The organism is Streptomyces sp. NPDC037100 (assembly GCF_055606225.1).
Map to the genome: position 1 here is coordinate 374150 of NZ_JBVJSX010000006.1, position 56679 is coordinate 430828.

Here is a 56679-nt window from a genome sequence, read left to right on the forward strand (position 1 = left end):
GTCCTCCAGCAGGAGGGTCACCGACTGCGTCGTCCAGGCCACGTCCACCGGCTCGCCCAGCAGGTCGATGCCGGAGATCTTCGAGGCCCGGCCGGACGGCAGCACCGTGACGGACTCGCCGACGCGGAAGGAACCGGCCGCGATCTGACCGGCGTAGCCCCGGTAGTCCGGGTGGTCCGAATTCTGCGGACGGATCACGTACTGCACGGGCAGCCGGGCGTGGCAGTGGCTCAGGTCGTGGCTGACCGGCACCGTCTCCAGGTGCTCCAGCACCGTCGGGCCGCCGTACCAGTCCATGTTCGCGGAAGGCTCCACCACGTTGTCGCCGACGAGCGCCGAGATCGGGATCGCGGTGACCTCTGGGACGCCCAGCTCGGTCGCGTACGCCGTGAACTCCTCGGCGATGGCGGCGAACACCTTCTCCTCGTAGCCGACGAGGTCCATCTTGTTGACGGCGAGGACCACGTGCGGCACGCGCAGCAGGGCGGCGATGGCCGCGTGCCGGCGGGTCTGCTCGACCACGCCGTTGCGGGCGTCGACCAGGATCACCGTCAGCTCGGCGGTGGAGGCGCCGGTGACCATGTTCCGCGTGTACTGCACATGGCCGGGGGTGTCGGCGAGGATGAACCGCCGCAGGGGCGTGGCGAAGTAGCGGTAGGCCACGTCGATGGTGATGCCCTGCTCCCGCTCGGCCCGCAGGCCGTCCGTCAGCAGCGCGAGGTCCGGCGCCTCCTGGCCCCGGCTCGCGGAGACGCGCTCCACGGCCTCCAGCTGGTCGGTGAGGACCGACTTGGAGTCGTGCAGCAGCCGGCCCACGAGGGTGGACTTGCCGTCGTCGACGGAACCGGCGGTGGCGAACCGCAGAAGCGTCGTTTCCGCGAGTTCCTCGGTGGTGATGGTGCTCATCTCTAGAAGTACCCCTCGCGCTTGCGGTCTTCCATCGCGGCCTCGGACATCTTGTCGTCGGCGCGGGTGGCGCCGCGCTCGGTGAGCCGGGAGGCGGCGATCTCCACGATCACCTTCTCGATGGTGTCGGCGTCGGAGTCCACCGCGCCGGTGCAGGACATGTCACCCACGGTCCGGTAGCGCACGAGCCGCTTCTCGACCCGCTCGCCGTCCTTCGGCCCGCCCCACTCGCCGGCGGTCAGCCACATGCCGCTGCGGGAGAACACCTCGCGCTCGTGCGCGTAGTAGATCTGCGGCAGCTCGATGCCCTCGCGGGCGATGTACTGCCACACGTCCAGCTCGGTCCAGTTGGACAGCGGGAACACGCGGACGTGCTCACCGGGCGCGTGCCGGCCGTTGTACAGGTTCCACAGCTCCGGGCGCTGCCGGCGCGGGTCCCACTGGGAGAACTCGTCGCGCAGGGAGAACACCCGTTCCTTGGCGCGGGCCTTCTCCTCGTCGCGGCGCCCGCCGCCGAAGACGGCGTCGAACTTCTCCGCCTGGATCTTCTCGGTCAGCGGCAGCGTCTGCAGCGGGTTGCGGGTGCCGTCCGGGCGCTCCTTGAGGACACCGCGGTCGATGTAGTCCTGCACGGAGGCCACGTGCAGCCGCAGCCCGTGCTTCTCCACCGTGCGGTCGCGGTAGTCGAGGACCTCGGGGAAGTTGTGCCCGGTGTCCACGTGCAGCAGCGAGAACGGCACCGACGCCGGCCGGAAGGCCTTCAGTGCCAGGTGCAGCATGACGATGGAGTCCTTGCCGCCGGAGAAGAGGATCACCGGCCGCTCGAACTCGCCCGCCACCTCGCGGAAGATGTGCACCGCCTCGGACTCGAGGGCGTCGAGGTGGGAGAGCGCGTACGGGCTTTCGGTCCCCTCGGAAACGGTGGCGACGGTCGTCGTCATGCCAGTCCCCTTTCGCTGAGCAGGGCGTACACGGACGCCGCGGACTCCTGCACGGTCTGGTTCTGCGACTCGATGCGCAGGTCGGGCGACTCGGGCGCCTCGTACGGGTCGTCGACCCCGGTGAGCCCGGTGAGCTCGCCCGCGGCCTGCTTGGCGTACAGCCCCTTCACGTCCCGCTCGCTGCACACCTCGACGGGTGTCGCGACATGGACCTCGACGTAGCCGGTGCCGTTCGCCCGGTGGCGCTTGCGCACCGCCTCGCGGCTGTCCTGGTACGGCGCGATGACCGGGACGAGGGCGAGCACGCCGTTGCGGGCGAGCAGCTCGGCGACGAAGCCGATGCGCTGCACGTTGGTGTGCCGGTCCTCGCGGCTGAAGCCGAGGCCCGCCGAGATGAACTCGCGGATCTCGTCGCCGTCGAGCACCTCGACCCGGTGACCCTCCTCGCGGAGGCGGCCGGCCAGTTCGTAGGCGATCGTGGTCTTGCCGGCGCTCGGCAGACCCGTGAGCCAGACGGTGGCTCCGGTCGTCACGTCACTCTCCTGAATCGTCGTCGTCATCCGTGCAGCCCGCACTCGGTCTTGCTGCGGCCGGCCCAGCGGCCGGCACGGGCGTCCTCGCCCTGAAGGACCCGGCGGGTGCAGGGGGCGCAGCCGACGGAGGCGTAACCGTCCATCAGCAGCGGGTTGGTCAGCACGCCGTGCTCGGTGACGTAGGCGTCCACGTCGTCCTGGGTCCAGCGGGCGATCGGGGAGATCTTGACCTTCTGCCGCTTCTCGTCCCAGCCGACCACCGGGGTGTTCGCCCGGGTCGGGGACTCGTCGCGGCGCAGACCGGTCGCCCAGGCCTGGTAGTCCTTCAGGCCCTCTTCCAGCGGCTGCACCTTGCGCAGCTTGCAGCACAGGTCGGGGTTGCGGTCGTGCAGCTTCGGGCCGTACTCCGCGTCCTGCTCGGCGACCGTCTGGCGCGGGGTGAGCGTGATGAGGTTGACGTCCATCACGGCCTCGACCGCGTCGCGGGTGCCGATGGTCTCCTCGAAGTGGTAGCCGGTGTCGAGGAAGACCACGTCGACGCCGGGCATGGCGCGGGAGGCGAGGTGGGCGACCACCGCGTCCTCCATGGAGGAGGTCACGCAGAAACGCTTGCCGAACGTCTTCGCCGCCCACTGGAGGATCTCCAGCGCGGAGGCGTCTTCAAGATCGCGGCCCGCCTGCTCGGCGAGCTGCTTCAGGTCCTCGGTGGTGCGCTCTTCCTGAGCGGTCGTCATATCTGTGCCCCTCCGGAATCGGATCGCTTCGGTCCCCGGGACAGCAGCCCGAGGAACTTCAGCGAGAAGGCCCGGCTGCACGCCGCGCATTCCCACGCGCCGTGCCTGCCCTCCGCGGCCTCGCTCGGACGCAGGTCCTCGTCGCCGCAGTAGGGGCAGTAGAACGGTGCCGCCCGCTCGCTCACGACAGGGCCTCCTCGCCGGCCCGCGCCGCCCACGCGGCGAACCGCTCGCCGTCCTCGCGCTCGGCCTGGAACCGCTTCAGGACGCGCTCGACGTAGTCGGGCAGTTCCTCGGAGGTGACCTTCAGGCCGCGGACCTTGCGGCCGAAACCGGCCTCCAGACCCAGGGCGCCGCCCAGGTGCACCTGGTAACCCTCGACCTGCTCGCCCTGGTCGTTGAGCATGAGCTGGCCCTTGAGACCGATGTCCGCGACCTGGATACGGGCGCAGGCGTTCGGGCAGCCGTTGAGGTTGATGGTGAGCGGCTCGTCGAAGTCCGGCAGACGGCGCTCCAGTTCGTCGATCAGCTGCGAGCCGCGCTGCTTGGTCTCGACGATGGCGAGCTTGCAGAACTCGATGCCGGTGCAGGCCATGGTGCCGCGCCGGAACGTGGAGGGCCGGGCGGTGAGGTCGAGCGCCTCCAGGGCCTCGACGAGCGAGTCGACCTGGCTCTCCTCGACGTCGAGGACGATCATCTTCTGCTCGACGGTGGTGCGCACCCGGCCCGAGCCGTGGGCCTCGGCGAGGTCGGCGATCTTGGTGATCGTCGCGCCGTCGACGCGGCCCACGCGCGGGGCGAAACCGACGTAGAACCGGCCGTCCTTCTGCCGGTGCACACCGATGTGGTCGCGCCACAGCTGGGAGGGCTGCTCCGGGGCGGGCCCGTCGACCAGCTTGCGCTTGAGGTACTCGTCCTCCAGGACCTGGCGGAACTTCTCCGCGCCCCAGTCCGCGACGAGGAACTTCAGGCGGGCACGGGTGCGCAGCCGGCGGTAGCCGTAGTCACGGAAGATCGAGATGACGCCCTCGTAGACGTCCGGCACGTCGTCGATCGACACCCAGGCGCCCAGCCGCACACCCAGCTTGGGGTTGGTGGACAGGCCGCCGCCGACCCACACGTCGAAGCCGGGGCCGTGCTCGGGGTGGACGACACCGACGAACGCGACGTCGTTGATCTCGTGCACCACGTCCAGCACCGGCGAGCCCGAGATCGCCGTCTTGAACTTGCGGGGGAGGTTCGAGTACGCCGGGTTGTTCAGGACGCGGCGCTTCATCTCCTCCAGGGCCGGGGTGGCGTCGATGATCTCGTCCTCGGCGATGCCCGCCACCGGCGAGCCGATCATCACACGCGGCGTGTCGCCGCAGGCCGTGACCGTGGACAGCCCCACGGCCTCCAGCCGGTTCCAGATCTCGGGGACGTCCTCGATGCGGATCCAGTGGTACTGGACGTTCTGCCGGTCCGTGATGTCGGCGGTGCCGCGCGCGAACTCCTGCGAGATCTCGCCGATGACCCGCAGCTGCCGCGTGGTCAGTGCGCCGCCGTCGATCCGGACGCGCAGCATGAAGAACTCGTCGTCCAGCTCCTCCGGCTCCAGGATCGCCGTCTTGCCGCCGTCGATGCCGGGCTTGCGCTGGGTGTACAGCCCCCACCAGCGCATACGGCCGCGCAGGTCGTTCGGGTCGATCGAGTGGAAGCCCCGCTTGGAGTAGATCGTCTCAATGCGTGTCCGCACATTGAGACCGTCGTCGTCCTTCTTGAACTGCTCGTTGCCGTTGAGTGGGGTGTGGTGCCCCACGGCCCACTGACCCTCACCGCGGTGACGGCTCACCTTGCGGCGGGGAGTCGCGGCAGCAGGGTTCTGCGGGGTGGCGGCCATGGTTGATACGTCCTTCGGGACAGGCGGGAAAGCGGCTCTGACCTGCGCGCGCGGGCGCATGGGCATGGGGCGCGTCATTGCGCGAGGAGTGAGGCAGGAAAGAAGAATGTCGGGCGCGGGCTGAGTACGCTCAGTGCGCCGGACAGATGGCGCTGGACATGCGGCCGAGGTCGACGTGCCGCCGACTCACCAAGGCAATTCCAGTTCCAGACATGACGGAAGCGTGTCACGGCGATCTGGACACAGTCCAGCTTCGTCCAAGATGCGGACACCCTTGTCTCGCAGGACAAGACAAGGGTGGTGTGGGTCACATCGGGCGCCCCCGAGGTGTCCGTCCAGGTCAGATGGGGAACGCCCCAGGCCACGGTCCCGGAGCGGCGACCTCCGCCTCCTCCTCGACCTTGGTGTCGAACAGCTTGAAGCCGCGCCGCTGGTAGTTGTCCATCGCGTGCTCGCCGTCCTTGCTGCAGGTGTGCAGCCAGACTCGCTTGGTCGGCGTCAGTCCCGCCCAGCGGTCCGCGAGGTCCCAGGCCCGGGCCGCGCCGTACGACAGCAGGTGCCCGCCGATGCGCCGGCCGCGGAAGGCGGGGAGCAGTCCGAAGTAGACGATCTCCACGACCGCGTCGTCCTGCGCCTCCAGCTCCACGTACCCCGCGGGTGTGCCCCGGTCGTACGCCACCCACGTCTCCACGCCGGGCCGCTCCAGGTGCTCCACCCACCGCGCGTACGACCAGCCGAGCCGGTCCGTCCAGAGGATGTCGCCGCCCACCGACGCGTACAGGTACCGGCTGAACTCGGGCGAGGGCACCTCGGAGCGGACGACCCGGACGTCTCCGTCCGGCGCGACGGCCGGCAGCAGGTCGGTCGGGGCGGTCTGCTCCAGGGACCAGGTGGTCACGGCGATGGTGGTCATGCGGGCCAGAAAATCATCTGGACTGCACGTCTGTCGATCGGCTCCGTGCTCCGCGGGCGGTGCCGGTCAGCGCAGCGCCCTGTCGATGGACGTCAGCGGCAGCGCGAACAGCGTCCGCCCCGACTGGGACCAGACCTCGCCGGTCTCCTCCCAGTAGGACAGGGAACCCGACCCGCCGCTCCAGCAGTTCCGCGTCTCGTCCGAGCCGCACTCCGCCGCCCGGGCGCCCTCGATGTCCTGGCGCCACAGCGTCCCGTGCCCGCCCGGGCTGCCCGCCGCGCGGCCCAGGTACCAGCCCGAGCGGTACGCCAGCACACCCCGCACCTCGGCCGCCTTCGTCTCGTACACCTCGGTCGGGGCCGCCTGCCCCGAGGAGTCGGTGGCGAGCAGGCCGGAGCGGTCCGGGTCCCGGCTCAGCGCGTAGCGCCACAGCAGGGTGCGCCGGTCGCCGTCCGCGGGCATCCACTCGCTCGCGACCAGACTGTCCGGTGAGGTACTGCGGTCCAGGGAGACGGTGGCCGGGCGGGACCTGCCGTCCCCGCCGGGCAGGGTGTACGAGCCGACGGCCGGCAGTACGAAGCGGTAGCCGTGCGCCGCCCAGCCGCCCCGCACCCGGCCGACGGCGTCGGATGCGACAGTGGCGCGCTGGATGCGGTCCATGTCGTACACGTACAGCGCGTCCCTGCCGCCCTCGCGGGTCGTCACCAGCAGCTTGTCCTGGTACCAGACCATGCCGGACAGGGGGGAGACCAGCCCCCGGTAGTCCCGCCCGCCGTCCACCGGGACGGCCAGCAGGGCCCAGGTGTAACGCAGCGCGCCGGGGTCGTTCGCGTCGACGAAGGCGACCTTGGCCAGGCCCTGCCCGGGGGCCGGGCCCTCCATGGAGCCGCCCTCGGCGCCCCGGGTCCAGCCGGAGAGGATCACGCGGTTGCCGCCCCAGCGGCCGTCGTCGTCCGCGTCGCCCGAGGTCGTGACCGCGCCGGCCCGCCAGCCCCGGGTGTCGGAGCCGCCGAAGCAGTACGCGCGGGTGGCCGCCGGTTCCACCGGCAGGCTGCGCTTGTCGGCAGTCGAGCAGTCGGCCGCGTCCCGCAGCGGGAGGTCCGCGCTCTCCAGTACCGCGCCGACGCCGACCGGCCGGCCCATCTTCGACGCGAGCCGGTCCAGCCACCGCCCGGGCACCCGGTGCTCGGCCAGGGGCGGCTGCCCGGCCCCGTCGGACGCGGCAACCGGTTTGAGAGCCCCGGGAGCGTCGGCGACGGTGGCCTGCGAGGCGCTGATCAGGGTGGCGGCGGCGGTGAGCGCGAGGGCCGTCCCGGCCAGGGTCGCGCGCAGCGCCCTGCCCCGCCTGCGCCGCCGGTGTCTGCCGCGATGCTTCATAACGTCCTCCCGAGACGGACCAACTGCGCCTGGTGATCCGCGCGTTGACGGAGGAGCAGGTGGGGTGGTCCGTAGAGGGATGCTACGGCAGGTGAGCGGTGCCGCGGACGAAGACCCCGTAAATATGCGAAAGATGCACCCCCGGGGGCGGCTCGTACGGCACGCGCAGTGAACCTCAGGGCGCCATTGCGGCCACGCGTCGCCTGCTCACCGCCGGTGCGGTCGAGTGCGGCAGCAGATCCCGGGGGTCGGCGGGAAGCAGCACCTCGACCTCGGCCTCCTCGGCGAACCGGTACGGCCGGTGCTCCAGGAACACCCCCAGATACCGTCGCACCCGCGACATCTCGGCACGCACCGTCACCGTGCGGGCCGGGTCCCCGAACACGTCCCCGGCCAGCCCCGAGGCACTGCGGCCGGAGCGGTGGACGGCGAGGAGATACAGCAACTCCGCGTGCCGGGGACTCAGTTCCCGCATCCAGGAGCCGGCCCCGCCGCGCACCTCCACCGACCAGTGCCGCGCCTGCCTGAGGTCCAGCACGATCCGGGCCGGACCGTGCGGCACCGGCTGGTCGGCGGCCGCCCGCACCAGCCAGCCCCCGGCCAGCGGCTCCACCGAGCACGGCCCGAGCGCCGGCAGTCGTATCGGGCCCGCCGACAGCGACTTCGGCAGGGCCACGCGCCGCACGTACGGCATCCCGCTGACCGCGGCGGTCCAGCCGTCCGCGTCCACGGCCAGGGCACGGCCGCCGAGCCGGGCCAGCACCGGAGCCGCCACCGCGCGCAGCCGCTCCAGCGACTCCGTGTGCATCTCCCGCAGCCGGGCCTCGGCCAGTTTGGCCACCGAACCGACCCACGCGAGCGTGGCCGGATGCATCGTCTCCAGCGGCCCGCTCACGTCCACCACGCCGAGCAGCCGGCCGTCCCGCGGATCCGTCAGAGGAGCGCCCGCGCAGGTCCAGCCGGCCTGGGAGCGCACGAAGTGCTCGGAGGCGAAGACCTGTACGGGCCGGCGCACCACGGCCGGGGTGCCCACACCGTTCGTGCCGACGACGTCCTCACGCCAGTCCGCACCCAGCTCGAAGCCGAGCCCGTCCGCCTTGCGCAGCACCGGCGGGCTGCCCTCACGCCACAGCACCCGGCCGTCCGCGTCGGCCACCACCATGATGTGGTGGGCGACGTCCGCGGCTGCCAGCAGGCCCTCTCGCAGCACCGGCAGCACATGGCGCAATGCCGTCGTCTCGCGCCGCCGCTGCACCTCCTCGCGGGACAGCGGGTTTGCCCGCACGTCGTGGTCCGGGTCGATGCCGCCGCGCAGCATCCGCTCCCAGGACCGCTCGATCACCGGACGCGGTGACACCGGAGCGGGCCGCCCGGCCAGCCGCGCGGCGCGGACCTCGCTGAGGACCCGGGCCGCCCGTGTGCTGTCGACGGCGGCCAAATGCGTGACGTCCATGCGCGTGCGCCCCCCGGAGTCGCTTTTGACTGTCCGTCTCATAGTGCCGCCTGCCCCAGGCGGCCGCGCACAGTCCGCACACAGTCAGCAGCAAGTTGCAACCCCCTGCAACCCTGGTGGACGGACCGGCCGTGTCCGAAACTTGATCCGCGCCGTCCCGAGCGGCGTTCAGCGGCTCGAACGGGCCAGTGCGGCGGGGGTGGTGCCGTGTCGGCGCAGCACCACCCTCGCTTTTCGCGGAGGAGGAACCTTCGCGGAGGAGGAACCTTCGCGGAGGAGGAACCTTCACGAAGAGGAACCTTCGCGTACGCGGAAGCCCTCGCGTACGCGGAAGCCCTCGCGTACGCGGAAGCCCTCGCGTACGCGGAAGCCCTCGCGTACGCGGAAACCCTTGCGTACCGGAAGCCCTCGCGTACGCGGAAGCCCTCGCGTTACCCGGATCACCGCGGATCAGCGGGCCGGATTCAGGACACCGGCCGGGCCCGCTCCACCACCGACGCCAGATCCAGCGTGTGCGGCAGCGTCCCGAAGGCCGCGCCCCCGTCACCGCCGAGCCGCCCCGCGCAGAACGCGTCGGCGACCTGCGGTGGCGCGAAACGGACCAGCAGCGAACCCTGGAGCACCAGCGCGAGCCGCTCCGCCAGCCGCCGCGCCCGCCCCTCCACGCCCTCCAGATCTGCGAGTTCGGTCAGCAGGTTCTTGATCGCCCCGTCCAGGCGGTGATCGGCGCCGCGCGCCTGCCCGACCTCCCGCAGATACGCGTCGAGCGCCCCCGGCTCCCGCTGCAACGCCCGCAGCACGTCGAGGGCCTGGACGTTGCCCGCACCCTCCCAGATCGAGTTGAGCGGCGACTCGCGCACCAGCCGGGGCAGCCCGGACTCCTCCACGTAGCCGTTGCCTCCCAGGCACTCGGCCGCCTCCACCGCCAACGGCGGGCACCGCTTGGTCACCCAGTACTTGGCCGCCGGCACCGCGATCCGCAGCAGCGCCCGCTCCTGCTCACCGCCGTCGTCGTAGGCCGCCGCGAGCCGCAGCGCCAGCGTCGTCGCCGCCTCCGACTCGAGGGCCAGGTCGGCGAGGACGTTGCGCATGAGCGGCTTGTCGGCGAGCTTCCCGCCGAACGCCTCGCGGTACGTGCAGTGATGTACCGCCTGCGCCACGGCCTGCCGCATCAGCCCCGCCGAGCCGAGCACGCAGTCCAGCCGGGTCGCCGCGACCATCTCGATGATGGTGCGCACCCCGCGCCCCTCCTCGCCGACCCGGCGCGCCCAGGTCCCGTCGAACTCGACCTCGGCGGAGGCGTTCGACCGGTTGCCCAGCTTGTCCTTGAGCCGCTGGATCCGGAACACGTTGCGCGAGCCGTCCCGAAGCACCCGCGGCACCAGGAAGCAGGTCAGCCCGCCCGGCGCCTGCGCCAGCACCAGGAAGCCGTCGGACATGGGCGCCGAGCAGAACCACTTGTGCCCGGTCAGCTCATAGGTCCCGTGCTCGGTGAGGGGCCGTGCCGCCGTGGTGTTCGCCCGGACGTCGCTGCCCCCCTGCTTCTCCGTCATGCCCATCCCGAACAGCGCCCCGGCCTTGAGGTGCGCGGGCCGCAGCTCACGGTCGTAGACCATGGACGTCAGCCGGGGCTCCCACTCGGCCGCCAGGTCCGGGTCGGCGCGCAGGGCGGGCACCGCCGCGTGCGTCATCGACAGCGGGCAGCCGTTGCCCGCCTCGACCTGGGTCCACACCAGGAAGGCGGCGGCCCGCCGCAGATGCCCGGCCGGCCGGTCCCAGGCGGCCGTCAGACCGGCCGAGACGCCCTTGCCGAGCAGCCGGTGCCAGGAGGGGTGGAACTCGACCTCGTCCACGCGGTTGCCGTACCGGTCGTGCGTGAGCAGCCGCGGCGGGTTCTCGTTGGCCAGCCGCCCCCACTCCTGAACCTGGGCCGAGCCGGAGGTCCGGCCGAGCGCCGTCAGCTCGCCGAGGACCTCCTCGCGCAGATCCGGTTCCAGATGCCGCTCGACCGCGGCGGCCAGGGCCCGGTCGGCGGAGAAGACGTCGTACCCGACCAGCGGCGGGACCTGGTTCGTCACGGTGTGCGTGCTGCCTGCCATGCTGCGAACGTACCCCGCGGTAGCACGTTGGCACCCGGTAGACCCGGACCGGTCCGCGAAGACCCGGCCTGTGGGTGAGTGGGGCCGGGCACGGCGGATACCGTTAGGGGGTGCAGCCAGCAAGTGAAACCCCCGACACGCCCTCCGGGCGCCTCCACCGGGCGCGGGCCCTCTACCGGAACGTCTCCAAACGCAGGACCGCCTGGCTGTTGGTCAAGGACACCGTCAACTCCTGCGTCGAGTACCGCATCCTCGGCCTCGCGGCCGAGGCCGCGTTCTTCACTCTGCTGTCGGTGCCGCCGCTGCTGCTGAGCATGATCGGACTGCTCGGCTACGTCGACGCCTGGACGGGCGCCGACACCATCCAGAGCCTCCAGACCAACCTCCTGGAGGCATCCCGCACCGTCCTGTCCGACCAGGGCGTCCGCGAGATCGCCCAGCCGATCCTGCACGACGTGATGAAGGGCGGCCGGCCGGACGTCATCTCCATCGGCTTCCTGTTCGCCCTGTGGTCGGGCTCCCGCGCCGTGAACGTCTTCATCGACACCATCACCGTGATGTACGGCCTCGACGGCGTCCGGGGCATCGTCAAGACCCGCCTGATGGCCTTCCTGCTGTTCATCGTGGCCCTGCTGATCGGCTCGGTGGCGCTGCCGCTGATGGTGGCCGGTCCGGACGCGGTGGTGCGGATCGTGCCCTGGTCGACGACGGTCGTGCAGGTCCTGTACTGGCCGGTGGTGATCCTGCTGTCGATCGCCTTCCTGACGACGCTGTACCACGTCTCCGTCCCGGTCCGTTCCCCGTGGATCGAGGACGTGCCCGGCGCGCTGGTCGCCCTCGGCATGTGGGTGCTCGGCAGCTTCCTGCTGCGGATCTACCTGACCAGCACGGTCGAGGGCCCCACGATCTACGGCTCCCTCGCCGCGCCCGTCGCCGTGCTGCTGTGGATCGGTGTGTCCGCGTTCGCCGTGCTCGTCGGGGCCGCCGTCAACGCCGCCATCGACCGGGTCTGGCCGGCCGCCGCCACGGCCGCGGCCCGCGAGGCCAACGAGCGGCTGCGGCAGGCCCAGGTCGCCGAGTACGTCGCCCGCGCCACAGCCACGGGCGAGGCCGACCCCGACATGCCCTCCGAGTTCCCGGAACGCTGGTCCCGCTTCCTGCCGCCGGAGGACGTCTCGGCCCGCCTGCGCACCCACGTGAAGAGCACCCACGTGAAGAGCACCCATGTGAAGAACGCCCACACCAAGAGCACCCAGGTGAAGGACGCCCAGGTCAACGGCGAGGGACAGCCGCCCGAGGACACCTGACGGGCGGGGCCCTCAGGGCTTCCAGGTCCCCGCCGCGGCCTCCTCGCGCACGAAGTCGCCGAAGTCCCGGGGCGCACGGCCCAGCACCTCCCGCACCCCGTCCGAGACGTGCGCGTTGCGGCCGTCGAGGAGGGTGTCGAAGATCTCCGTCATCCCCGCCACCTCCTGCGGCGGCACACCGAAACCGACCAGCGCCTCTCCGTAGTCCCGTGTCGAGACGGCCCGGTACGTCAGCGGGCGCCCCGTCGCCCCGGCGATCTCCGCGACGGCCTCCCCGAAGGTCAGCAGCCGCGCCCCGGAGAGCGTGAGAGTCCGCCCCGCGTACCGGTCCCCGGACCTCAGCGCGGTCACCACCACGTCCGCGATGTCCCGCACGTCGAGGAACGGCTCGGCCACCTCGCCGGCCGGGAACACCAGCTCCCCGCGCTCCCGCAGCTCCGCCACCAGCGGCCCCTCACTGAAGTTCTGCGCGAACCACGCGGCCCGTACGACCGTCCAGGCCACCCCCGAGGCGTGCAGCGCCTCCTCGGTCGGCAGGGCCTGGTCCTCGCCCCGCGCGGACAGCAGCACCAGCCGCCGCACCCCGAGCCCGGCCGCCTCGCGCCCGAGCGCGCCGACCGCCTCCGCGGCACCCGGAGCGCCGACGTCCGAGGGCAGGGCGAGGTAGGCCGCGTCCGCGCCGCGCAGGGTGTCCGCCCAGGTCGAGTCGTCCCACCAGTCGAAGCCCGTCGCCCGCGACGCCGCCCGCACGGTGAGCCCGGCCGCCTTCGCGGCCCGCGCCACCCGGCTTCCGGTACGCCCCGAGGCGCCCGTCACCACCACCGTCATGCTCCGCGTGTCCGAAGCGATGTCCTCTGTCGTGTTTTCCGCCGTGTCCTGCGCCGTGTTCGTCATGTCGTCGAGTCAACTGCCGTGCGCCGTACGGAACCATCGCTGAACGGCTCATTCCCATACGACCGCGTCTACGCTGGCCGCATGGACGCTCTCGCAGGTCTGCTGGAAGGCCCCCGCGCGAGGGGCGCGTTCATGATCAGGGCCTGCTTCGATCCGCCCTGGGCGGTGCGTGTGGAGGACCGGGCCCCGCTCACGGTGATGCTCGTCGTCCGCGGCGAGGCCTGGGTCGTGCCCGACGGGGGCGCGAGCACGCGGCTGCGGGCCGGGGACCTCGCCATCGCCCGCGGCCCGGACCCCTACACCTGCGCCGACGCCCCCGGCACCGCACCGCAGGCGGTGATCCTGCCGCGCCAGGAGTGCCGCTACCCCGACGGACGGCCCCTCAACGGCTCCATGGACCTGGGCGTCCGCACCTGGGGCGACCGGCTCGACGGGGAGACCGTGATGCTGATCGGCACCTACCCGATGCGGGGCGAGGTCGGCGGGCGGCTGCTGGACGCCGTGCCTGCGCTGCTCACCCTCACGTCCGACGTGTGGGACTGCCCCCTCACGCCGTACCTCACCGAGGAGATCGTCCGGGACGAGCCGGGGCAGGAGGTCGTCCTGGACCGGCTGCTGGACCTGCTGGTCATCGCCGCCCTGCGGGCCTGGTTCGCACGCCCCGAGGCGGAGGCACCGGCCTGGTACCGGGCCCTGGCCGACCCGGTCGTCGGCGGCGTGCTGCGCCTCCTCCAGGACGCCCCGGCCCACCCCTGGACCGTCGCCGCGCTCGCCGCGAAGGCCGGAGTGTCCCGCGCCGCGCTGGCCCGCCGCTTCACCGGCCTGGTGGGTGAACCGCCCATGACCTACCTCACCGGCTGGCGCCTCGCCCTCGCCGCCGACCGCCTGCGCGACTCCGCCGACACCCTCGACGCGGTGGCCCGCACGGTGGGCTACGGCAGCGCGTTCGCCCTGTCGACCGCGTTCAAGCGGGTGTACGGGGTGAGTCCGGTGGAGTACCGGGGGAGGGCGGCGTAGCGGCGGCGGGCCCGGTACTGCGGCTGTGACCGCGAGCATCGGGGGCGAGTCGCGCAGCGGCCTGGGCGCGGCCTGTCGGCGTGCCCGGAGTGCCGGGGCGGGCGGCATCGCGCGGGAGGGGCGCGGCCCTGCCGGTGTGCCCGCGGGTACCGGGCGGGTGGCATCGAGTGGAACGGGGCGCGGGCCTGCTGCTGCGCCCGGGGATACGGGGCGGGTGGCATCGAGCGGGTGGCGGGCCCGGGCCCGCCACCGGGGCGGGGCGTAGCGTGGCTCCCATGTACGTGGAGCGGGCGTCGCGGCTGCCCGGGGCGGTCGTGTGGACCAACACCCCGTCCCGGCCCGGGGCGGGCCGGGTGCTGCCCGACGGGTGCATGGATCTGCTGTGGCACGACGGGCGGCTGATGGTCGCCGGGCCCGACACCCGCGTCCACCTCCCGGTCGGCGGGACCGGCCCCTGGGTCGGAGTCCGCTTCTACCCGGGCACGGCCCCGGGGCTCCTGGGCGTGCCGGCTCACGAGCTGCGCGACCGGCGCGTCGACCTCGCCGACCTGTGGCCGGCCCCGCGGGTGCGGCGTCTGGCCGAGCGTGTGAACGCCGCCGCGGACCCGGCGAGCGGCCTGGAGGAGCTGGCGTTGCGACAGGCGGCCGGTTCCGAACCTCCTGACCCGCTGCTCCGGCAGGTCGTCGCCGCCCTCGACGCGGGCCGCCCCGTAGCCGCGACCGCCGACGAACTCGGGCTCGGACCACGCCAGTTGCACCGGCGCTCCCTGTCCGCGTTCGGCTACGGCCCCAAGACGCTGGCCCGCATCCTGCGGTTGCACCGCGCCCTCTCACTCGCCCGGGCCGGTGTGCCGTTCGCGGAGACGGCCGCCCGGGCCGGTTACGCCGACCAGGCCCATCTGGCCCGGGACGTAAGGGAGTTGTCGGGCCTGCCGCTGGGCGAGCTACTCGGCGGCTAGCGGGGCGAACAGGTCCACCCCGTTGCCGTCCGGGTCGTGCACGACGGCGTACCGCTGCCCCCAGAAGGCGTCCCACGGCTTGAGCTCGCCGTGGTACCCGGAGCCGACCAGCGCGTCGTACAGCGCGTTCACCTCCTCCGGCCCGTCGCAGCGCAGGGCGAGCGAGGCCCGGCCCCCGCCCGCGGGCGGCCGCCACTCGGGCAGGAAGGAGCGGACCGTCTCCTCGGTGTCCAACATCAGCCGCAGCCCGCCGGGCAGTCCGGCCTCGGCGTGCGGCAGGTCCTCGGCGCCGTCGGGGAAGGCGAACCCGAGCCGGCGGTAGAACGCGACGGAGGCGGCCATGTCCGAGACGACCAGGCCGATGGCATCGAATCGTGCAGTCATGAGGCCACCGTAGGCAGGCACAGGAGACCCGGTCTTGAAGAAAACGGACGCCCCGCGCCGGAGCCCCCCGGGCCGAAAATTCTCCGGCCGCCGCAGCACCCCGGCCGTCCCCGGCCTTCCCGGTCGGGATGCCCCTGCCCTGGGCCATGCGCGGGCACCCCCGCCGCGCCCGCCGTCGTCGGTCCGCCGGCCCGGGCGGGCCCCCGACGACCCGTCCCCGGCGTGGGAAGCCCGCCGCCTTGTGGGTGGACCGTCCCTGGGCGGCCCGGGGACGCCGTCAGGGCTCGCCGTGGGTGCCGCGGGACCGTGACGCTGTGCCGTGCCAGACGAGACGAGCCGCCCCAGGGGAAACCCGCCGGGGGACGGCGGTTCGGAAAGGACAACCGCATGAGCATGCGCAATCGGGCCGTGGCGATGATGACGGCCGTGATGCTGGGCGCCGGGGGGACCGGCATCGCCCTGGCACCGGCGGCCAACGCCGCACCCGCCTACTTCGGCATCGACGGCAAGGGTGCCGTGGCCAACGACTGGGAGGACGAGGAGAACCTCGGCGTCGACGCCTACGCCAGGGGCAACGCCATCGCCCTGTGGGAGACCGTGCTGTGGGCGGACGGCGCCCAGTGGGAGGACGACGAGGGGGAGTGGCAGCCCTTCCGGAAGAGCCAGATCGACGGCTCCTTCGGACCGGAGACCGAGTCGGCCACGCAGTGGTGGCAGAGCCGGCACAACCTCCCCGAGACCGACGGCACCGTCGTCAGCGAGAGCTGGGACTTCGCCCAGACCCGGCTGCAGAGCCAGCCGGGCAACATCGTCCAGTACAAGGGCCTCGTGCGGAACGTCAACTTCAAGCGCGTGGGCGGCAAGTACCAGGTGAAACTGAGGAACGTCGGCCCGTGGAAGTACGCCCACTACCGCACGCTCGGCTGAGCGACCGAGTCGCCGGGGAGCGGATGGCCGCGACGGTCACCCGCTCCCCATCGGCAGTACCCACAACAGCCCGGCCAGCAGTACGGCGATGACCACGAACGACACCAGGGCCGCCGCCCGCCAGCGCCGGTACTCGGCACCGGCCGGCGGCGCGTCCGCCGTCGGCTCCGCCGGCCCGGCAGCCATCGCCACCCCGGCCACCGCCGCCACCCCGTGCGGCCACGTCCGGTCGGCCAGATCCCACAGCGCCAGCAGCCGCGCCTGCTCCGCCCCCGCCACCCGGCACAGCGCCTGCACCGCTCCCCGTGGCGGCTGCTTGGCCCCGCTGAGATACCGCTGCCACGACGACTTGCTGTAAGCGGTCCGGCGGGCCAGCTCCGCGAGACTCAGACCCGTGCGGTCCTTCAGACCCCGCAGCTGTTCGACCAGGTGGCGTGCCTCCCTCGGCAGTGCGTCCGGAAGCGGCCGCCAGCGTGTCATGGTCGTCCCCCCACTGCTCGCCGCCGCCCCGCCCCCGGACAGCGGCCCCTCCCCACCGCATCGTTCGACGCCGGGCCGTCCCGGCCAGTTCCCCCGGGCGGCGGGCGCGCGACGCGCACAAGGGGTGTGCGGCGGGCCCTCGCACGACCGCGGCCGGAGTCCCGAGCGCCCCTGCCGGGGAGGCGTCCCTCAGGCCGCCCCGACCGGCCCCGTCGGCCGTACCGCGACCGCGTCGACCTCGAACAGCATCCCGGGCAGCGCCAGCGAGGCCACCCCGCTCAGCGTCTGCGCCGGGAGGCGCTCCCCGAAGCGGGCGTGCAGGGCCTTGCCCAGGACCTCCAGCTTCCCCGGGTCGTGGTCCACGATGAACGTGCCGAGCCGTACGACGTGTTCGTAGCCGAGACCGACCCCCTCCAACGCCGAGCGCAGCCGGTCGAAGGCCAGCTCCACCTGCGCGGCGAAGTCGCCCGGCACCGGGGCGCCGGTGGCGTCCGAGGCGTACTGGCCGCCGATGAAGACGGTTTCACCGGGTGCCGACACGGCGTGGCTGTAGCCGAAGGGCGTCGGGTCGTGGAGCGTGGCCGGGTTGGTGATGGTGCGCGGGTCGCGCGTCATGGGAGGCAGCCCCTTCGCTGAGTACGTCCGCCGCCACACCGGCGGGCCTGGCACTCCCGCCAACTCCCCGTGCACACGGGCGCATTCCCGCCCGGCACGCCGACGCCTGCCTGTCGCGCACGCGCACGGCGCACTCCCGACGGCCCTCGTCGCACCTACGCGCGCGGCGCCGCCGTGCTCGCCCGTTCCACCAGCCGCGTCGACAACTCCGTGCGCGTGCTCTCCGGATGATGGCCGTCCATCAGACGCAGCAGTGACCGCAGAGCCGTGGCGGCCATCTCGGACAGCGGCTGGCGCACGGTGGTCAGGGCGGGGGAGGCCCAGCGGGCCTCGGGCAGGTCGTCGAAACCGACCACGCTGATGTCGTCCGGAACCCTCAACGCCCGTTCGGCCAGGGCCTCGTAGACGCCCAGTGCCATCCGGTCCGAGCAGACGAAGACGGCGGTCGGCGGCTCGGGCAGGTCGAGGAGTTCCAGCATGCGGCGGTGGGCGACACCCTCGTCGAAGGCGGCGTGCCGGACGTACTCGGCGCGGTGCCGGATTCCTGCCGACGTGAGCGCCGAACGGTATCCGGCGACCCGGGCGCTGCTGCACATCGTGCGCCGGGGACCGGCGATGACGGCGACCCGCTCGTGGCCCAGGGACAGCAGGTGCTCGGTGGCCGTCAGGCCGCCCTGCCAGTTCGCCGCCCCCACCGAGACCACGCCCTCCGGCGGCTCCTGCACCGGGTCGATCATCACGAACGGGATGCGGTGCTGCTCCAGCCACGCGTACTGCGAGTCGCTCAGCTCGGCCAGGTTGAACAGCACGCCGGAAGAGCCCCGGGCGACCAGCTTGTCCAGCCAGCCGCGCTCCGGGCGGCCGACCCGGGAGCGGATCAGTGCCGCCGACACCACGACTTCCAGGCCCGCGTCGTGGGCGGCCCCCTCGACGCCGTGCAGCACCGCGCCCGACCAGGAACTCTCCAGCGAGTGCACGACCAGGTCGACCAGCCGGGGTGCCTTCGCCGCGTCGAAGCGGGGTCTGCGCACGTACCCGAGCCGGTCGAGCGCCTCGGTCACCCGGCGGCGGGTCTCGGGTGCCACGTCCTCGCGGCCGTTGACCACCTTCGACGCGGTCGGCACCGACACCCCCGCCTCGCGCGCCACGACCGCCAGCGTCGGACCGGCCGCCACGCTCGCACTCGCCGTACGGACCATCGGGAACCCACCTCTCCGGCCCGCCCGAGGGCCGTGGAAACTTTCGACCAGCGCTGCACACGGCTGTCACGGAATCCGGCCGGGCAGAAAGCGCTTCCTATCGTAGGTGGGGTGCAGGACGGCGGGAAGACAGGTGGATTCACTCCTTCGCGCCGGTCAAAACTTTCGAAACCCCGAACAGCGCTTCAGCCGGGTGTGCAGGTCAGCCGAAACCCGGTGAAGTCCGCCGTGAACGCCCCGTCCACGAGGTCCCGGGCGTGGATCCCCGCCATCGCGCCGGTGAACCGGAGCCGGGGGCCGTGGTCGTCGGACAGCCGGCCGAAGTCCAGCGCTTCTGGGCGATGCTCCACTACCACTACGGGCGGCGCCTGCTCCTCGACGACAAGTACATCGCCCAGATGTGCTTCTCCGTCGCCCCCGAAGGCGGGGGAGGGGGACTACGGCACCACCAGCGGCGGGTTCGACCAGCTCGGCTTCGGCACGCTGATGTATGCCGAGTAACCCGAACAGTCCTCACACCCGCTCGTGCGCCGGAATACCGGGCGACAATGAGGTGCTCTGATCTTCACGGTGCACGAGCGCGGTGAGGAGGCTGGTGGACGTATGACGGCAGACCAGACGGACCCGCAGGCGGACCCCGTGGTGAGCACGCCCTTCGGCGCCCTGCGGGGCCGGTACGAGCGTGGAGTCGCGGTCTTTCGCGGCATCCCGTACGCGGCCCCTCCCTTCGGCCCCCGTCGTTTCCGCCCGCCCGTTCCGCTGCCGCCCTGGGACGGTGTCCGCGACGCCGGTGCCTTCGGCCCCACCGCGCCCAAACCGCCGTACTCCGACGCCTTCGCCCACTACCTGTCCGACCCGGTGGTGCCCGGCGACGACTGCCTCAACCTCAACGTCTGGACCCCGCAGCCCGACCCGAAAGCCCGCCTCCCCGTCCTCGTCTGGCTGCACGGCGGCGCCCTGACCAGGGGTTCTTCCGCCGTACCCGTCTACGACGGGCATGCCTTCGCCCGCGACGGCGTGGTCTGCGTCTCGATCAACTACCGGCTGGGCGTCGAAGGCTACGGACTGTTCCCGGACACACCCCCGAACCCCGGCCTGCGCGACCAGATCGCAGCCCTGACCTGGGTGCACGAGGCCATCGAGGCCTTCGGCGGCGACCCCGGCCGCATCACCCTCTTCGGCCAGTCCGCCGGAGCCATCAGCATCGGCGCCCTCCTCGCCGCCCCCCAGACCCAGGGGCTGGTCCGCCGGGCCGTTCTGCAGAGCGGGCCGCCCGAAGCCTCCGAGCGGGCCAAGGTCCGGCGGATGGTGCGCCGGATGGCCTCCCGGCTGAAGATCCCCGCCACCGCCGAGGCCTTCGCCGCCGTCGACCGCGATCTGCTGCTGCGCACCCAGGCCGAGGTGGGCAGGCTGAGCAGCCCGGTGGTCGGCGGGCCCGCCTTCGGTCTCGTCATCGACGGCGACGTCGTCCCGCGCGACCCCCTTCAGGCCCTCACGGACGGCGGCGCGGCCCCCGGCGTCGAGCTGCTGCTGGGCTGGACCCGCGACGAGTACCGGCTGTGGCTGGTGCCGGGCGGACTCCTGGAGCGCGTCGACCGCTTCGGGGCCGTCGCCCTCGCGGGCGCCATGGCCCGCTGCCACTGCGGCAGCGAGGTCCCCCGGGGCTACCGCACGCTGCACCCCGAGGCCGGCACGGCGGAGACCGTCGGCCAGCTCGTCACCGACCATCTGCTCCGCATCCCCCTGCACCACCTGGCCGACGCCCGCACGGAACCGTCGTACGTCTACGAGTTCGCCTGGCCCTCGAACCTGCCCGGCCTCGGCTCCTGTCACGCACTGGAGCTGGGCTTCGTCTTCGACACCGGGGACGTCCCCGAGTCGCGGAAACTGGCCGGGGAGGGCGCCCCGCAGGAACTGGCCGACGCGATGCACGGGGCGTGGGTCCGCTTCGCCACGGACGGCGACCCGGGCTGGGAGCGCTGGGGCGCGGACCACCCGGTGCGCGTCTTCGGGGACCGGGCGCCGGACGCCGAGAACGGCCTGGCGTACACGGCGTACGGCCCACGGGACCGTGAGCTCGCCCTCTGGAAGGCCGACGCCCTCAGGCCCGCGGAGTCCACACCGGCCGCCGTCCCCGTCGACGACTCGCCCGTTCGCGCTGCGGAACTGCGGTCGGCCGTGCGGCGCCTGCGCCGCTCGGGCGCTCTGCGACGCCACTGACCGCGCCGCCGCCCCCGGGCGGCGTGGCCGGTGCGCCGACCGGAACGTTCGCCGGATCGCTCGAGCAGGATGAGACACCTGAACCGTTCGGTAATGTGTTCGCCCGGGAGGGCCCGAACGGCTGCTGCCAGGAGGCCTTGGCGGCCTCAGCCGTGAACCGCGTCCCATGACCACGGACGTCGGCACGGCCTCCGGCCCCTGCCCGGGGGACGGACCACGAGACGGACGGGGGAACACCGATGACGACCGCTCACGTCTTGTCCGGGGCGGGGAACAGCCCACCGCCGGAGAGCGACACGGTCATCGACGTACGGGATCTGCGGATGCGCTACCGCAGTCAGGACGTGTTGAAGGGCGTCGGCTTCACGGCCCGGCGAGGCGAAGTCCTCGTGCTGCTCGGACCGAACGGCGCCGGCAAGACGACCACCATCGAGGTCCTGGAAGGCTTCCGGATGCGCTCGGACGGTGACGTGAGCGTCCTCGGCACGGATCCGGCTCGCGGGGACGAACGGTGGCGGGCGCGCCTGGGCATCGTGCTTCAGTCCTGGCGCGACCACGGCAAGTGGCGCGTGAGTGAACTGCTGGCCCACCTCGGCTCGTACTACGCGCCGTACTCCACCACCCTCATCCGGCGCCCGTGGGACGTCGGCGAACTCCTCGCCGCGGTCGGGCTGACCGAGCAGGCGGACAAGCGGGTCGGGACGCTGTCCGGCGGGCAGCGCAGGCGTCTCGACGTGGCCATCGGCATCGTCGGCCGGCCCGAGCTGCTGTTCCTGGACGAGCCGACGGCCGGTCTGGACCCGGAGGCCAGGAACGAGTTCCACGGCCTGGTGCGCGGTCTCGCGGACGAGAACACCACGGTCCTGATGACGACGCACGATCTCGCCGAGGCGGAGAAGCTCGCCGACCGGATCCTCATCCTGGCCGGTGGCCGCATCGTCGCCGACGGCTCGGCCGAGCAGCTGTCCCGGCAGGCGTCGGCGGAAGCCACCGTGCGCTGGACGCTGGACGGGCGGCCCTTCGAGGAGGCGACGGCGGAGCCCACCCGGTTCGTCCGCCGGCTGTTCGAGGAACACGGCGAGGCGATCGGCGGACTGGAGGTGCGCCGGGCGAGCTTGGAGGACACCTACCTGACGATGGTGCGGGAGCTCGAGGCGGGAGCCGCTTCCGGTGAGCGGGCGGCGCACGCCCTCGGGGAGGGAGCGCGATGAGCCCGGTGTGGTACGCGGCGCGAGCGGGAGTCCGGCGCGGCTGGACGGAACTCAGGCAGACCTTCACCACCGGCCAGGACGTGTTCGGCTACGTGTTCTGGACGATCCTGCTCATGGTGCCGCTCTTCCTGCTCAGGGACGATCCGCTGAAGGGTGCCGGCATCTCGACCGGCGCGTTCATGCTGCCGAGCATGCTGGGGATGACCCTCGCGTTCACCGGGATGATGACCACGGCGCAGCTCCTCGCGACCGAGCGCGAGGACGGCACGCTGCTGCGGGCGAAGGCCGTGCCGCACGGCATGGTCGGTCACCTGGTCGGCAAGATCATCATGGTGTCGGGTACGGCCCTGGCCTCCATGGCCCTCCCCTTCGCCGTCGGCATGTTCCTGGTGGACGGTGTCGCCCGGCAGGGCGGCGGAGCGTTGCTGACGCTGGTGTGGGCGATCCCGCTGGGTCTTCTGGCGACCCTGCCGATAGGCGCCGTCATCGGCTCCCTCGTCAGCAGTCCGCGCACCGTCGGGCTCCTGATGATCCCGGTGATGGGACTGGTCGCCATCTCCGGCATCTACTTCCCGATATCCGAAATGCCCGGGTGGCTGCAGACCGTCGGGCAGATCTTCCCCGTGTACTGGGTCGGCCTCGCTCTCCGCTCCGCGCTGCTGCCCGCCGACGCGGTCGCCGCCGAGATGGGCGAATCCTGGCGGCTCCTGGAGACGGCGGGTGCACTGGGCTCGTGGACGGTCGCCGGACTGCTCCTCGCACCGTCCGTCCTGCGCAGGATGGCCCGCCGCGAGTCAGGGGCCGCGATGGCGGAACGGCACCGGAAGGCGATGCAGCGGGTCGGTTAGGGAGGTCCGTGGCTGTCGGAACCTGTGCCGTCACAGCACCAGGACCCACCGAGTCCCGAGGGGAACCGCGGCAACGCCGTAGCAACCGGTTCCCAGGACGGAGGCTAGCAGCGCCGGGCGAGGGGCAGGAGGGCCGTTGCGCGCACGGCCCGGACAGCGGGGCGCTACGCCGCCCGCAGTGCCTTGGTGATGCCCGAGAGGGCGTGCGGCCTGGTCGGGTAGCGGGGGGCTACGCCGTCTTCAGCGCCTCGGCGATGCCCGAGACGGCGTCCGGCCCGACCCGGCAGCAGCCGCCGATCAGCCGGGCTCCCGCCTGCTGCCAGCCCTTCACCTGGCCGGCGGTGAAGCTGGAGCGGCCGGTCCAGGCGCGCGCCCCGGCGTCCCAGGTCTCGCCGCTGTTGGGGTAGACGACGACGGGCTTGCCGGTGACCCGCGCCGCCGTCGCCACCGCGGCGTCCACGTCCTGCGGCGCGCAGCAGTTCACCCCGACCGCGATCACCTCGTCCGCCTCGGCGGCCGGGGCGAAGGCCTCCTCCAGCGGCTGCCCGGCACGGGTGCGGTCACCGGCGACGGAGTACGTCAGCCAGGCCGGCACTCCGAGCCCGCGCACCGCCCGCAGCAGCGCTGTGGCCTCATCGGCGTCCGGGACCGTCTCCAGCGCGAGCACGTCGGGCCGGGCCGCGGCCAGCACCTCCAGACGAGGCCGGTGGAAACGCTCCAGCTCGTCCACGCTCAGCCCGTAGCGCCCCCGGTACTCAGAGCCGTCCGCGAGCATCGCCCCGTACGGACCGGCCGAGGCCGCCACCCACAGGGGCCGGGAGACCCGCGCCCGCCGGGCCGCCTCCCGGGCCGACTCCACGCTCAGGGTCATGAGTTCGGCTGCCCGGTCGTGGTCGATCCCGCGCTTGGCGAAGCCCTCGAACGTCGCCTGGTAGCTGGCCGTGATCGCCACGTCCGCCCCCGCCCGGTAGTAGGCGAGGTGCGCCTCGGTCACCGCCTCCGGCTGTTCGGCGAGCAACCGGGCGGACCACAGCTCGTCGCTCAGGTCGTGCCCGGCCGATTCGAGCTGGTTGGACATGCCTCCGTCGAGGACGACCGTCCCGGCGGCGAGGGCTTCTGCGAGGGAGAGGGTGCTGGTCATGCCGACGACGGTAGTCGACGTTCCGCGGCGGACCCCAGCCGCTTGTGTCCATCAGATGAACAGGTCGACCAGTATGTGGGATCGCGGTTACGATCAGGACCCTCCCCCTCCGCTTGTACAGGAACCCCAAATGACCGTCCCCCGCCCCACCGAGGCCGCAGAACCCGCCGACCGGGCCGCGACCGGAACCACCCCGGCGTCCGCTCCCCGCCGCACCTTCGGCCTCGCCGCCGCCACCGCCCTCGTCATGGGCAACATCATCGGCGGCGGCATCTTCGCCCTGCCCGCCACCGTCGCCCCCTACGGCACGGTCAGCCTGCTCGCGTTCCTTGTGCTCTCGGTGGGAGCCGTCCTGCTCGCGCTGCTCTTCGGCAGGCTCGCGCGGCGCAGCCCGGTCACCGGCGGTCTGTACGTCTACCCCCGGGACGCCTTCGGCGAGTTCGCCGGATTCCTGTCGGCCTGGTCGTACTGGACGATGTGCTGGGTCAGCATCGCCGCCCTGGCCGTCGCGGTCGTCGGCTACGTCGAGGTCCTCATACCCCTGCACGGCAACCACGCCCTCCAGGCCCTCGTCGCCCTGGCCGCCCTCTGGCTGCCGGCCGCGGCGAACTTCGCGGGCACGCGCTGGGTCGGCGCGGTGCAGGTCGTCTCGACGATCCTGAAGTTCGTACCGCTGCTCCTGCTCGCCACCGTCGGCCTGTTCTTCGTCGACGCGGACAACTTCGGCCCGTTCAACGCCTCCGGCCAGAGCGTCTCCGGCGCGCTGGCCGCCTCCGCCGCGCTGCTGCTGTACAGCTTCCTCGGCGTCGAGTCGGCCGCGGTCAGCGCGGGCGAGGTCCGCGACCCGGAGCGCACGGTCGGCCGGGCCAGTGTCCTCGGCACGCTGGCCTCGGCCCTGGTCTACATCCTCGGCACGGTCGCGGTGTTCGGCCTGGTCCCGCACGACCGGCTGGTCGACTCGGGTGCCCCGTTCGCCGACGCCGTGAACACGATCACCGGCGGCGGCTGGGGCGGCACCGCCATCGCGCTGGTCGCCGTCGCCTCGATCACCGGCTGCCTCAACGGCTGGATCCTCATGGCCGCACAGATGCCGTACGCCGCCGCCCGCGACGGCCTCTTCCCCGCGCCCTTCGCCCGCCTGGGCAAGGGCGGCGTCCCCGGCTTCGGGGTGTGGGCCTGCGCGGTCCTCGGCAGCCTCCTCATCGCCCTCAACTACACGGCCGGCCCGGACACCACGTTCCGCGTCCTCGTCCTGATCACCACCTTCACCGGCTGCGTGCCGTACCTGCTGTCGGCCGCCGCCCAGCTGTACTGGCTGGCCCGCGGGACCCGCGACCGCGTCCGCCCCGCCGGTCTCGCCCGCGACCTGACCGTCGCCGTCCTCTCGTTCGGCTTCTCGTTCTGGCTGATCGCCGGCGCCGGGTACGCGGCCGTCTACCAGGGCGTGCTGTTCCTGTTCGCCGGGATCCCGGTGTACGTGTGGCTGCGGGGACGCAAGGACAGGGCCGAGGCGGAGGCATAGCATCGGGGGATGCCCGAGGTCGCCGCAGCGCATGCAGAAGTACGTGAGGTCCTGGGAGTCCCCGCGGACCAGGCGGTGTTCGAGCCGCTCACGCACAACCCGTCGAACGGCGTCACGGCCGGGGTGTGGCGGGTCACCCGCGGCGACCGCTCGGCCGTCCTGAAGGTGCTGACGCGGACGAAGGAGACCAGCGTCGCCTGGTCGGCGTCCAACGACCCGCGCCACTGGAACTTCTGGCGTCGCGAGGCGTACGTCTACCGGTCCGGCCTCGCCCGGGTCTGGCAGCGGCACGGCATCCGTGCCCCCCGGCTGCTGGAGTGCGTCGAACGCCCGGACGGTGACGTGGCGTTGTGGCTGGAGAATGTGCCGGGCGAGTCGGCGACCGGCTGGCCCCTCACCCACCACGTCGAGCACGCCCACCGACTGGGCGCCGCGCAGGGTGCGGTCGGCGCGGGGGAGGACACCCCGTGGCTGTCGCAGGGCTTCCTGCGGGACTACACATCGGCGCAGACGACGGGTCGGGCCCTGCTCGACGACGACGCGGCGTGGCGACACCCCCTGATCCGGCGGCACTTCCCGCCCGGCCTGCGCGAGGACATGGTCCGCCTGCATCACGACCGCGAGTGGTTCCTCACGGTCATGGAGTCGCTGCCCCGCGCCCTCAGCCACCTCGACCAGTGGCCGGCGAACCTCCGCTCGGACGGGCCCGGCGCGGGCGTGCTGCTCGACTGGGCGTTCACCGGCGACGGCGCCCTCGGCGAGGACCTCGGCAACTACCTCCCGGACTGCGTCTTCGACCTGTTCGTCCCCGCCGCCGACCTGCCGGGCCTGGCCAAGGCAGCCTACGACGCCTACGTGCACGGACTGCGCGAGAGCGGCTGGCGGGGCGACGAACGCCTCGTCCGGCTCGGCGTGTGCGCATCCGCGGTCAAGTACCACTGGCTCACCGCGCTGATGCTGGCGCGGGCGGACGCGGAGCCGGTGGCCTACGGCGGCAAGGGTACGGTCCCGGCCGAACTCCGCTACCGCGAAAGGGGCCTGACCCTGGCGTTCCTGGCCGAGTGGGCGGCCGAGGCGCGGATGCTGGCTCCCCTGCTCGGATTTCCCCAAGCCCCCAGCGGCCGTTGAACCGCGGAACGGAACGAGAGGCCATGGCCCGAGTGGTCGGGCTGTCGTACTACCCCGTCAAGGGCTGCGCCGGTACGTCGGTGCGCGAGGCGCTGCTGACCCCGGCGGGACTCACGCACGACCGCGGCTTCATGGTGGTCGGCGAGGAGGGCGTGTACCGGACGCAGAGCAGATTTCCGGCGGTGGACACAGCGGGCGAGCCCGTCCTCAAGGTCGACGAGTGGGCGCTGCTGGTCTATCTCGCCCAGGTGCGACTGCTCAGGCAGTCGGGCTTCGCGGACATGCGCCAGGCGCTGCGGGACGTCGCCAACACCCATCTCGGCGGGAACGCCCCATCGCGAGCCGCCACCCTGGCCGCGGTCGATGACGCGTATCGGAAAGTCGGTGTCACCTGACTTCGCTCAGGCGCCCCACGGGAACACCCCCGCCGACGCGGGGGTGTTCCTGTTTTCGACACGGCGAGCAGGAGCCGCCCCCTCCCTGCCAGGAATCGGACGTACCGGCCCTCCTCGCCGCTTCGTCCCGTCAGACCCGTTGACCTCCCCGTGACTCACCCTTACCTTTTCGGCGTTCGTAATGACAGATGGTGTTCGACATACCAGACAACGCCGTGTGTCCCCCAGTGAGAGGCAGGCCCCTCCCCATGAGCCGCGACCGCGACCCCGCTCTGCCCGAACCCCCCAGCCGCAGACTGCTGCTGAAGGGCGCCGCAGCCGCCGGTGCCCTCGCCGCCGTCCCCGCCGTAGCCCAGGCATCCGAGCTCGCCAGGCACCCGAAGCCCGCCGCCCCCTTCGTGAACCCCCTCGTCCGCAACCGTGCCGACCCGCACATCCACCGGTACAAGGACGGCTTCTACTACTTCACCGCCACCGCCCCCGAGTACGACCGCATCATCCTGCGCCGCTCCCGCACCCTGCGCGGCCTCGGCACGGCGGACGAGTCCGTCATCTGGCGCGCCCACGCCACCGGCCCCATGGGCGCCCACATCTGGGCGCCCGAACTGCATCGCATCGGCGGCAAGTGGTACATCTACTTCGCCTCCGCTCCCGCCGAGGACGTCTGGGCGATCCGCATCTGGGTGCTGGAGAACGCCCACCCCAACCCCTTCCAGGGCACCTGGGTGGAGAAGGGTCAGATCAAGACGGCGTGGGAAACCTTCTCCCTGGACGCCACCACCTTCACCCACCGGGGCAAGCGTTACCTCGCCTGGGCCCAGCACGAGCCCGGCCAGGACAACAACACCGGCATCTTCCTGTCGGAGATGGCGAACCCGTGGACCCTGGCGGGCCCGCAGGTGCGGCTGTCCACCCCGGAGTACGACTGGGAGTGCATCGGCTTCAAGGTCAACGAGGGCCCGTACGTCCTCAAGCGCAACGGCCGCCTCTTCATGACGTACTCGGCCAGCGCCACCGACTTCAACTACTGCATGGGTCTGCTGACCGCCGACGCCGACAGCCACCTCCTGGACCCCATGAGCTGGTCCAAGTCGCCGACCCCCGTCTTCACCAGCAACGACACGACCAAGCAGTACGGCCCGGGCCACAACTGCTTCACGGTCGCCGAGGACGGCCGCACCGACGTCCTCGTCTACCACGCCCGGCAGTACAAGGAGATCAACGGCGACCCGCTGAACGACCCCAACCGGCACACCCGCGTCCAGAAACTCGGCTGGAAGCGCGACGGCACTCCCGACTTCGGCATACCGGTCGCCGACGCCGCGACGGCAGGTGGATGACATGAGACGTGCCTGCACCACCCTCCTCGCCCTGTGTCTGGGGCTGTTCGGCGCCCTCGCCACCGCCGGCCCGGCCCAGGCCGCACCCCAGACGATCACCAACGGCACCCAGTTCACCGACACCTCCGGCAGCCCCGTCCACGCGCACGGCGGCGGAGTCCTCAAGGTCGGCAGCTACTACTACTGGTTCGGCGAGCACCGCAACGCCGACAACACCTTCCGGTACGTCGACGCCTACCGCTCGACCGACCTGAAGAACTGGGAGTTCCGCAACCACGTCCTGACCGAGGCCAGTGACCCGGAGCTCGCGACCGCGAACATCGAGCGGCCCAAGGTCATGTACAACGCGGCCACCGGCAAGTTCGTGATGTGGATGCACAAGGAGAACGGCACCGACTACAGCGAGGCCCGCGCGGCCGTCGCCGTCTCCGACACCGTCGACGGGAACTACACCTGGAAGGGCAGTTTCCGCCCGCTCGGCCAGCACATGTCCCGAGACATCACGGTCTTCGTCGACACCGACGGCGCCGGCTACATGATCTCCGCCGCCCGCGAGAACTACGACCTCCAGATCTACCGCCTCACCGCCGACTACACGGGCATCGCGAGCCTGGTCGCCAACCCCTGGCCCGGCGGGCACCGAGAGGCGCCGGCACTGTTCAAGCGGAACGGCGTGTACTTCATGCTGACCTCGGGCGCGACCGGCTGGAACCCCAACCAGCAGCAGTACGCCACGGCCACCAGCATCGCCGGCCCCTGGTCGGCCATGAGGAACATCGGCGACTCGACGGCGTACGGCTCGCAGACCGCCTTCGTGCTGCCCGTGCAGGGCACCTCGGGCACCTCGTACCTCTACCTGGGCGACCGCTGGGGCAACTCCTTCGGCGGCACGGTCAACGACTCGCGGTACGTGTGGCTGCCGCTGACCTTCTCCAACGCGACCACCATGTCGATGTCCTGGTCGCCGGAGGTCACGATCGACACGGCCGCCGGAACCGTCACCGGCACCGGCGCCACGTACAACACGCTCATCGCCCGTCACTCCTCCAAGTGCGCGGACGTGACGAGCCAGTCGCTGTGGGCGGGTGCCCAGCTCAAGCAGTACGACTGCAACGGGGGTGCCAACCAGAAGTACTGGTTCAAGTCCGTCGGAAGCGGTTACTACCAGCTGATGGTCAGGAACAGCAGTCTGTGCGTGCGGGAGAACGCGAGCACGGTCACGCAGGAGAACTGCACGTCCTCCGCGACGAGCCAGCAGTGGTCGCTGACCACCACCGGCTCGTACGTGACGGTCAGGTCCCGCGCGAGCGGCGAGTGCCTGGACGTGAACGGGGAGTCCACCGCCAACGGCGCCGCCCTCATCACGTACACGTGCAACGGCGGCACCAACCAGCAGTGGACACGCGGGACATGACACCCGCCCGGACGGCCCTGAGGGCGCTCAGGTCAGCAGGTCGATCGCATCGATCGCCGTCCCCGCGCTGAGGAACCCGCTCGCCCCCGACCCGCTCACCACGTCGATCCTGAGCACGTTGTACTGACTCGTGTCCGTCTTCCAGGCGGACGCCGGGACGCTGTACGTGAACGTGTGGTTGTTGCCCCGGTAGGAACCGTTGGTCAGCGACCGGGTGTCCGGCTGGGTGGGCGGGGCGGGGACGGCCGAGGTCCAGGCGTCGTTGACGGTGACCTGGGGCCGGCCGTTCGCGTACGCCGTCGTCACGCCGATGCGCAGGGTGTGCGCGGCGGCGGCCTGGGCCGCCGTCAGCCGGAAGTACACCAGGATCCCGCTGTTGACGTCCTTCCAGAGGTAGCAGGGGAAGGCCGCCGTCTCGCCGCTGCCGACGACCACGTTCCCCGTCCAGGACGCGGCCCGTGCGTCGGACGGATGCGCGTACGTCATCAGGTCCGCGTTCTTGAACCCGGCCGGTGTGCCGTTCCAGTCGCCGATCCGCCAGATCGCGCCCGCGTTGGACGGGTCGTCGGAGGCGGGGATCGCGATCGTGTTCAGGGTCGTCGTGCCGCCCGCCGACACGCTCACCGACCTGGTGTACACCGCCAGTTCGCCCTTGTAGACGGTCAGCGTGTACGTCCCCGGCAGCACACCGGAGACGGAGAACCAGCCGTCCGAGGAACGCGCCGAAGCCCAGTACTGCGCGGTCGGGCCGGCGAGTGCGACGGTGTACGGGTACGCCGAGTTCCGCCCGGAGATCCCGACGCCCGTCACCTTGCCACGGCCGCTCGCCGGCACGTAGCCCGCGATACCGAGCGAGTCGGCCCACGGCGTGGTCAGCGTGCCCGGGAACAGCGCCGAGGAGGGTGCGCCGCCGTCCGTGAAGGCGATGACGTAGGGACCCTGGAGGCCGAAGCGCTGCGCCTCGGTCTGGTTCTGGCCGTAGTGGAGGATCTCGTACAGGCCGCCGCCGTCCGCGCTCTGGTGGCGCAGCAGGGAACGGTAGAAGGGGCCACCGGAGGCCTTCTCGTGGTTGCTGCGCACCATCCACAGACCGACGCCGCCGGCGGACCAGCCGATGTGGTCGTAGTCCATGACGCGCCGCCCCGAGTAGTGCTTCGAGCGGGTCTGGCCGTCGGATTTCCGGAAGACGTCCGAGGCCTCGATGGTGGTGGGCGCGTAGGTGTAGGAGTCGGGTTCGTCGTTGAGGAACGCGCCCTTCTTCACGCGCACGATGTACCGGGTCGCGGAGACGGAGGTGTCGGCCCTGTTCGTCCACAGATAGACGTTGTTCTCGCCGCTGCGGGCCGCGTAGTAGTGCTTCAGAGTGCCGTGTGTGACGGAGATCAGGATCGTGGAACCGGACTGCCCGATGGTCACGGTGGAGGCGCCGAGGCCGGACTCGATGTGCGAGTTCATACCGCCGTAGCCCTGGTACTCCGAGCCGCGGTGGACCAGGGAGGTCAGGTCGCCGGTGGACTTGCTCACCTGGAAGACCAGCTGGGCGCCGGTGTCGACGACGTAGTTCGCGCCGTCGTCGGTCCAGCCGAATCCGGCCGCGTGCGCCGTGCGGGTGAGGGCCGTGCCGACGGCGGCGGCGCCGGCGGCGAGGACGACGGTGCGGCGGGCGACCGGTCTGTTCGTGGGTCCGGGCATGGGGGTGCCTCCTGCGAGGGGTGGGGGGAGTGCGGTGGGAGCGAGGGTGGCAGTTGAATCGATTTCGCGAAAGGGCTTTCACTCATGTCCAACTCAAGATCCGGCGAATGCTGCTCCAGGTCTAGAAAGCGCTTGCGTTGAGCGGTACGGTCCCCCTCCAGGTCGTGTCGTGCGCCGGGAGGAGCCTGGAGTGAGACGTTTCAGCATCGCCGTCGCGGCGGCGGTGACCCTGGGTGTCGCGTTGTCGTCCGTACCGGCCCACGCGGGTCAGGGGGGCGGAGGCCGGGGCCTTGGTCACTGCGCCGCCGGCGCCTGCCACTTCGACCTCCCGCCGGGCACCTACGACGTACGGGTCACCCTCGGCGGCGAGGCGGCGTCCAGCACGAGCATCAGCGGCGAGACCCGCCGCTCCCTGCTCCCGGAGACGGCCGCACCGGCGGGCATGGGAGTCCCCCCGCTGGAGCGAGGCCGAGAGCGGGGGAGCGTCACCCGCAGCTTCACGGTGAACGTCCGCACCCCCGAGGGCGAGCCCACCGGCCCCGAGGGAACCCCCGGCCTCGACCTGCGGATCGGCGGCTCCGCCCCGGCCCTCGCCGACATCAGGGTCACCCCGGCCCGCTACACCCGCCAGATCTTCCTGGTCGGCGACTCCACCGTCTGCGACCAGCCCGGCGACCCCTACTCCGGCTGGGGCCAGCAGCTGCCGCAGTACCTCCGCAAGGGCCTGTCCGTCGCCAACTACGCCGATTCCGGGGAGAGTACGGTCACGTATCTGGGGAACCCGCAGCTGTGGGCCACCGTACGGCCCCTGATCCGCCCCGGCGATCTGGTCCTGGTCCAGCTCGCCCACAACGACAAGACCACGGACGAGGCCACCTACCGGGCCAACCTGGAGACCCTGGTGGCCGGCGTCCGGGAACAGGGCGGACAGCCGGTCCTTGTCACTCCCATCGTGCGGCGCTGGTTCAGTCCCGACGGCACGCTGAACAACGGAACCGCGCTGCTGGTCAACGGCCTCGGTGTCGACCACCCGGCCGTCGTCCGCTCGGTCGCCGCGGCGCGGGACGTCCCGCTGATCGACCTCACGGCGAAGACCAAGGCACTGGTGGAGTCCCTCGGCGTGGAAGGCTCCAAGGCGCTGTACCTCACCAACGAGGCGCGGGACAACACGCACACCTCCGTGCGCGGTGCGACGGCCTACGCGGGCCTCGTCCGCGACGAACTCGTCACCCGGCATCTGGTGCCGAAGGGCATGGTGCGGGTGGGATGAACCCCTGGGGCGCCCCGACCGGAACCGGGGCGCTCCAGGTCCGATCCGTTCCGACCGGCCCGAGCGCGAAAGAACATCCGATGCAGCTGCCCCCCGCCGACCGCACGACGTCCCCGTTCACCGGCTACACCCGAGCCCACTGGGAGGCGGCGGCCGACTCCCTGCTCACCGCCGTCGAGCCGTACGCGAGCGAGGACCGCGCGCTCTACCACCTGCCCGGCGACCGGGCGAGCTGGTCGGGCCGCCTCTCCGACGGCCTGGAGGGATACGCCCGCACCCTGCTGCTCGCCGCCTTCCGCCGCGACGAGAAGGCCCTGGAACGCTACGCGACCGGTCTCGCCGCCGGCGTCTCGGGCGTCTGGCCCCGCATCGAGGACCGCAGCCAGCCTCTGGTGGAGGCGGCGTCCATCGCCCTGGCCCTGCGCCTCACCCGGGACCTGCTCTGGGACCGCCTGGACGACGGCGTACGCCAGCGCACGGCGGACTGGCTGGCCGACGCCCTCACGGCCGAGCCCTGGCCCTGCAACTGGGAGCTCTTCCCGGTCACGGTGGGCGGCTTCCTGGCCGAGGTCGGCCACGAGCCGGACGCCTCCCGCGCGGCGGTCGACCGCGGTCTGGAACGCATCGAGCAGTGGTACGTCGGCGACGGCTGGTACACCGACGGCGACGGCCGCAAGTACGACTACTACAACGGCTGGGCGATGCACCTCTACCCGGTGCTGCACGCCTGGCTGGAGCGCGACGAGCGACTGCTGGAGCTGTACGGCGACCGCCTCTTCCGCCACCTCGGCGATTACGCCCGCCTGTTCGGCGGCGACGGCGCCCCCATGCACCAGGGCCGCTCCCTGACGTACCGCTTCGCCACGACGGCCCCGCTGTGGCTCGGCGCGCTGACCGGCCGCACGCCGCTGCCCCCCGGTGAGACCCGGCGGCTGGCCTCGGGCGCGCTGAAGTACTTCCTGGACCGGGGTGCGGTGGACGGCCGGGGGCTGCTCTCCCTCGGCTGGCACGGCTACGACGAGTCCGTCCTGCAGGGCTACTCGGGCCCGGCCTCGCCGTACTGGGCGAGCAAGGGCTTCCTGGGCCTGCTCCTGCCCCCCGACCACGAGGTGTGGACGGCACCGGAGGAACCCGCCCCCGCCGAACGCGCGGACTTCGTCACCCCCGTCGGTCCTCCCAACTGGCTGCTCCAGTCCACCCGTTCCGACGGTGTGGTCCGCCTCCACAACCACGGCAGCGAGGACGTCCGCTACGACCCGTACTACACGCGGCTGGCGTACTCCACCGTGACGACACCCGCGGACTCGTACGACAACAGCGTCCTGGTCGGCGGCGACCCCAGCCGCACCGGCATCGAACCGCTCGGCGTGGGCGAGGGCTGGGCGGCGTCCCGGCACTCGGCGGGCGGGGGAGCGCGGGTGACGAGTGTGGTGCTGGTGCGCGGGGCGGCGGAGGTGCGGGCGCACCTGGTCTCGGGGGTGGAGCCGGGGACGGAGGTCCGTGTGACCGGCTGGGCCGCAGCGGACGGCACCCGGGCGGAACTGCTGCCCGCCGTCGGTCTCGACGCCGACCTCACCGGCGTCACCACCCAAGATTCCACCCTGTTCGTCGCCCTGGCCCGGCTCACCGCCGAGGCGGATCCGGTCCCGCTGGCGGAAACGGTCGCGGTAACCGCTTCCGGGGAGGGGGAGCTGACGGTCCGCTGGAGCGGCGGGCCCGAGGTGGAGGTCCGGCTGGACGTGTCCGGCGTGCACGTCGGCTGACGTCGTCACCATTCCGGGGCGCCGTGGTCGGTCGTCCTTCGGTCCGCGCCGAAGCGAACCGGGCCTAGCGTGAACGCCATGACCGCCGATCCGCAGCAGACGCCGTCCGGCCGGGCCGCCTCCGCCTTCGCCGCCCTTCACCGCGCCGCGGAGCCCCTGCTCCTGCCCAACGCCTGGGATCACGCATCCGCCCGCGCCCTCGCGGGGCAGGGTTTCGGCGCGGTCGGGACGACGAGCCTGGGCGTCGCCGCGGCGGCGGGCCTGCCCGACGGGGCGGCGGCGACCCGGGAGGAGACGCTGCGGCTGGCCGTGGCCCTGGGATCCGAGCCGTTTCTGCTGTCCGTCGACGCGGAGGGCGGATTCAGCGACGACCCGGACGAGGTGGCGGAGTTCGCGCGGGAGATGTATGCCGTCGGAGCGGTCGGCATCAATCTGGAGGACGGGCTGGGACCGGTCGCCCGGCACGCGGCGAAGATCGCGGCGGTCAAGCGGGCCGCTCCCGGCCTGTTCGTCAACGCCCGTACCGACACTCACTGGCTGGGCGACGGCGACGGCACCCTCGCGCGCCTCGACGCCTACCAACAGGCGGGCGCGGACGGGGTGTTCGTGCCAGGCCTCACCGACCTGCGGGGGATCGAGACGCTGGTGCGCCACCTGGAGGTGCCCCTCAACGTCCTCTACTCGCCCGACGGCCCGCCGGTCGCCCGCCTCGTTGACGTCGGCGTACGCCGGGTCAGCCTCGGCTCGCTGCTGTACCGGCGGGCGCTGGGCGCGGCTCTGGAGGCCGCGGCCGGCATTCGCGCGGGCCGGCCACCGACGGGCACCACACCGCCGTACGGCGACGTGGCGGGGCTTGCCGCGCCGAGCCGCACGCCCGCCAGCCGGACAGCCTCTCAGGTGTCGAGCGCGGCGACCAGCAGGGAGACGGCGGCGAGGTCGGGAGCGTTGCGCAGGCAGGTCACGGCCTGCCGGCCCCCGAACTCGCGCTGTGCCGCCGTCACGGCGGGATCGACGGCCGTCGCCGCCTGCACGTGTATGTAGTTCAGGGCCGTGGCGAAGAGCATCGAGAAGGATTCGGGGCCGGTGAGGACGGCCCGGCCACCGGCCTCGCGGTACGCCCGGGCCAGACGCCGTGCGGAGGCGATGTCCACGTCGTTGCCGCCGGACCAGACGTAGAGGGCGCGTGCGAACTCCCGCTCCGCCGCGACGGGACCGGCGTTGTCCCAGTCCAGGAGGACGGGGCCGTCCCGGCCGATCAGCACGTTCTGGGGCTGGAGGTCGAGGTGGGAGGTCACCAGGCCGCCGGGCGCGGAGGGGGTCACCCAGTAGGCCAGGGGCGGCGCGGACGTGGCGACGAACCGGTCCAGTTCGTCCGACCACGGCAGGCCGGCGTCCCGCACCTGCTTGCAGACGTCCTCCCAGTCGGCGTCGTCGGGACACCGCTCGTACCAGTCGCCCGGGGTCTCGACGGCTCCTTCGCCGGCCTGGTGGAGCAGTGCCATGGTCCGGCCGAACCAGTCCAGGACGTCCGGGTCGCAGGCGTCCGCCGCGGTGCCGTCGACCCAGTCGTACAGCTTCACCCAGGACCCGCCGCCGGGGGAGTCGAGGCGGGATACGTGGGCGCCGTGCCGGTCGGGGTGGAGCCGGGGCGAGGCGATGCCCAGGGCCGCCGCGGAGTCCCGTAAGGCGGCCTCGCGGGCGACCTGGGTCTCGTCGCAGCCGAAGAGGAGTTCCTTCACGGCCCAGGAGCGGCCGTTTCCGGAGAGTTTCCAGATCTGGCCGAGGGCGCCCCGGGTGACGGGTGTCATGGTCCAGGGGCCGGTGCCGAGGCGGTAGCGCTCGGCCATGTCACCGGCCGTCTCATCGGATCGGGTGCGTTCAGTCATCGGAAGTCCTCTTCTCGCCCGGCCAGTTCAGGAGCAGCACGTGCAGGGCGTCGATCGCCCTGTCCCAGGAGACCTGCACGTCACGGGGTGCGCCGAAGGCGCCGGTGGACTCCAGGGCGCAGTAGCCGTGGAAGGTGCTGCGCAGCAGGCGCACGGCGTCGGTGAGGTCGGGTTCCTCCAGGCCGTAGTCGCGGAGCACGCCGTACGTGACGTCGGCCGTGCGCCGCATCGCGGGGGAGTCCGTGACGAGTTCCCGGTCGATGCGGATCTGGGTCGCCGCGTACCGGCCCGGGTGCTCCAGGGCGTAGGCCCGGTAGGCGGCCGCGAAGGCGGCGAGTGTGTCCCGGCCGGTCTTTCGCCCCTCGACCGCCTCCGCGATCCGGTCGATCATCTCGCCACCGGCGAGGAGGGCCATGCGGGTCCGCAGGTCCTTCAGACTCCGGACGTGGGTGTAGAGACTCGCGTCCTTCACCCCGAACCGGCGGGCCAGCGCGGACAGGGTGACGCCCTCGAACCCGACCTCGTCGGCGAGCTCGACCGCGGCCGCGACGAGGCGCTCGGGGGTGAGACCGGCTCTGGGCATGGGGTCGGGGTCACCTCTCGAAGAGCGCCATGCCGAGGGCGGGACCCCTCGGACGCATCACGTGATCGTAGCCGCCGCGGCGGAACGCGTTCGTCGCGCCGAGCGCCGCCTTCCGACCTGGGCCGCGGAGGAACTGGGCACGACGCCGGTCGCCCTGGCCGGCGGAGCGACCTGCGTCCCGCTCGCCGTTGGCGGCCCTGTTCACCCCGGCCCGCGGCGCGGGCCGGACCGTCAGCCGTTGATGCCGCTGTAGTGCCGCAGACTCCACCGCCACACCAGACGGGCCGCCAGATACGCCAGCAGCCCGAGCAGCGGGGAGGCCGCCGCGAGCCAGTAGGGGACTCCGGTCGTGTGGCCGTGGCCCGTCAGGACCGCCGCCGGGAAGTAGGCGACGAAGGCGAGCGGGAGGCCGAAGGTGAGGAATCCGCCCACTGCCCTGGGCAGGACGTTCAGCGGGTAGCTGCCGAAGGTGCCGAGGAGTTCCTCCAGCCAGCGGCCCCACATGTCGGCGGCCGGGAAACGCAGGGACGCGCCGGCCACGACCGTGAACAGGGCGGCCTCCAGCAGCATGCCGCCGAGCACGGCCGCGACGAGGTAGGTGACGCGGCCCGTCGTCCAGTCCAGGTCACTGCGCGAGAGCGCGCCCACCATCAGGCCCGCCGCCACCGTCAGGTCCCCGATGGCGTTGGTCGGGAAGAACGCCAGCTGCACCTGGCGGTGGACCGGCATCGGACGCATCAGGTAGATGTCGATGCGGCCTTCCTGGATCTGCCGGCCGGCCCAGTGCATGCGCCCCAGGAACAGCACGAACAGCCCGTGCGCCAGCATCCGCGTCGCCGGGATCAGCAGCACGTCGGAGCTGTCCCAGCCGCCCATCCCGGCGAACCGCGACAGCAGCACCGTCGCGAACACGATCACCGACACCTGCCAGACCGCCCCGATCGCGATCATCAGCAGGAACTCGGTGCGGTACTCCAGCTGCGCGCGGAAGTTGAGCGCCGTCACGCGCCACACGATCCGCAGAGCCTTCCATGGCATCTCAGCCTCCCTGCGAGATCACGCGCCGGGCGGCCCGCCGCCACAGCAACCGGGTGAAGAGCGCCAGCGCCACGACCCACGCGGCCTGCACGGAGAGCTGGAACGCCGCGTCCGACAACGGAATGCGCCCCACGTACAGCGACAGCGGCACGCTCAGCGTGGCCTGGAAGGGGAGGAAGGCGCTCATGGTCACGAACCAGTCCGGGAAGAACCACAGCGGCGCGTACACCCCGGACAGCAGGTTCTGCGCGAACAGCAGGATCAGCATGGCCGCGGTGTTGCGGACCGTCCAGAAACACAACTGGTCCAGGACCAGCATCACGTAGTACAGGACCCACTGGCCCAGCAGCATGCTCAGCAGGAACACTCCCGCCATGGCGGGCGACCGGGGCGGCTCGACGACGCCCGCGGCCAGGCAGATGAGGTACCCCGTCAACGCCCAGGCCAGCCCGTACAGCTGCTCTCCGGCTGCCCGTAGGGCGTAGTAGCGCTGCGGCGGCAGCGGCCGCAGGTACCAGTAGACGATGGTGCCGAAGTGCATGTGCTGCAGGACCGTGTCCCGGCCCGCGTACTGGTCCAGTTCCCGCAGCCGGGACGCCAGTACCGCCAACACGGCGTAGGTGACCGCCTGGTCGCGGCTCAGCCCCGCGGTCGTGCCGGACTGCGCGTACAGGCCCCGCCACAGTGACCAGACCAGCACCACCTGCACGGCCAGCCGGAGGGCGACGGCGGTCATCCGGGGCGGCGCGTTCAGCTCGCCGAGCGGGGTGACCCGGGCGGCGCGCCAGGCGGGGAGCACGGCCACGTCAGACCTCCCCGGCGTGCGCGTACGCGGCCCGCATCACGTCCTCGAGGTCCGCCTCGTCCAGGGCGATGTCCGTCACCTCGAACCGCTCGATCACCGCTTTCAGCGCCTGCTGGACGGTCGGCGCGTCCGGCCCGTCGGGGCCGAGGACGATCTGCGCGCCGGTGTGCCGCAACAGGGTGGTGCCCGGCGGCGGTACGACCTCGGCGTCCGGCACGGCCAGTGTGGCCCGCACCTGCCAGGTCGAGCCGAACTTCCGGCGGATCTCGTCGAGCGTGCCGTCCAGCATCAGCCGGCCGTGGTTGACCAGCACGACCCGCTCGGCGAGCCGCTCGACCTCCGTCATGTCGTGCGTGGTCAGCAGCACCGTACGGCCACGCTGCTCCACCTGGTGCCGCAAGAACTCCCGCACCTGTTCCTTCACCACCACGTCCATGCCGATGGTCGGTTCGTCGAGGAAGACCACCGGCGGGTCGTGCAGCAGGGCGGCGGCCAGATCGCTGCGCACCCGCTGGCCGAGCGAGAGATGGCGGACCCGGGTGTCCCAGAACGACGACAGCTCCAGAATCTCGTCGAACTCCTCGAGCCGCGCGGTGTGTTCGGCCTTGGGAACCTCGTAGATGTCCCGCAGGATCGCGAACGACTCACGCACCGGCAGGTCCCACCACAACTGGGTGCGCTGCCCGAACACCGCGCCCACGTTGCGGGCGTTGCGCTCCCGCTCCCGGTACGGCACCACGCCCGCGACCCGGGCCTCGCCGGACGTGGGCGTGAGGATGCCGGTGAGGATCTTGATGGTGGTGGACTTGCCGGCGCCGTTCGGCCCGAGCAGGGCGAGGAGTTCGCCTGCCGCCACGTCGAAGGTGACGTCGGTGACCGCGTGCTTGGCCACTCGCTCGGGGTTGACCAGGGAACGGACGGCGCCCGCGAACCCGGGGCGGCGGACGGTGGTGTGGAAGGTACGGGACAACCCGCGGACCTCGATGGCGACACTCAACTGACCCACCAGCTTCCTTGCGGTGAACACAGCGGCGGCCGGTCGGCTGGGGGGCCGACCGGCCGCGGATGACATTCCGACACTGTCGGAATGTCGATCAATCGGTCAATCGATTAATCGAGTTCTTACTTGATGGTCGAGAACACGAACGAGAACTCCACGGGCTCCGCCTTCAGGAAGTACTGCGGCAGCGGACCCGGACCGCAGGACTGCGAGCCGATGCCGTGCAGCCCGTGGTCGAGGTTGACCCACACCGTGTCCCCGGCCGTGAGGTCGGAGCGGTGCCGGGCCGCATCGAGCTGCTCGGTCGTCCAGCGCCGCGCGGTGAACCAGAACTCCGGGTCCCCCTCGATCCGGAGACCGCCGAGCTCCACCCAGCGCACATCGGCACGGGCGCCGTTCTCCTGCGGACGGACGTACGGCGTCTGCAGCCCGTCCACCGTGGACTGCCAGCGGCCCACCATGGATGCCGCCCTGGTGTCCGGGTAGGCCTCGCCGGGACCGCCGCCGAACCACTCCACCCGGTCCGCCTCCGGCAGTCCGAAGCGCACGCCGAGCCGGGGCAGCGGCACCGTCCAGTCGCCCTCGGGCGTCACGGACACGCTCAGCCGCAGCCGTTCGCCGTCGGACGTCCAGCGGTACACCGTGTCCAGACCCACCTCGCGGGCGGCTGGCGCCACCCGGGTCCGCACCGTCAGCGCGTCGTCACCCGCCTCGACCGAGACCAGGCGGTGCCGCATCCGGTGCAGACCGAGCGTGCGCCACAGCATCCCGTAGCGGGTGTCGGTCTGCCACTCGGCGCCGTCGTCGTTGTCGGTCGTCGCCCGCCACACGTCCAGTCGCGGTGCCGTGCCGACCTCCACCCCGCCGATCGACAGCAGCGCACCGGTACGGGCGTCGAACCCGGCTGGGCCGAGCGTGATCCGGTCGCCGTCCCGCACGGGCCGGTCGGTCGCGGGGAACGACGGCAGCGGCCGCGCCCCCACGGCGAACTGGCCCCAGGCCACCACGTGCCCCTTCGCGGCCCAGGACGTGTCGTCCGCGAGCAGGGCCCGCACCGTCCACTGCCGCTCGCCGCCCCGGCCGTCCGCGGGCGGCTCCGGCAGCTTCACCTCGGCGCTCTCGCCCGGCGCGAGCGCCGGCACCGCGAGCGAACCCGACTCGACGGTCTCGCCGTCCACCTGGCACGACCAGTCGAAGGCCAGCGCGGACAGATCGGCGAAGTCGTGCTTGTTGGTGACACGCACGGTGCCGTTGGTGCCGTCGCCCTCGATCAGGACCGGCTCGATGACCTTCTTGTACTCGATCAGGCCCGGCGACGGCGTCCGGTCCGGGAAGACCAGCCCGTCGCACACGAAGTTGCCGTCGTGCAGCTCCTCGCCGAAGTCACCGCCGTAGGCGTAGCCGAGCTCGGCGTGCTCGATGCCGTGGTCGATCCACTCCCAGATGAATCCGCCCTGGAGCCGCTCGTGCTTCTCGAACAGCTCCTGGTAGTCGGCCAGTCCGCCCGGGCCGTTGCCCATGGCGTGGCCGTACTCGCACTGGATGAAGGGCAGTTCGCGGCGCTTGTGCGTACCACCGTCGAGCCGCTGCCCGATCCCCGCGACCTCCTCGTGGGAGGCGTACATCCGCGAGTAGACGTCCGTGTCGCGGCAGTTCCAGTCGCCCTCGTAGTGCACCAGCCGCTCGGGGTCGCGGCCGTGGATCCACTCGGCCATGGCGGTGAGCCCGCGGCCGGTGCCGGCCTCGTTGCCCAGCGACCAGAACACGATCGACGGGTGGTTCTTGTCCCGCTCGACCATGCGCGCGGCGCGGTCCAGCAGGGCCGGGGTCCAGCGCTCGTCGTCGACCGGGTTGTCCCGCCAGTCCTGCTCGACGAAACCGTGGGTCTCCAGGTCGCACTCGTCGATGACCCACAGGCCGTACTCGTCGCACAGGTCCAGGAAGGCCGGGTGCGGCGGGTAGTGCGAGGTGCGCACGGCGTTGAGATTGTGCCGCTTCATCAGCAGCACGTCCTCCCGCATGGTCTCCAGGTCGAGCGCGCGGCCGTGCCGGGGGTGCCACTCGTGCCGGTTGACGCCCCGGAACAGGATCGCCCTGCCGTTGACCTTGACGAGACCGTCCTCCAGGACGACGGTGCGGAAACCGATCCGCAGCGGCACCCGCTCCCCGTCCGTGGTCAGCACCCCGTCGTACAGCCGCGGCGTCTCGGCGGTCCACGGCTCGACGGCGACCGTGACCGATTCGCCGGTCGCGACATCGATGTGCAGGGCCGGGACCGTCACCCGCCCGTCGACGTCGGAGTCGACGCGCAGAGTGCCCTCGCCGGTGGTGTGGTCGTAAGAGGCGTGCACGAAGAAGTCGCCCGGGCTGCCCGCCGGGCGGTGCAGCAGCGTCACGTCACGGAAGATGCCCGGCAGCCACCACTGGTCCTGGTCCTCCAGGTACGACCCCGCCGACCACTGGTGCACGCGCACGGCGAGCACGTTACGGCCGGGCTTCAGCAGCTCACCGACCGTGAACTCGTGCGCCAGCCGGGAGCCCTTGAACTCGCCGAGCTCCGTGCCGTTCAGCCAGACGCGGGCGCACGACTCGACACCGTCGAAACGCAGCACCGCCCCGCCGTCCGACGGCCAGTCGGACGGCAGGTCGAAGACGCGCAGGTGGTCACCGGTCGGGTTCTCGGTCGGGACGTACGGCGGATCCACGGGGAAGGGGTAGAGGTGGTTGGTGTAGATCGGGGAGCCGAACGCCCCGTCGCCCTGGAGAACCCAGTGCCCGGGAACCGTGACCTCGGCCCAGTTCCCGGCGTCGTAGTCCTCCTCGGCGAACGAGTCGTCCTCGGCGCCGGCGGTGGCCGACACCCGCAGGCGCCAGGTGCCGTTCAGCGACAGGGACCGCGCGTCCGAGGACGCGTACCAGGCGCGGGGCGGCAGGGCCCCGCTGCCCGGGGAGACGTCCTCGACGTAATCGACGGATGGGGTCGTGCGGTAAGACATCGGTCTCCTAGCTCAGCCCTTGATGCCGGTCTGTGCGATCCCCTGCACCAGCCAGCGCTGGAGGAAGAGGAAGACGAAGACCAGGGGGAGGATGGATACGGCCGTGGCCATGAAGATCAGGTGGAAGACGACGGTCTGGTTGGTCATGTAACTGGAGAGCGCGACCTGGACGGTCCACGAACTCGGGTCCTGGCCGATGACCAGGGGCCACAGGAAGGCGTTCCAGCCGTTGATGAAGGTGATGGTCGCCATCGCCGCGAAGAAGTTCAGCGAGTTCGGCACCACGACGCGCCAGTATGCGCCCCAGTAGCCCAGCCCGTCCATGCGTGCTGCCTCCTCCAGCTCCTTGGGGAACCCCAGGAAGTACTGCCGGAACAGGAAGCAGGTGAAACCACTGAACAGCCCGGGGATGATCAGACCCCGGTAGGTGTCGACCCAGCCGAGCGAGGAGACCAGCACGAAGCTCGGGACGAAGGTGACCGCGGTCGGGACCATCAAGGTCCCCAGGACGGCGTAGAAGACCTTGTTGGCGTGCTTGTAGGGGATGCGGGCCAGGCCGTAGCCGGCGAGGGAGCACACCAGCAGGACGCCGACGGTGTGCAGGGTGGCCACGACCGCCGAGTTCCACAGGGACTGGGCGAAGGGGACCGTCTCGTCGGTGAAGAGCTCGCTGATGTTGCCCCACTGGATGTCCGTGGGGAAGAACTTCCAGTTCTCTCCGGTGATCTCGGCGTCGGTGGACAGGGCGTTGCGGACGAGAATGTAGAACGGGACCAGGAACAGGAAGGCGGCGACGCCCGTGGCGACGTAGAGGCCGGTGGAGCTCATCACGCCGCCACTGCGCCTGACCCGGCTGGGCGCGTCCGGCGCCGGTGCGGCCTTGCGCACCTTGGTCATGGTGGTGGTCACTTGGACTCGTCACCCCTTCCGAAGCCCATGATCTTGCCCTGGAGCAGGGTCACGGCACAGATCAGCACGGTCAGGATGAGTGCGCCCGCGCTGCCGGCGCCGTAGTCCTGGCTCTCGCCCAGGGCCTTGTAGTACAGCTCGACGAGGGGCGGGCGTCCCCAGGTGGTCTTGGACAGCAGGTTGAAGAACTCGTCGAAGGCCTGGTAGGCGGCGACGAGCAGCAGGAGGATCACCGCGGTGGACGTGGCCCGCAGCTGGGGCAGGGTGATGTACCGGAAGGTCTGCCAGCCCGACTTGGCGCCGTCGATGGCGGCGGCCTCGTAGAGCTCGTCCGGGATGTTCTGCAGCGCCGCGATGAACAGGATCATGTAGAAGCCGGACTGCAGCCACAACCGGGCGGTCACGATGACCAGCCAGTACCAGGGCGGGTTGGGGTCGATCAGCCAGGCGATGTTCTCGACCCCGAACCAGCCGAGGACCGTGTTCATCAGACCGAAGCGGACCCCGCTGAAGATGGACATCTTCCAGATGAGCGACGCGGCGACATAGCTGACCGCGGTCGGCAGGAAGAAGACGGACCGGAAGAACGCCCGCATGAAGCGCATCCGGTTCACCAGCAGGGCGAGGCCCAGCGACAGCGCCCAGGTGGTGGGCACGATGAACGCGGCGAACACGGTGAAGGTGCCGAGCGAGCCGACGAAGTCGTCGTTCGTCAGCATGTACGTGTAGTTGTCGAAGCCGACGAACTTGTCCGGCGTGACCGTGAAGCGGGCCTCGAAGAAGCTCAGCCAGAGGCTCCAGAGGATCGGCGCGTAGACGAAGATCGCCAGACCGATCAGGAACGGTCCGGTGAAGAGCCAGAAGTTGACGGTGGGGCCGCCCCGCAGACCCCGCCGCGGCTTGGCCGGGGAGGCCTTCGCCGCAGCGGGGCTCGGGACGTCGAGCTTGGTGGTCGTCGACATGTCGTGTTCCGTCCCGCGACCTATCCGAACAGCTTCTTGAGCTCGCGGTTGACTGCCGTGTCGCACCTGTCGAGAGCCTTCTCCGGGTCCATGTTCTTGCGGACGGAGTTGGCGAAGACGTCCTCGAAAGCGGTGCGCATGGCCTGGGTCCAGCCGATGTTGTCGAAGTGCCCGAACTCGTTGAAGAGCTTGACGCCCTCAGCGGCGTTCCCCGACTTGAGCTTGTCGGCCTTCGCGGCGAGCGAGGTGCGCGGCGGGATGTGGAAGCCGTAGGAGGTGGCCCAGTCCTCCTGGTACTCCTTCTGGTCGATCCACAGCCACTTCACGTACTCCTTGGCCGCGTCGACGTTCTTGCCCTTGGCGTTGACGAACATCGACCAGCCGCCGTTGTAGACGGACGGCTTTCCGGAATCCGTGACCTTCGGGAAGGGGAAGACGCCCCAGTCGTCGCCGAGCGCGTCCTGGATCGCCGGCATCGCCCACATGCCGCAGAACTGGATGGCGCACAGGCCCTGGTTGAACGAGGAGGGGTCCCAGGACTCGGTCGGAGCGCCGAGGAGAAGGTCGCCGCTGGTGAACAGCTGGCGCATCTTCTTCAGGCCCTCGACGACGCCGTCCGTGTGGTAGGCGATCTCGTTCTTCTCGTTGAGGTGCTGGGCGCCGGACGACCAGATCAACGTGTCGTTCACGCTGTGCAGGTCGTTGCCCATGTACAGGCCCTTGACCTTGCCGGTGGTGAGCTTGGCGGCGGCCTCCATCAGCTCGTCGAGCGTGGTCGGCACCTCGACCTTGGCCTTCTCCAGCATCGACTTGCGGTAGAAGAAGAACTGCGGGTCGTCGATCATGCGGACGCCGTATATCTTCCCGTCGACCGTGTGCGACTTGATGTCGGCCGGGTTGAAGTCGTCCTTGACCGGGTTGACGATGTCGCTCAGGTCCGCCACCTGCCCGCTCTTGATGAGCTGGATCTGCGGGTGGAACTCGAAGAGGTCCGGCGCGTTCTTGGTGAGCAGGGCCGAGAAGAGCTTGCTCTCGTAGTCGGCGCTGGTGATCCACTGCGTGGTCACGTTGGCTTCCTTGTACGCCTTCGCGTACCGCTTGATGGCCTGCTCGGTGCCCGCCTCACCGTACGCGTGGAACATCTGTGTCAGGTTGGTGCCCGAACCGGAGCCGCCGCCCCGGCCGTTGTTGCCGCCGCACGCGGCCAGCCCGCCCGCGGCGGCCAGGCCCATCGCGGCCCGCAGTACGTTCCGGCGGTCCCAGTTCATGTTGCTCGATGCCGACATGCTGACGTCCTTGTCTCGAGTGCGGCTGCGGCTCTGCGGCTCACTGCCTGATGGCTCACGGCCCGAAGGCTCGCGCCAGATGGCTCAAAGAGAGGTGCGGTGCGGGACGCTAGAGCTTCGACTAAGGCTTCGGCAAGGGGTTGGACGAAGTCTGTGCGAAGCGTTGTGTCCGGTTCGCGATTTCGAACACGTGGGAGGAGTGGAGGAGTTGGTTCCGCCGTTACGAGGGTGGGGTGGTGGTACGGCTCCTCACGGGGGCGGTGCGTTTGCCGTTCTTCTGCCCGACGGTCTGCAGTGCGCCTTCGAGCGCGAACGTCGCCGCGCCGAGGCACACCGGGTCGGTGGGGATCGGGGAGAGGACGACCTCGGTGGCGGCCAGCGGCCGTGGCAGCGCGTGCCGGGCCACGGCCTCGCGCACCTCGTGCAGCAGGGGCTCGCCCAGGGTGCGGGCCACCCAGCTGCTCAGCACGACGATCTCGGGGTTGAACAGATTGACCAGATCCGCGACGCCGGCGCCCAGGTAACGGGCGGTGTCGTGGACGACCCGGCGCGCCACGGGGTCGTCCGCCGCGACCCCGCGGGCCAGGGCGTCGATGGTCGCCGTCTGGTCCTCGGCGTGCAGCAGCGCGCTGTCGGGACTGAGCTCGCGCAGGTTCAGCATGATGCCGCGCGCGCCGACGTAGGTCTCCACGCACCCGTGGTTGCCGCAGCGGCACGGGCGTCCGTCCAGCACCATCGTGGTGTGGCCCCACTCGCCGGCGCTGTTGCTGACCCCTCGGTGCAGTCCGCCGCCCAGGACGAGGCCGGCGCCCACACCCGTGCCCAGGTTGACCACCACCGCGTTCCCGCGCCCGCGCGCGGCCCCGAACCACAGCTCGGCGACCGCGCTGGCGCGCAGCGGGTTGTCCAGGTACAGCGGGTAGGCGATGTGCTCGGTGAGCAGGTCGAGAAGCGGTACGTCGTGCCAGTCCCAGTTGGGCGCGTACTCGGAGACGCCGGTCGCGCGGTCCACCTGCCCCGGCACGCTCACGCCGACCCCCAGCACCCGGGCGCCCTCGATGCCGGCCTGTGTGACGACCGAGCCGACGGCGGTGACCACATGGCCGACCACCTGCTCGGGCAGGCTCTCGCCGGGCCGGACGTCCTCCTCGGCGCGGGCCAGCACGTTCAGTCCGAGGTCGAACAGCTCCACATGGACGTACGTCTCGGCGATGTCGACGCCGATCAGCGCGCCGCCCGAGGCGTTGACCGCGACCAGGCCCCGGGGGCGGCCGCCCGCCGAGTCCTCGAAGCCGACCTCGGTGATCATGCGCAGGTCGAGCAGCTCGCCGACGAGGGTGGCGACCGTCGCGAGGCTGAGCCCCGTGGCCGCTGCCAGCTCCTGCCGGGAGGTGGGTGACTCCGCGATGATCTGGCGCAGCACCTCGTAGCGGTTCGCGGTGCGGATGTCACGTGAGGTGCGCTTCACCGGGTGCCCCTTCCTTCCCAGACCGGCCGGGCCGGATCGACGTCGGCACCGGCGCGGCGCAAGGCTATGGGCTGCCGGGACTTTCTACAAGGGGTTTGGAAAGGGGCTTTATAAAGTGCCCGCCCGGTGAGGGCAGGTGATGGCCGACGGTGGCCTGACCATGATGCCTCAATGCGCGTGCTCCGGCCCCCGGCGGGTCAGTCGCGCTCCTCGGCGGCACCGCCCGTGGGGTGCGCGGGCACCTCGTCCGGACGGCTCGCGCCGGCGACCGCGGCGGCCAGCTGCCGCTGCATCTGCTCCGGCAGTGTCGCGCCGCGTACGGTGCCCACCAGGTCCCGGGCCAGATCGTGCAGTTTGGTGTTGGTGTTCTGGGAGGTCTTGACCAGCACGCTCCAGGCCGCTTCGGGTGTCAGGCCGAAGGAGGCCATCAGGATGCCGCGGGCCAGGTCGATGGTGGGCCGGGTCTGCATGGCCCGGCGCAACTGGGCGACTTCGGCGCGCAGGTCCTGGCCGTCCTCCTCCGGCGGGGCCGTGCCGGACGGGGCCGGGGGTGCGGCGTTCTCGGGCCGGCCGGAGTCCGTCAACAGCTCCCGCGTGCCGGTCAGGTCGAGAACGCGATCGACCGCGACCCCGCAGGACCGGACGGTGACCGACTTGCCCTGGTCGACGGCGCGGGCCTGCAGGTCCAGCAGTGCGTTGAGGCCGGCGCAGTCGCAGAATCCGACGGCGTCCAGACGCAGGTCCATGCCGCCGCCCGACAGGGCGAGCATGTCGTACAGCTCGGGCAGCAACCGTCGGCTTCCCAGGTCCAGTTCACCCCACATCGTCACGGTCATCCGGTCGCCGTCCGGAACGACGTCCATGGTCGCCATGCAGGGCGGGATCGTCGTCGGCGCACAGTCGTCCGCCGCGGGTGCGGCGTCTTCTCGCGTGTGAGACCGCGCAGAGTACGCAGGCTCCCGCATGGCCCTGTTCTCCCTTGTCCGTTCGCCTTGCCTCCGCTTCCAGCGTTGCCCCTCTACCCCATGCCCGTCAATCAATACATGAAATGTCGTACGTGTTTTTGGGTGCATGAATGTTCTGTCGCTAGAGTTGGGGCATGGATGGAGTGCCCGAGCCACACACCGGATGGACGTTCCTCACCAACCATGCGCGCGTGCTGGCTGCCATTGCCGACAATCACAGTGCTCGTATCCGGGACATAGCGGCCCACTGCAGACTCACCGAACGAGCCGTGCAGAAGATCATCGCCGACCTGGAGCAGGACGGGTACCTCTCCCACACGCGGGAGGGGCGCACCAACGCGTACCGGATCGACCCCGGCAAGGTGCTGCGCCACCCGGCCGAGGCGGGGCTGACCGTGGCGTCCCTGATGTCCCTGCTCGTCAAGGACGAAGTCGACCGTGCCGGGACCTCCGTCACCGGCACCCGCCCGCACGCCGCGACATGACCGCGGGGCCATGTGCACGCCGTGGCCTGGGGCGGGGACGCCGGCGCACCGTGGGCTGATCGCGGGGCCGGCGGCATGCCGCGACCTGATCGCAGGGCCGCCCGCCCGCCACGGCCGGACCGGGTGGACCGTTCGCCGCCGTCACCGGGTACGGAACGGCGGGCCGCCCAGGTGCCACGGACCTGGCCGGTCTGTCCGGCCGCACGCCACGACTTGACCGGCCCCCGGCCCACGCCACGGACGACGTGGCGAGCCGTCCGCCCCTCGTCGACCGGTGGGCCCCCGCCACCCCCGCTCCGCCTACGCCCGCGCGAGCACATCTCGCACGAAGGCGTTGGCGAACTTCCCCCGCGGGTCCAGCTCCTGCGTCAGAGTGCGGAAGTCGCCGAGGCGCGGGTACAGCTCGTGCAGCGCGGAGGCGGGCAGGGTGAACACCTTGCCCCAGTGCGGGCGGGCCCCGTAGGGGGCCAGCGCCGCCTCGACCCGCCGCACCACCGGCAGGACCGCTCGCGTGTCCTCGACCCAGGTGAAGTGCGCCGCGACGGTGTCCCGCCCGTGCGAGGGGCTCAGCCACTGGTCGTCGCCGGCGACCGTGCGCACCTCGCAGGTCTGCAGGACGGGGGCGACATGCTCCCGGATCGCGTCGAGCGCGTGCAGCATCTCCACGGCGTGTCCGCGCGGCAGCAGGTACTCCGACTGCAGCTCCGCCCCGCTGCTCGGCACGAACTCGGCCCGGAAATGCGGGAGCCGCTGGTGCCACGGCCCCGGCACACCGAACTGTTCGGTGCAGTTGACCGCGGGCATGCCCGGCACCGGGTGCATCTTCTCCGTGGCGGGAGCGGCCCAGGGGAAGGCGGGCAGCGGCTGGTCCGTACGCCGCTTGAGCCACACCTGCCCGAAGCCCGGCTCGCGCCAGTCGGTGAACAGGCTCACGCTGTACCCCGTCGCCATCACCGTCTCGAACACCCCGGAGTCCAGGCCCTGAAGAGGCAGCCCGGTGAACACGTGCTGCTCGACCTCGTAGGCCGGTTCCAGGTCCAGGGTGAGCGCGGTGACGACGCCGAGTGCGCCGAGTGAGGTGACGGCCCCGCCGAACCGCTCCTCGCCCCGCCCCATGGTCACCACCGAGCCGTCGGCCGTGACGAGCTCCACCTCGCGCACGGAGGCCGAGAGCGGGCCGTTGAGCACCCCCGAGCCGTGCGTGCCAGTGGCGACCGACCCGGCCACCGAGATGTGCGGCAGGGACGCCATGTTGTGCAGCGCGAGTCCCTGCCCGTGCACCCGGCGGGCCAGTTCCGCGTAGCGCACACCGCCGCCGACCCGGACCGTCCGGGCCACCGTGTCGACCTCCACCCGAGGGGGAAGGTCCGCCAGCGACAGCAGGACGCCCTCGGGGCCGGGGTCGGCGATCTCGTTGAACGAGTGCCCGCTGCCCAGGACCCGCACCCGGTCGCTGTCCGCGACGAGCGCTCGCAGCGCGGCCGACGAGGCCGGCCGGTGCAGTTCCTTGGCCGCGTAGGCGATGTTGCCCGCCCAGTTGGTCACGGTCCCGTTCATCCGTCGTCCTTCCCCGAGGCGGCGGGGACAGGAAAGCCCCCGGGCGGAACCTACCCCCGGCACGGAGTCCATTGCCGCCGCCGTCCGGACCGTCCTACGGTAGCGACCTTAGAGAGCGGTTTCTGTCCGTGGTGCGGGAGCCGTTCCAGCAGCACTCCCGAGCCGGAAGGTCACCTCCTTGAGCCAGCGCCCCCAGGCACTGTTCGCCCTGGACGCCGAGAACGTGCCGCAGGTCTTCCCGCCCGAGGTGCTGGCGCGGCTGCGGAAGTCCGTGGACATCGATCCCGACCTCGTGGTCCGGGACTTCGCCGACCCGCACGTCCTCGGTGCGCTGGCCCGGACCGAGGTCCTGGTGACCGGCTGGGGCTGCCCCCGGATCGACGAGACGGTGCTCGACGCCGCTCCCCGGCTGCGGGCGGTGCTGCACTCGGCGGGTTCCGTGAAGTCCTTCGCCACCCACGCCCTCCGGGAGCGGGGCATCGTCGTCTCCTCGGCGGCCGTCGCCAACGCGCTGCCGGTCGCCGAGTACACCCTGGCCATGATCCTGCTCGCCGGGAAGGACGTCCTCGCCGCCCGCGACCGGATGCGCACGGCCCGCACCTCCCCGGGCTGGGGCGTCATCCCCGGCATCGGCAACTACGGCCGCCGGGTCGGCGTCATCGGAGCCTCCCGCATCGGCTGCCGCGTCCTCGAACTGCTCCGCCCCTTCGACCTGCGGCCGGTCCTCACCGACCCCTACGTCGACGAACGCCGGGCCGCCGCGCTCGGCGTCCCCCTGCTGCCGCTGGACGAGCTGCTGCGCACGTCCGGCATCGTCACCCTGCATGCCCCCGAGACGCCCGAGACCCACCACATGATCGGCCGCCGTGAGCTGGCCCTGATGCCCGACGGGGCGGTGCTGATCAACACCGCGCGCGGTGCGCTGGTCGACCACGACGCCCTCGTGGCGGAACTGCGCGCCGGGCGCCTGACCGCGATCCTCGACGTCACCGACCCGGAGCCGCTCCCCGCCGACTCGCCCCTCTACGACCTGCCCGGCGCCTTCGTCACCCCCCACCTCGCCGGCTCCCAGGGAAACGAGCTGGCGCGGCTCGGCCTGACGGTCGCGCAGGAGGCGGAACGGCTGCTGGCCGGAGAGGAGCCGGCGTACGCGGTCGACTGGGCGGCGCTGGAGCGCGAAGCCTGACGATCACCCAGGACAGAGGGTGATGAACGGGGCATTCCGCCGTATCGGGGGGACCCGGGTACCGGCTCCGCGCACCCAGGGGCATACCGTGAGGAGTCGTACGTCCGAACCGGGAGGAGAGACGGGATGGGCAGCCGTACCGCGCTGATCGAGGATCTGATGGAGCGGTTCCCGCACGTACCGCGGGAAGCCGTCTTCAAGGAGGACCTGCTCCGCGGCGGCGTCGCCTTCGACCCCTCCGCGCTCAGCGACAACGAGGGCGGCGAGGTCAAGCCGAAGTCGTACTTCATCTTCTCCTTCGACCACGGCACCCTGCCCGAACTGGGCGAGGCCGCGCTGCGCAGGCCGCCCGAGGAGATCATCCTCACCGGCGGCCCTTACGACCTGCGCCGCACCGTCGTCTCGGTGCGCGTGAACCCGTCCTCGCCGTACCGCGTCGCCGCGAACGACGACGGCGTGCTCGGCCTCTACCTCGACGGCAAGCGCATCTCCGACGTCGGTGTGCCACCGATGCCCGAGTACTACCGGCACACCCTCGCGAGCGGGAAGTCGGTCATGGAGGTCGCTCCGACCATCCAATGGGGCTACCTGATCTACCTGACCGTCTTCCGGGTCTGCCAGTACTTCGGTGCCAAGGAGGAGTGCCAGTACTGCGACATCAACCACAACTGGCGCCAGCACAAGGCCGCCGGCCGCCCCTACACGGGCGTGAAGGACGTCGAGGAGGTTCTCGAAGCCCTCGAGATCATCGACCGTTACGACACGGCGAAGGCCTCCACCGCCTACACCCTCACCGGCGGCGCCATCACCAAGACGGTCTCCGGCCGCGACGAGGCCGACTTCTACGGTCACTACGCCAAGGCCATCGAGGAGCGCTTCCCCGGCCGCTGGATCGGCAAGGTCGTGGCCCAGGCGCTGCCCAAGGACGACGTCCAGCGCTTCAAGGACCACGGGGTGCAGATCTACCACCCCAACTACGAGGTGTGGGACGAGTACCTGTTCAAGATGTACTGCCCGGGCAAGGAGCGGTACGTCGGCCGGGACGAGTGGCACAAGCGGATCCTCGACTCGGCCGAGATCTTCGGCGCGCGCAACGTCATCCCCAACTTCGTGGCGGGCGTGGAGATGGCCGAGCCGTTCGGCTTCAAGACGGTCGACGAGGCCATCGACTCCACCACCGAGGGCCTGCGCTTCTTCATGTCGCACGGCATCACGCCCCGCTTCACCACCTGGTGCCCGGAGCCCACGACGCCGCTCGGCAAAGCCAATCCGCAGGGTGCCCCGCTGGAGTACCACATCCGCCTGCTCCAGGCCTACCGCCAGACCATGGAGGACTTCGGTCTCTCCTCGCCCCCCGGCTACGGCCCGCCCGGCGCCGGCAACGCGGTCTTCTCGGTGAGCTCCTTCATGGACAGTCTCCCGGCCGACGCACCCACCGCCGTTTGATAACGCTTCGATGACATCGCCCCTTGTGGCGAGACGAGGTTGAGTCGCGGGGCGGCCGCATCCGTATGGCACACCGAGAAGCCGGAGCCATGGGGGTGCGGCCGCCCTGTCGTGATATCTGAACAGGGCGCTTGTCAGTTGTGTGGGAGGCGTGAAAAGCTCTTGCCCTGCCGCGAGGTTCCCCCCAACTCCAATGCCGACGTGGTGAGTTGACCTCGCTTGTGGATGCAGGAGACTCATGCCCGACCTGCCGACCCCTCAGGACGCCACCGAGGCCGCGCTGTTCTCCGAGTGCTGGGACGCGGTCCTGGCGTACGCGGACCTGTGCACGTCCGGTTCCACGGCCGCCGCACAGCTCGGCCGTGAGGCGTTCGCGCACGGCGTGCGCGAGGCCCGCGCCGCCGAGAGCGGCCAGGTCCGCGGCACCGCACGCCGCCCGTCCCGGCTGCCCCGCATACCCCTGCTGCTGACCTCCGTACGCACCACGGCCGCGGCCTGGGAGGAGGAGGGGCAGGGCCACAAACTCGACCCCGACCTGCGCCTGTGGCTCAACTCGGACGCGGCCGCCCGCTACACCGGCCCGCCCCTGCAACGCCCGCTCGCGCTGCGCGGCCTGCGCGATCTGCAGCAACCGGACGCCGAGCTGCTCTGGTTCGCCGAGGTGGAGGCGCTGCCGCTGCCCCTGGTCGCCCGCCGCCTGGGACTCGATCCGGCCGGCGTCGCCGAGGAACTCCAGCAGGTGCGCACCCTGTTCCGGGACCGCTGCCACCGCAACCACCTCGACACGCCCATGGACGGCCGGTGTCGCAGCTACGCCCGGCTGCTGGACGCCGTCACCCGCTCCTCCGCCGCCGAGGCCCCCGGCGACCTCTCCCGGCACCTCGCCACCTGCGTGCACTGCGCCGAGGCCGCCGCCTGTCTGCGCCTGCACGGCGGCGCCCTGCCCGGGGCGCTGGCAGGCGGGGTGATCGGCTGGGGAGGCCTCGCCTACCTGGAGCGCCGCCGCCGCGCCGCCGAGGTGCGGCTCGGTGCCGGCCGCCCCGGCTCGACGGGCAGGGCGGGCGCAGAACCGGAGGACGGCGAACAGAAGGCGCGCGCCGCCCGCAACGGACTCCTCGTCGCCGCGGTCCTGGTCTCCGTGCTGGCCCTCGGGGTCTCCCTGATGCCCTTCGGCGGCGACGGCGACGATCTCGGCGCACCCGGCGCCGACCGACAGCCGGTGGCCGACAGCGCTCCGCCCCTGCCGTCCGTCGCGTCCCTGCCGCCCGCGACCTCGAAACCGGCCGACCGGAACACCCCGACCTCGAAGCAGCCGGAGAAATCCCGCAAACCCGAGGAGAAGAACCGCCACACCGAACCGCAGGGCACCTCCTCGCCCACCGACCGGGCCGAACCCGAAAAGAACGAGGATCCCGTCTGCAGGGTCGAGTACGACCTGGTCAACCAGTGGCCCGACGGCTTCCAGGCCACCGTCACCGTCACCAGTACCCGGCCCCTCGAAGCCTGGCGCGTCGCCTGGTCCTTCCGGGACGGCCAGCAGGTCGGCCAGATGTGGGACGCCTCCGTCTCCCAGGACGGCTCCCGCGTCAGCGCCACGGCCGCCGACTACAACAAGTCGGTCCCCGCGGGCGGCGACCTGGCCTTCGGCTTCCTGGCCTCCTGGCGCAGCAAGAACTCCCCGCCGTACGACTTCGAGCTGAACGGCCACGCCTGCGTGAAAAGCGGTTGACGCACCCGCGCCACGGCGGGATACCGTGACGCCGGTTCCGCGCACGCCGCGGTTCCGTGCAGAGAAGAACCGAGCGACGAGGAGGTGTCGACCGATGGCTGTCATTGCGATGAGCGCTGCCCGCATCCAGTTCATGAAGTCCACCTCCATGGCCGCCGGCTGAACCGACCGACTGTCGGGCCGGGGCCGACCTCGGAAGGGTCACCCTTGTCTTCCTCCTCTGCTTCATCCGTTTCCTCCGCGCTCGCCCCCTACGGCTGGGACGAGGCCTGGGCCGGGGCGTTCGCCCCGTACGAGGCCGAAGGACTGCTGCCCGGCCGGGTCGTGCGGGTCGACCGCGGGCAGTGCGACGTCGTCACCGCCGACGGGCCGCTGCGGGCCGACACCGCGTTCGTCACCCCGCACGACCCCCTGCGGGTCGTGTGCACCGGAGACTGGGTCGCCGTCGAACCCGGCGGGAACCCGCGCTACGTCCGCACCTGCCTGCCGCGCCGCACCGCCTTCGTCCGCTCCACCTCCTCCCAGCGGTCCGAGGGGCAGATCCTCGCGGCCAACGTCGACCACGCCGTCATCGCCGTGTCCCTCGCGCTCGAACTGGACCTCGGGCGCATCGAGCGCTTCCTCGCGCTCTCCTGGGAGTCCGGGGCGCAGCCCGTCGTCGTCCTCACCAAGGCCGACCTCGTGCCGGACGCCGTGACCCTGGCGCATCTCGTCCAGGACGTGGAGACGAGCGCGCCCGGCGTGCCGGTCGTGCCCGTCAGCTCCGTGGCCGGCGACGGGCTCGACGTGCTCGCCGCGCTCGTCGGCGGGGGGACGTCCGTGCTGCTCGGGCAGTCCGGCGCCGGCAAGTCGACCCTCGCCAACGCGCTGCTCGGCGAGGACGTCATGGAGGTCCAGGCCACCCGCGACGTCGACGGCAAGGGCCGCCACACCACCACCACCCGCAACCTGCTCGTCCTGCCCGGCGGGGGCGTCCTGATCGACACCCCGGGGCTGCGCGGCGTCGGCCTGTGGGACGCCGAGACCGGCGTCGGGCAGGTGTTCTCCGAGATCGAGGAACTCTCCGAGCGGTGCCGCTTCCACGACTGCGCCCACGAGGCGGAGCCGGGATGCGCCGTGCTGGCCGCCATCGACAGCGGTGAGCTGCCGCAGCGGCGGCTGGAGAGCTATCGCAAGCTGCTGCGGGAGAACCAGCGCATCGTCGCCAAGACCGACGCCCGCCTCCGGGCCGAGATCCGCAAGGACTGGAAACGGAAGGGGGCGATCGGCCGGGCCGCGATGGAGGCGAAGCGGGGAGCGCACTGGCGCTCGTAGCGGCCCCGCGTCCCGCCGACCGGCCCCTGCCCGATCGCGGTGTCCGATTTCCGCCAGCGGCCGCCCGGCCGAGGGCGGAGACTGGACCCGTGATGGACCAGGAAACGGACGAGGACACCAGGTACGAGGCCGTACGCAGCCGGGACGCCCGTTTCGACGGCGTGTTCTTCTTCGCCGTCGAGACGACCGGCATCTACTGCCGTCCGAGCTGCCCCGCGGTCACCCCGAAGCGGTCCAACGTGCGGTTCTTCGCCACGGCCGCCGCCGCGCAGGGCTCGGGCTTCCGGGCCTGCCGGCGGTGCCGCCCGGACGCCGTGCCCGGCTCCGCCGAGTGGAACGTCCGCGCGGACGTGGTGGGCCGGGCCGTGCGGCTGATCGCCGACGGCGTCGTCGACCGGGAGGGCGTCGCCGGGCTCGCCGGACGCCTCGGCTACAGCGCACGGCAGGTGCAGCGGCAGCTCACCGCCGAACTCGGCGCCGGGCCGGTCGCCCTCGCCCGGGCC

50 protein-coding genes and 2 pseudogenes (2 of these 52 only partly in view) are annotated in these 56679 nt (G+C 71.7%); 22 read left to right on the forward strand and 30 right to left on the reverse strand.

Annotated elements, in window-relative coordinates; translation table 11 throughout:
* From ACZ7EG_RS21950 to ACZ7EG_RS22000, 11 genes are all read right to left on the reverse strand, one after another.
* Window positions 1-906, reverse strand: the 5' portion of a protein-coding gene (locus tag ACZ7EG_RS21950; protein ID WP_471081279.1) for a sulfate adenylyltransferase subunit 1. Its footprint begins 429 nt before the window's first position; 906 of the gene's 1335 nt are visible here — the first part of the coding sequence; it begins with the start codon at window positions 904-906; its stop codon lies beyond the left edge, outside the window.
* A 2-nt stretch (window positions 907-908) separates the two neighbouring features.
* Window positions 909-1847 carry a sulfate adenylyltransferase subunit CysD gene (cysD, locus tag ACZ7EG_RS21955; RefSeq protein WP_471081282.1) on the reverse strand — a complete coding sequence of 313 codons (939 nt, stop codon included), beginning with the start codon at window positions 1845-1847 and terminating at the stop codon, window positions 909-911.
* Window positions 1844-2380 (reverse strand): adenylyl-sulfate kinase, encoded by a 537-nt coding sequence (gene cysC, locus ACZ7EG_RS21960; protein ID WP_471081285.1) that lies wholly within the window; start codon window positions 2378-2380, stop codon window positions 1844-1846. The genes cysD and cysC overlap by 4 nt, the downstream gene beginning before the upstream one ends.
* Before the next feature lie 23 nt (window positions 2381-2403).
* The gene (locus ACZ7EG_RS21965) at window positions 2404-3114 is read right to left on the reverse strand and encodes a phosphoadenylyl-sulfate reductase (RefSeq protein ID WP_471081288.1); all 711 of its coding nucleotides are present in this window, start codon (window positions 3112-3114) and stop codon (window positions 2404-2406) included.
* A complete protein-coding gene (locus tag ACZ7EG_RS21970; protein WP_471081290.1) occupies window positions 3111-3299 on the reverse strand; it encodes a hypothetical protein in 189 nt (62 codons plus the stop codon). The genes ACZ7EG_RS21965 and ACZ7EG_RS21970 overlap by 4 nt, the downstream gene beginning before the upstream one ends.
* Window positions 3296-4993 carry a nitrite/sulfite reductase gene (locus ACZ7EG_RS21975; protein WP_471081292.1) on the reverse strand — a complete coding sequence of 566 codons (1698 nt, stop codon included), beginning with the start codon at window positions 4991-4993 and terminating at the stop codon, window positions 3296-3298. The genes ACZ7EG_RS21970 and ACZ7EG_RS21975 overlap by 4 nt, the downstream gene beginning before the upstream one ends.
* A 130-nt stretch (window positions 4994-5123) precedes the next feature.
* On the reverse strand, window positions 5124-5207 hold the full coding sequence (locus tag ACZ7EG_RS21980; RefSeq protein ID WP_311241247.1) for a putative leader peptide: 84 nt from the start codon (window positions 5205-5207) through the stop codon (window positions 5124-5126).
* A gap of 126 nt (window positions 5208-5333) precedes the next feature.
* Window positions 5334-5906, reverse strand: coding sequence for a GNAT family N-acetyltransferase (locus ACZ7EG_RS21985; protein WP_471081295.1), 573 nt, complete (start codon window positions 5904-5906; stop codon window positions 5334-5336).
* Window positions 5907-5972: 66 nt separating this feature from the next.
* Window positions 5973-7283, reverse strand: coding sequence for a hypothetical protein (locus ACZ7EG_RS21990; protein ID WP_471081298.1), 1311 nt, complete (start codon window positions 7281-7283; stop codon window positions 5973-5975).
* A gap of 175 nt (window positions 7284-7458) precedes the next feature.
* On the reverse strand, window positions 7459-8736 hold the full coding sequence (locus tag ACZ7EG_RS21995) for a GAF domain-containing protein (RefSeq protein ID WP_471081301.1): 1278 nt from the start codon (window positions 8734-8736) through the stop codon (window positions 7459-7461).
* A gap of 464 nt (window positions 8737-9200) precedes the next feature.
* Window positions 9201-10835, reverse strand: coding sequence for an acyl-CoA dehydrogenase family protein (locus ACZ7EG_RS22000; protein ID WP_471081304.1), 1635 nt, complete (start codon window positions 10833-10835; stop codon window positions 9201-9203).
* Window positions 10836-10945: 110 nt separating this feature from the next.
* On the opposite strand from ACZ7EG_RS22000, the gene ACZ7EG_RS22005 reads away from it, so the two are divergent.
* On the forward strand, window positions 10946-12142 hold the full coding sequence (locus tag ACZ7EG_RS22005) for a YihY/virulence factor BrkB family protein (RefSeq protein WP_471081307.1): 1197 nt from the start codon (window positions 10946-10948) through the stop codon (window positions 12140-12142).
* Window positions 12143-12154: 12 nt separating this feature from the next.
* On the opposite strand, the gene ACZ7EG_RS22010 is transcribed toward ACZ7EG_RS22005, so the two are convergent.
* Window positions 12155-13036 (reverse strand): Rossmann-fold NAD(P)-binding domain-containing protein, encoded by an 882-nt coding sequence (locus tag ACZ7EG_RS22010; RefSeq protein WP_471081310.1) that lies wholly within the window; start codon window positions 13034-13036, stop codon window positions 12155-12157.
* A gap of 81 nt (window positions 13037-13117) precedes the next feature.
* On the opposite strand from ACZ7EG_RS22010, the gene ACZ7EG_RS22015 reads away from it, so the two are divergent.
* On the forward strand, window positions 13118-14053 hold the full coding sequence (locus ACZ7EG_RS22015) for an AraC family transcriptional regulator (protein ID WP_471081313.1): 936 nt from the start codon (window positions 13118-13120) through the stop codon (window positions 14051-14053).
* A gap of 275 nt (window positions 14054-14328) precedes the next feature.
* Window positions 14329-15012, forward strand: coding sequence for a helix-turn-helix domain-containing protein (locus ACZ7EG_RS22020; RefSeq protein WP_471081316.1), 684 nt, complete (start codon window positions 14329-14331; stop codon window positions 15010-15012).
* Here ACZ7EG_RS22020 and ACZ7EG_RS22025 read toward each other — a convergent pair.
* Complete coding sequence (locus ACZ7EG_RS22025; protein ID WP_471081319.1) at window positions 14998-15396, reverse strand: VOC family protein; 399 nt, start codon at window positions 15394-15396, stop codon at window positions 14998-15000. The two genes, ACZ7EG_RS22020 and ACZ7EG_RS22025, sit on opposite strands and share 15 nt — an antisense overlap.
* A gap of 387 nt (window positions 15397-15783) precedes the next feature.
* On the opposite strand from ACZ7EG_RS22025, the gene ACZ7EG_RS22030 reads away from it, so the two are divergent.
* Window positions 15784-16323, forward strand: a complete 540-nt coding sequence (locus ACZ7EG_RS22030; protein ID WP_471081322.1) for a peptidoglycan-binding domain-containing protein — start codon at window positions 15784-15786, stop codon at window positions 16321-16323.
* Window positions 16324-16359: 36 nt separating this feature from the next.
* On the opposite strand, the gene ACZ7EG_RS22035 is transcribed toward ACZ7EG_RS22030, so the two are convergent.
* From ACZ7EG_RS22035 to ACZ7EG_RS22050, 4 genes are all read right to left on the reverse strand, one after another.
* Window positions 16360-16803 (reverse strand): helix-turn-helix domain-containing protein, encoded by a 444-nt coding sequence (locus ACZ7EG_RS22035; protein WP_471081325.1) that lies wholly within the window; start codon window positions 16801-16803, stop codon window positions 16360-16362.
* 189 nt (window positions 16804-16992) lie between these two features.
* Complete coding sequence (locus ACZ7EG_RS22040; RefSeq protein ID WP_471081327.1) at window positions 16993-17418, reverse strand: RidA family protein; 426 nt, start codon at window positions 17416-17418, stop codon at window positions 16993-16995.
* A gap of 155 nt (window positions 17419-17573) precedes the next feature.
* Window positions 17574-18617, reverse strand: coding sequence for a LacI family DNA-binding transcriptional regulator (locus tag ACZ7EG_RS22045; RefSeq protein WP_471081330.1), 1044 nt, complete (start codon window positions 18615-18617; stop codon window positions 17574-17576).
* 185 nt (window positions 18618-18802) lie between these two features.
* Window positions 18803-18967 (reverse strand): hypothetical protein, encoded by a 165-nt coding sequence (locus ACZ7EG_RS22050; protein ID WP_471081913.1) that lies wholly within the window; start codon window positions 18965-18967, stop codon window positions 18803-18805.
* Here ACZ7EG_RS22050 and ACZ7EG_RS22055 point away from each other — a divergent pair.
* From ACZ7EG_RS22055 to ACZ7EG_RS22070, 4 genes and pseudogenes are all read left to right on the forward strand, one after another.
* Window positions 18950-19118: pseudogene (locus ACZ7EG_RS22055) on the forward strand (alginate lyase family protein); the annotation flags it as partial. The gene ACZ7EG_RS22050 and the pseudogene ACZ7EG_RS22055 sit on opposite strands and share 18 nt — an antisense overlap.
* A gap of 102 nt (window positions 19119-19220) precedes the next feature.
* Window positions 19221-20837 (forward strand): carboxylesterase/lipase family protein, encoded by a 1617-nt coding sequence (locus tag ACZ7EG_RS22060; protein ID WP_471081333.1) that lies wholly within the window; start codon window positions 19221-19223, stop codon window positions 20835-20837.
* A 239-nt stretch (window positions 20838-21076) separates the two neighbouring features.
* Window positions 21077-22048 (forward strand): ABC transporter ATP-binding protein, encoded by a 972-nt coding sequence (locus ACZ7EG_RS22065; RefSeq protein ID WP_471081336.1) that lies wholly within the window; start codon window positions 21077-21079, stop codon window positions 22046-22048.
* Window positions 22045-22896 carry an ABC transporter permease gene (locus ACZ7EG_RS22070; protein ID WP_471081339.1) on the forward strand — a complete coding sequence of 284 codons (852 nt, stop codon included), beginning with the start codon at window positions 22045-22047 and terminating at the stop codon, window positions 22894-22896. The genes ACZ7EG_RS22065 and ACZ7EG_RS22070 overlap by 4 nt, the downstream gene beginning before the upstream one ends.
* A gap of 229 nt (window positions 22897-23125) precedes the next feature.
* Here the strand turns inward: ACZ7EG_RS22070 and mmuM are convergent, their stop codons facing one another.
* The gene (gene mmuM / locus ACZ7EG_RS22075; RefSeq protein WP_471081342.1) at window positions 23126-24037 is read right to left on the reverse strand and encodes a homocysteine S-methyltransferase; all 912 of its coding nucleotides are present in this window, start codon (window positions 24035-24037) and stop codon (window positions 23126-23128) included.
* A 130-nt stretch (window positions 24038-24167) separates the two neighbouring features.
* Here mmuM and ACZ7EG_RS22080 point away from each other — a divergent pair, with 130 nt between their 5' ends.
* The 5 genes and pseudogenes from ACZ7EG_RS22080 (at window position 24168) to ACZ7EG_RS22100 (ending at window position 29836) form a co-directional block, all read left to right on the forward strand.
* Window positions 24168-25559: an amino acid permease gene (locus ACZ7EG_RS22080; protein ID WP_471081346.1), complete on the forward strand. Its 1392-nt coding sequence runs from the start codon at window positions 24168-24170 to the stop codon at window positions 25557-25559.
* A gap of 9 nt (window positions 25560-25568) precedes the next feature.
* Complete coding sequence (locus ACZ7EG_RS22085; RefSeq protein WP_471081349.1) at window positions 25569-26687, forward strand: aminoglycoside phosphotransferase; 1119 nt, start codon at window positions 25569-25571, stop codon at window positions 26685-26687.
* Window positions 26688-26710: 23 nt separating this feature from the next.
* A pseudogene (locus ACZ7EG_RS22090) lies at window positions 26711-26866 on the forward strand (MOSC N-terminal beta barrel domain-containing protein); the annotation flags it as partial.
* A gap of 464 nt (window positions 26867-27330) precedes the next feature.
* A complete protein-coding gene (locus ACZ7EG_RS22095; RefSeq protein WP_471081352.1) occupies window positions 27331-28422 on the forward strand; it encodes a glycoside hydrolase family 43 protein in 1092 nt (363 codons plus the stop codon).
* 1 nt (window position 28423) lies between these two features.
* Window positions 28424-29836, forward strand: a complete 1413-nt coding sequence (locus ACZ7EG_RS22100; protein ID WP_471081355.1) for an RICIN domain-containing protein — start codon at window positions 28424-28426, stop codon at window positions 29834-29836.
* A 27-nt stretch (window positions 29837-29863) separates the two neighbouring features.
* On the opposite strand, the gene ACZ7EG_RS22105 is transcribed toward ACZ7EG_RS22100, so the two are convergent.
* Window positions 29864-31528, reverse strand: a complete 1665-nt coding sequence (locus ACZ7EG_RS22105) for a rhamnogalacturonan lyase B N-terminal domain-containing protein (RefSeq protein ID WP_471081358.1) — start codon at window positions 31526-31528, stop codon at window positions 29864-29866.
* Between the two features lie 190 nt (window positions 31529-31718).
* Between ACZ7EG_RS22105 and ACZ7EG_RS22110 the strand changes: the two genes are divergently transcribed.
* The 3 genes from ACZ7EG_RS22110 (at window position 31719) to ACZ7EG_RS22120 (ending at window position 35602) form a co-directional block, all read left to right on the forward strand.
* Window positions 31719-32798 (forward strand): rhamnogalacturonan acetylesterase, encoded by a 1080-nt coding sequence (locus tag ACZ7EG_RS22110; protein ID WP_471081362.1) that lies wholly within the window; start codon window positions 31719-31721, stop codon window positions 32796-32798.
* 80 nt (window positions 32799-32878) lie between these two features.
* Window positions 32879-34561, forward strand: coding sequence for a DUF2264 domain-containing protein (locus ACZ7EG_RS22115; protein WP_471081365.1), 1683 nt, complete (start codon window positions 32879-32881; stop codon window positions 34559-34561).
* A 78-nt stretch (window positions 34562-34639) separates the two neighbouring features.
* Window positions 34640-35602, forward strand: a complete 963-nt coding sequence (locus ACZ7EG_RS22120) for an isocitrate lyase/PEP mutase family protein (protein ID WP_471081367.1) — start codon at window positions 34640-34642, stop codon at window positions 35600-35602.
* 837 nt (window positions 35603-36439) lie between these two features.
* Here the strand turns inward: ACZ7EG_RS22120 and ACZ7EG_RS22125 are convergent.
* The 10 genes from ACZ7EG_RS22125 to ACZ7EG_RS22170 all read right to left on the reverse strand — a co-directional run bounded on the left by ACZ7EG_RS22125 (window position 36440) and on the right by ACZ7EG_RS22170 (window position 48366).
* On the reverse strand, window positions 36440-37030 hold the full coding sequence (locus tag ACZ7EG_RS22125; protein WP_471081370.1) for a TetR/AcrR family transcriptional regulator: 591 nt from the start codon (window positions 37028-37030) through the stop codon (window positions 36440-36442).
* Between the two features lie 231 nt (window positions 37031-37261).
* A complete protein-coding gene (locus ACZ7EG_RS22130; protein WP_471081373.1) occupies window positions 37262-38068 on the reverse strand; it encodes an ABC transporter permease in 807 nt (268 codons plus the stop codon).
* Between the two features lies 1 nt (window position 38069).
* Window positions 38070-38873: an ABC-2 family transporter protein gene (locus ACZ7EG_RS22135; protein ID WP_471081376.1), complete on the reverse strand. Its 804-nt coding sequence runs from the start codon at window positions 38871-38873 to the stop codon at window positions 38070-38072.
* Between the two features lies 1 nt (window position 38874).
* The gene (locus ACZ7EG_RS22140) at window positions 38875-39870 is read right to left on the reverse strand and encodes an ABC transporter ATP-binding protein (RefSeq protein ID WP_471081871.1); all 996 of its coding nucleotides are present in this window, start codon (window positions 39868-39870) and stop codon (window positions 38875-38877) included.
* A 125-nt stretch (window positions 39871-39995) separates the two neighbouring features.
* Window positions 39996-42869, reverse strand: a complete 2874-nt coding sequence (locus tag ACZ7EG_RS22145) for a glycoside hydrolase family 2 TIM barrel-domain containing protein (protein ID WP_471081380.1) — start codon at window positions 42867-42869, stop codon at window positions 39996-39998.
* A 12-nt stretch (window positions 42870-42881) separates the two neighbouring features.
* A complete protein-coding gene (locus ACZ7EG_RS22150) occupies window positions 42882-43766 on the reverse strand; it encodes a carbohydrate ABC transporter permease (RefSeq protein ID WP_471081874.1) in 885 nt (294 codons plus the stop codon).
* An 8-nt stretch (window positions 43767-43774) separates the two neighbouring features.
* The gene (locus ACZ7EG_RS22155; RefSeq protein ID WP_471081383.1) at window positions 43775-44740 is read right to left on the reverse strand and encodes a carbohydrate ABC transporter permease; all 966 of its coding nucleotides are present in this window, start codon (window positions 44738-44740) and stop codon (window positions 43775-43777) included.
* 20 nt (window positions 44741-44760) lie between these two features.
* Complete coding sequence (locus ACZ7EG_RS22160) at window positions 44761-46026, reverse strand: ABC transporter substrate-binding protein (RefSeq protein WP_471081386.1); 1266 nt, start codon at window positions 46024-46026, stop codon at window positions 44761-44763.
* A gap of 220 nt (window positions 46027-46246) precedes the next feature.
* Entirely contained in the window at window positions 46247-47494 is a 1248-nt protein-coding gene (locus tag ACZ7EG_RS22165; RefSeq protein WP_471081389.1) for an ROK family transcriptional regulator, read from the reverse strand.
* A 197-nt stretch (window positions 47495-47691) separates the two neighbouring features.
* The gene (locus tag ACZ7EG_RS22170; protein WP_471081392.1) at window positions 47692-48366 is read right to left on the reverse strand and encodes an ANTAR domain-containing protein; all 675 of its coding nucleotides are present in this window, start codon (window positions 48364-48366) and stop codon (window positions 47692-47694) included.
* A gap of 227 nt (window positions 48367-48593) precedes the next feature.
* On the opposite strand from ACZ7EG_RS22170, the gene ACZ7EG_RS22175 reads away from it, so the two are divergent.
* Window positions 48594-48944 (forward strand): helix-turn-helix transcriptional regulator, encoded by a 351-nt coding sequence (locus tag ACZ7EG_RS22175; RefSeq protein ID WP_471081395.1) that lies wholly within the window; start codon window positions 48594-48596, stop codon window positions 48942-48944.
* A gap of 300 nt (window positions 48945-49244) precedes the next feature.
* Here ACZ7EG_RS22175 and ACZ7EG_RS22180 read toward each other — a convergent pair whose 3' ends face one another.
* A complete protein-coding gene (locus tag ACZ7EG_RS22180) occupies window positions 49245-50501 on the reverse strand; it encodes a D-arabinono-1,4-lactone oxidase (RefSeq protein ID WP_471081398.1) in 1257 nt (418 codons plus the stop codon).
* A gap of 178 nt (window positions 50502-50679) precedes the next feature.
* On the opposite strand from ACZ7EG_RS22180, the gene ACZ7EG_RS22185 reads away from it, so the two are divergent.
* The 5 genes from ACZ7EG_RS22185 to ACZ7EG_RS22205 form a co-directional block, all read left to right on the forward strand.
* Window positions 50680-51687, forward strand: a complete 1008-nt coding sequence (locus tag ACZ7EG_RS22185) for a hydroxyacid dehydrogenase (protein ID WP_471081401.1) — start codon at window positions 50680-50682, stop codon at window positions 51685-51687.
* 126 nt (window positions 51688-51813) lie between these two features.
* Window positions 51814-53133 (forward strand): radical SAM protein, encoded by a 1320-nt coding sequence (locus ACZ7EG_RS22190; RefSeq protein WP_471081404.1) that lies wholly within the window; start codon window positions 51814-51816, stop codon window positions 53131-53133.
* Between the two features lie 238 nt (window positions 53134-53371).
* Complete coding sequence (locus tag ACZ7EG_RS22195) at window positions 53372-54862, forward strand: cellulose binding domain-containing protein (protein WP_471081406.1); 1491 nt, start codon at window positions 53372-53374, stop codon at window positions 54860-54862.
* A gap of 207 nt (window positions 54863-55069) precedes the next feature.
* On the forward strand, window positions 55070-56176 hold the full coding sequence (gene rsgA / locus ACZ7EG_RS22200) for a ribosome small subunit-dependent GTPase A (RefSeq protein ID WP_471081408.1): 1107 nt from the start codon (window positions 55070-55072) through the stop codon (window positions 56174-56176).
* Between the two features lie 92 nt (window positions 56177-56268).
* Window positions 56269-56679 carry the beginning of a DNA-3-methyladenine glycosylase 2 family protein gene (locus tag ACZ7EG_RS22205; protein WP_471081877.1) on the forward strand. The gene runs 999 nt beyond the window's last position, so 411 of the gene's 1410 nt are visible here — the first part of the coding sequence; the start codon lies at window positions 56269-56271; its stop codon lies beyond the right edge, outside the window.

Coding starts and splice junctions, on each gene's coding strand:
- cysD (WP_471081282.1), bottom strand. CDS start 1,847: ATGACGACGACCGTCGCCACCGTTTCCGAGGGGACCGAAAGCCCGTAC.
- ACZ7EG_RS21965 (WP_471081288.1), bottom strand. CDS start 3,114: ATGACGACCGCTCAGGAAGAGCGCACCACCGAGGACCTGAAGCAGCTC.
- ACZ7EG_RS21975 (WP_471081292.1), bottom strand. CDS start 4,993: ATGGCCGCCACCCCGCAGAACCCTGCTGCCGCGACTCCCCGCCGCAAG.
- ACZ7EG_RS21980 (WP_311241247.1), bottom strand. CDS start 5,207: ATGTCTGGAACTGGAATTGCCTTGGTGAGTCGGCGGCACGTCGACCTC.
- ACZ7EG_RS21985 (WP_471081295.1), bottom strand. CDS start 5,906: ATGACCACCATCGCCGTGACCACCTGGTCCCTGGAGCAGACCGCCCCG.
- ACZ7EG_RS21990 (WP_471081298.1), bottom strand. CDS start 7,283: ATGAAGCATCGCGGCAGACACCGGCGGCGCAGGCGGGGCAGGGCGCTG.
- ACZ7EG_RS21995 (WP_471081301.1), bottom strand. CDS start 8,736: ATGGACGTCACGCATTTGGCCGCCGTCGACAGCACACGGGCGGCCCGG.
- ACZ7EG_RS22000 (WP_471081304.1), bottom strand. CDS start 10,835: ATGGCAGGCAGCACGCACACCGTGACGAACCAGGTCCCGCCGCTGGTC.
- ACZ7EG_RS22010 (WP_471081310.1), bottom strand. CDS start 13,036: ATGACGAACACGGCGCAGGACACGGCGGAAAACACGACAGAGGACATC.
- ACZ7EG_RS22015 (WP_471081313.1), top strand. CDS start 13,118: ATGGACGCTCTCGCAGGTCTGCTGGAAGGCCCCCGCGCGAGGGGCGCG.
- ACZ7EG_RS22020 (WP_471081316.1), top strand. CDS start 14,329: ATGTACGTGGAGCGGGCGTCGCGGCTGCCCGGGGCGGTCGTGTGGACC.
- ACZ7EG_RS22025 (WP_471081319.1), bottom strand. CDS start 15,396: ATGACTGCACGATTCGATGCCATCGGCCTGGTCGTCTCGGACATGGCC.
- ACZ7EG_RS22030 (WP_471081322.1), top strand. CDS start 15,784: ATGAGCATGCGCAATCGGGCCGTGGCGATGATGACGGCCGTGATGCTG.
- ACZ7EG_RS22035 (WP_471081325.1), bottom strand. CDS start 16,803: ATGACACGCTGGCGGCCGCTTCCGGACGCACTGCCGAGGGAGGCACGC.
- ACZ7EG_RS22040 (WP_471081327.1), bottom strand. CDS start 17,418: ATGACGCGCGACCCGCGCACCATCACCAACCCGGCCACGCTCCACGAC.
- ACZ7EG_RS22045 (WP_471081330.1), bottom strand. CDS start 18,617: ATGGTCCGTACGGCGAGTGCGAGCGTGGCGGCCGGTCCGACGCTGGCG.
- ACZ7EG_RS22060 (WP_471081333.1), top strand. CDS start 19,221: ATGACGGCAGACCAGACGGACCCGCAGGCGGACCCCGTGGTGAGCACG.
- ACZ7EG_RS22065 (WP_471081336.1), top strand. CDS start 21,077: ATGACGACCGCTCACGTCTTGTCCGGGGCGGGGAACAGCCCACCGCCG.
- ACZ7EG_RS22070 (WP_471081339.1), top strand. CDS start 22,045: ATGAGCCCGGTGTGGTACGCGGCGCGAGCGGGAGTCCGGCGCGGCTGG.
- mmuM (WP_471081342.1), bottom strand. CDS start 24,037: ATGACCAGCACCCTCTCCCTCGCAGAAGCCCTCGCCGCCGGGACGGTC.
- ACZ7EG_RS22080 (WP_471081346.1), top strand. CDS start 24,168: ATGACCGTCCCCCGCCCCACCGAGGCCGCAGAACCCGCCGACCGGGCC.
- ACZ7EG_RS22085 (WP_471081349.1), top strand. CDS start 25,569: ATGCCCGAGGTCGCCGCAGCGCATGCAGAAGTACGTGAGGTCCTGGGA.
- ACZ7EG_RS22095 (WP_471081352.1), top strand. CDS start 27,331: ATGAGCCGCGACCGCGACCCCGCTCTGCCCGAACCCCCCAGCCGCAGA.
- ACZ7EG_RS22100 (WP_471081355.1), top strand. CDS start 28,424: ATGAGACGTGCCTGCACCACCCTCCTCGCCCTGTGTCTGGGGCTGTTC.
- ACZ7EG_RS22105 (WP_471081358.1), bottom strand. CDS start 31,528: ATGCCCGGACCCACGAACAGACCGGTCGCCCGCCGCACCGTCGTCCTC.
- ACZ7EG_RS22115 (WP_471081365.1), top strand. CDS start 32,879: ATGCAGCTGCCCCCCGCCGACCGCACGACGTCCCCGTTCACCGGCTAC.
- ACZ7EG_RS22120 (WP_471081367.1), top strand. CDS start 34,640: ATGACCGCCGATCCGCAGCAGACGCCGTCCGGCCGGGCCGCCTCCGCC.
- ACZ7EG_RS22125 (WP_471081370.1), bottom strand. CDS start 37,030: ATGCCCAGAGCCGGTCTCACCCCCGAGCGCCTCGTCGCGGCCGCGGTC.
- ACZ7EG_RS22130 (WP_471081373.1), bottom strand. CDS start 38,068: ATGCCATGGAAGGCTCTGCGGATCGTGTGGCGCGTGACGGCGCTCAAC.
- ACZ7EG_RS22145 (WP_471081380.1), bottom strand. CDS start 42,869: ATGTCTTACCGCACGACCCCATCCGTCGATTACGTCGAGGACGTCTCC.
- ACZ7EG_RS22150 (WP_471081874.1), bottom strand. CDS start 43,766: ATGACCAAGGTGCGCAAGGCCGCACCGGCGCCGGACGCGCCCAGCCGG.
- ACZ7EG_RS22155 (WP_471081383.1), bottom strand. CDS start 44,740: ATGTCGACGACCACCAAGCTCGACGTCCCGAGCCCCGCTGCGGCGAAG.
- ACZ7EG_RS22160 (WP_471081386.1), bottom strand. CDS start 46,026: ATGTCGGCATCGAGCAACATGAACTGGGACCGCCGGAACGTACTGCGG.
- ACZ7EG_RS22170 (WP_471081392.1), bottom strand. CDS start 48,366: ATGGCGACCATGGACGTCGTTCCGGACGGCGACCGGATGACCGTGACG.
- ACZ7EG_RS22175 (WP_471081395.1), top strand. CDS start 48,594: ATGGATGGAGTGCCCGAGCCACACACCGGATGGACGTTCCTCACCAAC.
- ACZ7EG_RS22180 (WP_471081398.1), bottom strand. CDS start 50,501: ATGAACGGGACCGTGACCAACTGGGCGGGCAACATCGCCTACGCGGCC.
- ACZ7EG_RS22190 (WP_471081404.1), top strand. CDS start 51,814: ATGGGCAGCCGTACCGCGCTGATCGAGGATCTGATGGAGCGGTTCCCG.
- ACZ7EG_RS22195 (WP_471081406.1), top strand. CDS start 53,372: ATGCCCGACCTGCCGACCCCTCAGGACGCCACCGAGGCCGCGCTGTTC.